Origin of the sequence: Microbacterium faecale (assembly GCF_014640975.1) — a bacterium.
Lineage (GTDB): Bacteria > Actinomycetota > Actinomycetes > Actinomycetales > Microbacteriaceae > Microbacterium > Microbacterium faecale.
The window spans coordinates 1-56,220 of the sequence record NZ_BMHO01000002.1; the positions used below are offsets into that span (position 1 = coordinate 1).

The 56,220-nt window shown below is 68.1% G+C and carries 57 protein-coding genes and 1 pseudogene (1 of these 58 only partly in view); 11 read left to right on the top strand and 47 right to left on the bottom strand.

The window, feature by feature from the left end:
* Positions 1-302 precede the first annotated feature (302 nt).
* From IEW87_RS12935 to infC, 22 genes and pseudogenes are all read right to left on the bottom strand, one after another.
* Complete coding sequence (locus IEW87_RS12935; protein WP_188712812.1) at positions 303-1,175, bottom strand: hypothetical protein; 873 nt, start codon at positions 1,173-1,175, stop codon at positions 303-305.
* Positions 1,176-1,201: 26 nt separating this feature from the next.
* Positions 1,202-2,503: a tyrosine--tRNA ligase gene (tyrS, locus tag IEW87_RS12940; protein WP_188712813.1), complete on the bottom strand. Its 1,302-nt coding sequence runs from the start codon at positions 2,501-2,503 to the stop codon at positions 1,202-1,204.
* An 11-nt stretch (positions 2,504-2,514) separates the two neighbouring features.
* On the bottom strand, positions 2,515-3,954 hold the full coding sequence (gene argH / locus IEW87_RS12945) for an argininosuccinate lyase (RefSeq protein WP_188712814.1): 1,440 nt from the start codon (positions 3,952-3,954) through the stop codon (positions 2,515-2,517).
* Positions 3,955-3,993: 39 nt separating this feature from the next.
* A complete protein-coding gene (locus IEW87_RS12950; RefSeq protein WP_188712815.1) occupies positions 3,994-5,016 on the bottom strand; it encodes a heparan-alpha-glucosaminide N-acetyltransferase domain-containing protein in 1,023 nt (340 codons plus the stop codon).
* 14 nt (positions 5,017-5,030) lie between these two features.
* Complete coding sequence (gene argF / locus IEW87_RS12955; RefSeq protein ID WP_188712816.1) at positions 5,031-5,954, bottom strand: ornithine carbamoyltransferase; 924 nt, start codon at positions 5,952-5,954, stop codon at positions 5,031-5,033.
* Positions 5,954-7,159, bottom strand: a complete 1,206-nt coding sequence (locus IEW87_RS12960) for an acetylornithine transaminase (protein WP_188712817.1) — start codon at positions 7,157-7,159, stop codon at positions 5,954-5,956. The genes argF and IEW87_RS12960 overlap by 1 nt, the downstream gene beginning before the upstream one ends.
* Positions 7,156-8,061 (bottom strand): acetylglutamate kinase, encoded by a 906-nt coding sequence (argB, locus tag IEW87_RS12965; RefSeq protein WP_188712818.1) that lies wholly within the window; start codon positions 8,059-8,061, stop codon positions 7,156-7,158. Before argB ends, IEW87_RS12960 begins: the two co-directional genes overlap by 4 nt.
* A complete protein-coding gene (gene argJ / locus IEW87_RS12970; protein WP_188712819.1) occupies positions 8,058-9,215 on the bottom strand; it encodes a bifunctional glutamate N-acetyltransferase/amino-acid acetyltransferase ArgJ in 1,158 nt (385 codons plus the stop codon). The genes argB and argJ overlap by 4 nt, the downstream gene beginning before the upstream one ends.
* Positions 9,212-10,255, bottom strand: a complete 1,044-nt coding sequence (argC, locus tag IEW87_RS12975) for an N-acetyl-gamma-glutamyl-phosphate reductase (protein ID WP_188712820.1) — start codon at positions 10,253-10,255, stop codon at positions 9,212-9,214. Before argC ends, argJ begins: the two co-directional genes overlap by 4 nt.
* 48 nt (positions 10,256-10,303) lie before the next feature.
* Positions 10,304-10,432, bottom strand: coding sequence for a putative transporter small subunit (locus tag IEW87_RS15115; RefSeq protein WP_229731207.1), 129 nt, complete (start codon positions 10,430-10,432; stop codon positions 10,304-10,306).
* Positions 10,429-12,054 (bottom strand): sodium:solute symporter family protein, encoded by a 1,626-nt coding sequence (locus tag IEW87_RS12980; protein ID WP_188713118.1) that lies wholly within the window; start codon positions 12,052-12,054, stop codon positions 10,429-10,431. Before IEW87_RS12980 ends, IEW87_RS15115 begins: the two co-directional genes overlap by 4 nt.
* Before the next feature lie 412 nt (positions 12,055-12,466).
* Positions 12,467-14,965, bottom strand: a complete 2,499-nt coding sequence (pheT, locus tag IEW87_RS12985; protein WP_188712821.1) for a phenylalanine--tRNA ligase subunit beta — start codon at positions 14,963-14,965, stop codon at positions 12,467-12,469.
* Complete coding sequence (gene pheS / locus IEW87_RS12990; protein WP_188712822.1) at positions 14,965-16,005, bottom strand: phenylalanine--tRNA ligase subunit alpha; 1,041 nt, start codon at positions 16,003-16,005, stop codon at positions 14,965-14,967. Before pheS ends, pheT begins: the two co-directional genes overlap by 1 nt.
* 28 nt (positions 16,006-16,033) lie before the next feature.
* On the bottom strand, positions 16,034-17,419 hold the full coding sequence (locus IEW87_RS12995) for a hypothetical protein (RefSeq protein ID WP_188712823.1): 1,386 nt from the start codon (positions 17,417-17,419) through the stop codon (positions 16,034-16,036).
* A gap of 52 nt (positions 17,420-17,471) precedes the next feature.
* The gene (locus tag IEW87_RS13000; RefSeq protein WP_188712824.1) at positions 17,472-18,368 is read right to left on the bottom strand and encodes an amino acid ABC transporter permease; all 897 of its coding nucleotides are present in this window, start codon (positions 18,366-18,368) and stop codon (positions 17,472-17,474) included.
* Positions 18,365-19,021 (bottom strand): amino acid ABC transporter permease, encoded by a 657-nt coding sequence (locus IEW87_RS13005; protein ID WP_188712825.1) that lies wholly within the window; start codon positions 19,019-19,021, stop codon positions 18,365-18,367. Before IEW87_RS13005 ends, IEW87_RS13000 begins: the two co-directional genes overlap by 4 nt.
* 61 nt (positions 19,022-19,082) lie before the next feature.
* Positions 19,083-19,979, bottom strand: a pseudogene (locus IEW87_RS13010) (glutamate ABC transporter substrate-binding protein).
* 65 nt (positions 19,980-20,044) lie between these two features.
* Positions 20,045-20,785, bottom strand: coding sequence for an amino acid ABC transporter ATP-binding protein (locus IEW87_RS13015; protein WP_188712826.1), 741 nt, complete (start codon positions 20,783-20,785; stop codon positions 20,045-20,047).
* 75 nt (positions 20,786-20,860) lie between these two features.
* A complete protein-coding gene (locus tag IEW87_RS13020) occupies positions 20,861-21,679 on the bottom strand; it encodes a TrmH family RNA methyltransferase (protein WP_188712827.1) in 819 nt (272 codons plus the stop codon).
* Positions 21,680-21,764: 85 nt separating this feature from the next.
* Positions 21,765-22,148, bottom strand: a complete 384-nt coding sequence (gene rplT, locus IEW87_RS13025; RefSeq protein ID WP_188712828.1) for a 50S ribosomal protein L20 — start codon at positions 22,146-22,148, stop codon at positions 21,765-21,767.
* Between the two features lie 32 nt (positions 22,149-22,180).
* Positions 22,181-22,375, bottom strand: coding sequence for a 50S ribosomal protein L35 (rpmI, locus tag IEW87_RS13030; RefSeq protein ID WP_188712829.1), 195 nt, complete (start codon positions 22,373-22,375; stop codon positions 22,181-22,183).
* Between the two features lie 79 nt (positions 22,376-22,454).
* On the bottom strand, positions 22,455-23,060 hold the full coding sequence (infC, locus tag IEW87_RS13035; protein WP_188713119.1) for a translation initiation factor IF-3: 606 nt from the start codon (positions 23,058-23,060) through the stop codon (positions 22,455-22,457).
* Between the two features lie 273 nt (positions 23,061-23,333).
* Here infC and IEW87_RS13040 point away from each other — a divergent pair, with 273 nt between their 5' ends.
* Positions 23,334-23,747 carry a DUF1844 domain-containing protein gene (locus tag IEW87_RS13040; protein WP_188712830.1) on the top strand — a complete coding sequence of 138 codons (414 nt, stop codon included), beginning with the start codon at positions 23,334-23,336 and terminating at the stop codon, positions 23,745-23,747.
* A gap of 91 nt (positions 23,748-23,838) precedes the next feature.
* On the opposite strand, the gene IEW87_RS13045 is transcribed toward IEW87_RS13040, so the two are convergent.
* The 6 genes from IEW87_RS13045 to IEW87_RS13070 form a co-directional block, all read right to left on the bottom strand.
* Positions 23,839-24,627, bottom strand: a complete 789-nt coding sequence (locus IEW87_RS13045; RefSeq protein WP_188712831.1) for an SseB family protein — start codon at positions 24,625-24,627, stop codon at positions 23,839-23,841.
* A complete protein-coding gene (gene priA / locus IEW87_RS13050) occupies positions 24,611-25,357 on the bottom strand; it encodes a bifunctional 1-(5-phosphoribosyl)-5-((5-phosphoribosylamino)methylideneamino)imidazole-4-carboxamide isomerase/phosphoribosylanthranilate isomerase PriA (RefSeq protein ID WP_188712832.1) in 747 nt (248 codons plus the stop codon). The genes IEW87_RS13045 and priA overlap by 17 nt, the downstream gene beginning before the upstream one ends.
* 95 nt (positions 25,358-25,452) lie before the next feature.
* On the bottom strand, positions 25,453-26,088 hold the full coding sequence (gene hisH / locus IEW87_RS13055) for an imidazole glycerol phosphate synthase subunit HisH (RefSeq protein WP_188712833.1): 636 nt from the start codon (positions 26,086-26,088) through the stop codon (positions 25,453-25,455).
* Positions 26,088-26,693: an imidazoleglycerol-phosphate dehydratase HisB gene (hisB, locus tag IEW87_RS13060; protein WP_188712834.1), complete on the bottom strand. Its 606-nt coding sequence runs from the start codon at positions 26,691-26,693 to the stop codon at positions 26,088-26,090. Before hisB ends, hisH begins: the two co-directional genes overlap by 1 nt.
* A 17-nt stretch (positions 26,694-26,710) precedes the next feature.
* Positions 26,711-27,793 carry a histidinol-phosphate transaminase gene (locus tag IEW87_RS13065; RefSeq protein WP_188712835.1) on the bottom strand — a complete coding sequence of 361 codons (1,083 nt, stop codon included), beginning with the start codon at positions 27,791-27,793 and terminating at the stop codon, positions 26,711-26,713.
* A 23-nt stretch (positions 27,794-27,816) separates the two neighbouring features.
* Positions 27,817-28,188, bottom strand: coding sequence for a LysM peptidoglycan-binding domain-containing protein (locus tag IEW87_RS13070; protein ID WP_188712836.1), 372 nt, complete (start codon positions 28,186-28,188; stop codon positions 27,817-27,819).
* Between the two features lie 198 nt (positions 28,189-28,386).
* On the opposite strand from IEW87_RS13070, the gene lexA reads away from it, so the two are divergent.
* Together lexA and IEW87_RS13080 are read left to right on the top strand one after the other, a co-directional pair.
* Positions 28,387-29,070, top strand: coding sequence for a transcriptional repressor LexA (gene lexA, locus IEW87_RS13075; protein WP_188712837.1), 684 nt, complete (start codon positions 28,387-28,389; stop codon positions 29,068-29,070).
* 107 nt (positions 29,071-29,177) lie between these two features.
* Positions 29,178-31,169, top strand: a complete 1,992-nt coding sequence (locus IEW87_RS13080; protein ID WP_188712838.1) for an alpha/beta hydrolase family protein — start codon at positions 29,178-29,180, stop codon at positions 31,167-31,169.
* Positions 31,170-31,175: 6 nt separating this feature from the next.
* Here the strand turns inward: IEW87_RS13080 and hflX are convergent, their stop codons facing one another.
* The gene (hflX, locus tag IEW87_RS13085; protein WP_188712839.1) at positions 31,176-32,690 is read right to left on the bottom strand and encodes a GTPase HflX; all 1,515 of its coding nucleotides are present in this window, start codon (positions 32,688-32,690) and stop codon (positions 31,176-31,178) included.
* Between the two features lie 99 nt (positions 32,691-32,789).
* On the opposite strand from hflX, the gene IEW87_RS13090 reads away from it, so the two are divergent.
* Positions 32,790-33,428: a class I SAM-dependent methyltransferase gene (locus IEW87_RS13090; protein ID WP_188712840.1), complete on the top strand. Its 639-nt coding sequence runs from the start codon at positions 32,790-32,792 to the stop codon at positions 33,426-33,428.
* A gap of 181 nt (positions 33,429-33,609) precedes the next feature.
* A complete protein-coding gene (locus IEW87_RS13095) occupies positions 33,610-34,122 on the top strand; it encodes a histidine phosphatase family protein (RefSeq protein WP_188712841.1) in 513 nt (170 codons plus the stop codon).
* 113 nt (positions 34,123-34,235) lie between these two features.
* Here IEW87_RS13095 and IEW87_RS13100 read toward each other — a convergent pair whose 3' ends face one another.
* Positions 34,236-34,964: a LysE/ArgO family amino acid transporter gene (locus IEW87_RS13100; protein ID WP_188712842.1), complete on the bottom strand. Its 729-nt coding sequence runs from the start codon at positions 34,962-34,964 to the stop codon at positions 34,236-34,238.
* A gap of 74 nt (positions 34,965-35,038) precedes the next feature.
* Between IEW87_RS13100 and IEW87_RS13105 the strand changes: the two genes are divergently transcribed.
* A complete protein-coding gene (locus tag IEW87_RS13105; RefSeq protein ID WP_188712843.1) occupies positions 35,039-35,926 on the top strand; it encodes a LysR family transcriptional regulator ArgP in 888 nt (295 codons plus the stop codon).
* A gap of 6 nt (positions 35,927-35,932) precedes the next feature.
* Here IEW87_RS13105 and dapF read toward each other — a convergent pair whose 3' ends face one another.
* Complete coding sequence (gene dapF, locus IEW87_RS13110) at positions 35,933-36,799, bottom strand: diaminopimelate epimerase (protein WP_188712844.1); 867 nt, start codon at positions 36,797-36,799, stop codon at positions 35,933-35,935.
* A gap of 113 nt (positions 36,800-36,912) precedes the next feature.
* On the opposite strand from dapF, the gene IEW87_RS13115 reads away from it, so the two are divergent.
* The 4 genes from IEW87_RS13115 to IEW87_RS13130 are packed head-to-tail and all read left to right on the top strand — an operon-like array spanning position 36,913 to position 40,665.
* Entirely contained in the window at positions 36,913-37,833 is a 921-nt protein-coding gene (locus IEW87_RS13115; RefSeq protein WP_188712845.1) for an ABC transporter ATP-binding protein, read from the top strand.
* Between the two features lie 42 nt (positions 37,834-37,875).
* Complete coding sequence (locus tag IEW87_RS13120) at positions 37,876-38,721, top strand: ABC transporter permease subunit (protein ID WP_188712846.1); 846 nt, start codon at positions 37,876-37,878, stop codon at positions 38,719-38,721.
* Between the two features lie 10 nt (positions 38,722-38,731).
* The gene (locus IEW87_RS13125) at positions 38,732-40,003 is read left to right on the top strand and encodes a sensor histidine kinase (protein ID WP_188712847.1); all 1,272 of its coding nucleotides are present in this window, start codon (positions 38,732-38,734) and stop codon (positions 40,001-40,003) included.
* Positions 40,000-40,665: a response regulator transcription factor gene (locus IEW87_RS13130; protein WP_188712848.1), complete on the top strand. Its 666-nt coding sequence runs from the start codon at positions 40,000-40,002 to the stop codon at positions 40,663-40,665. Before IEW87_RS13125 ends, IEW87_RS13130 begins: the two co-directional genes overlap by 4 nt.
* Before the next feature lie 162 nt (positions 40,666-40,827).
* Here the strand turns inward: IEW87_RS13130 and miaA are convergent, their stop codons facing one another.
* The 13 genes from miaA to IEW87_RS13195 all read right to left on the bottom strand — a co-directional run bounded on the left by miaA (position 40,828) and on the right by IEW87_RS13195 (position 54,041).
* Positions 40,828-41,739, bottom strand: coding sequence for a tRNA (adenosine(37)-N6)-dimethylallyltransferase MiaA (gene miaA, locus IEW87_RS13135; RefSeq protein ID WP_188712849.1), 912 nt, complete (start codon positions 41,737-41,739; stop codon positions 40,828-40,830).
* Positions 41,740-41,741: 2 nt separating this feature from the next.
* Positions 41,742-43,289, bottom strand: a complete 1,548-nt coding sequence (miaB, locus tag IEW87_RS13140; protein ID WP_188712850.1) for a tRNA (N6-isopentenyl adenosine(37)-C2)-methylthiotransferase MiaB — start codon at positions 43,287-43,289, stop codon at positions 41,742-41,744.
* A 45-nt stretch (positions 43,290-43,334) separates the two neighbouring features.
* Positions 43,335-44,066, bottom strand: a complete 732-nt coding sequence (locus tag IEW87_RS13145; protein WP_188712851.1) for a regulatory protein RecX — start codon at positions 44,064-44,066, stop codon at positions 43,335-43,337.
* Between the two features lie 7 nt (positions 44,067-44,073).
* Positions 44,074-45,135 (bottom strand): recombinase RecA, encoded by a 1,062-nt coding sequence (recA, locus tag IEW87_RS13150; protein WP_188712852.1) that lies wholly within the window; start codon positions 45,133-45,135, stop codon positions 44,074-44,076.
* Positions 45,136-45,392: 257 nt separating this feature from the next.
* On the bottom strand, positions 45,393-45,614 hold the full coding sequence (locus IEW87_RS13155) for a DUF3046 domain-containing protein (RefSeq protein ID WP_188712853.1): 222 nt from the start codon (positions 45,612-45,614) through the stop codon (positions 45,393-45,395).
* Between the two features lie 10 nt (positions 45,615-45,624).
* A complete protein-coding gene (locus IEW87_RS13160; RefSeq protein ID WP_188712854.1) occupies positions 45,625-45,936 on the bottom strand; it encodes a helix-turn-helix domain-containing protein in 312 nt (103 codons plus the stop codon).
* Between the two features lie 143 nt (positions 45,937-46,079).
* On the bottom strand, positions 46,080-46,574 hold the full coding sequence (locus IEW87_RS13165) for a CinA family protein (protein WP_188712855.1): 495 nt from the start codon (positions 46,572-46,574) through the stop codon (positions 46,080-46,082).
* Complete coding sequence (gene pgsA / locus IEW87_RS13170; protein WP_188712856.1) at positions 46,571-47,146, bottom strand: CDP-diacylglycerol--glycerol-3-phosphate 3-phosphatidyltransferase; 576 nt, start codon at positions 47,144-47,146, stop codon at positions 46,571-46,573. Before pgsA ends, IEW87_RS13165 begins: the two co-directional genes overlap by 4 nt.
* Positions 47,147-47,158: 12 nt before the next feature.
* On the bottom strand, positions 47,159-49,951 hold the full coding sequence (locus tag IEW87_RS13175; protein ID WP_188712857.1) for an FtsK/SpoIIIE family DNA translocase: 2,793 nt from the start codon (positions 49,949-49,951) through the stop codon (positions 47,159-47,161).
* Positions 49,952-50,032: 81 nt separating this feature from the next.
* Positions 50,033-51,709, bottom strand: a complete 1,677-nt coding sequence (locus IEW87_RS13180) for a ribonuclease J (RefSeq protein ID WP_188712858.1) — start codon at positions 51,707-51,709, stop codon at positions 50,033-50,035.
* 34 nt (positions 51,710-51,743) lie between these two features.
* Positions 51,744-52,721 carry a 4-hydroxy-tetrahydrodipicolinate synthase gene (gene dapA, locus IEW87_RS13185; RefSeq protein ID WP_188712859.1) on the bottom strand — a complete coding sequence of 326 codons (978 nt, stop codon included), beginning with the start codon at positions 52,719-52,721 and terminating at the stop codon, positions 51,744-51,746.
* Entirely contained in the window at positions 52,718-53,230 is a 513-nt protein-coding gene (locus tag IEW87_RS13190; protein WP_188712860.1) for a dihydrofolate reductase, read from the bottom strand. The genes dapA and IEW87_RS13190 overlap by 4 nt, the downstream gene beginning before the upstream one ends.
* A gap of 4 nt (positions 53,231-53,234) precedes the next feature.
* A complete protein-coding gene (locus tag IEW87_RS13195; protein WP_188712861.1) occupies positions 53,235-54,041 on the bottom strand; it encodes a thymidylate synthase in 807 nt (268 codons plus the stop codon).
* 80 nt (positions 54,042-54,121) lie between these two features.
* Between IEW87_RS13195 and IEW87_RS13200 the strand changes: the two genes are divergently transcribed.
* Positions 54,122-54,544, top strand: a complete 423-nt coding sequence (locus IEW87_RS13200) for an OsmC family peroxiredoxin (protein WP_188712862.1) — start codon at positions 54,122-54,124, stop codon at positions 54,542-54,544.
* A gap of 144 nt (positions 54,545-54,688) precedes the next feature.
* On the opposite strand, the gene IEW87_RS13205 is transcribed toward IEW87_RS13200, so the two are convergent.
* The 3 genes in view from IEW87_RS13205 to IEW87_RS13215 are tightly spaced (at most 27 nt apart) and all read right to left on the bottom strand, a layout consistent with a single transcriptional unit that may run on beyond the window.
* Positions 54,689-55,144, bottom strand: a complete 456-nt coding sequence (locus IEW87_RS13205) for a tetratricopeptide repeat protein (RefSeq protein ID WP_188712863.1) — start codon at positions 55,142-55,144, stop codon at positions 54,689-54,691.
* Positions 55,141-55,908 carry a 4-hydroxy-tetrahydrodipicolinate reductase gene (locus tag IEW87_RS13210; protein ID WP_188712864.1) on the bottom strand — a complete coding sequence of 256 codons (768 nt, stop codon included), beginning with the start codon at positions 55,906-55,908 and terminating at the stop codon, positions 55,141-55,143. Before IEW87_RS13210 ends, IEW87_RS13205 begins: the two co-directional genes overlap by 4 nt.
* A 27-nt stretch (positions 55,909-55,935) precedes the next feature.
* Positions 55,936-56,220: the 3' portion of a histidine phosphatase family protein gene (locus IEW87_RS13215; protein ID WP_188712865.1), read on the bottom strand. Its footprint extends 318 nt past the window's final position; 285 of the gene's 603 nt are visible here — the last part of the coding sequence; its start codon lies beyond the right edge, outside the window; its stop codon occupies positions 55,936-55,938.

The following is a 56,220-nucleotide window of genomic DNA, read 5'->3' on the forward strand; positions in this document are numbered from 1 at the left end:
TGAAACTGACCAATAAAAATGTCAACTGACATCAATTGATCCAAAGGAATCTCCATAACCCCAAAAAAGGGCTACAGGGACAAAATTTGGCATTTGACAAGTGCACGCTGTTGAGTTCTCAAAGATCAGACGCACCCAGCCCTCGACAACCAAGCCGAGCCCTCCGGGGCAACTTCTCAATCCTAACCACACCACAACCAACAGTCAAAACAACACGCCGGTCTGTGGAAGGTGAGGATCTGTCGTCGTCATGGGGTGGGGAGCTTCTCAGCTCAACCTCACCGCTTGGCGGCGACAAGTGATTACATTACGCGCCGGAGGAGGCCGGCGCCAATCCAGTCGATCGCCGGGCGTGTCGCCGCCTGGGCGACCGTGTCCGCTCCCCCGTCGAACAAGCTGCCGAGCAACGCGACAGCTCCGATGAGGATCCCCACGAGCACGACGATGAGCACGATGCCACCGATGAGCAGCCCGCGGCCGAGCCGTGCGGCGCCGCCACGCAGACGGTCGTTCTCGAGCAGCTTCTGCACTGCTTCTCGGCGATCGCCGATCGAATCGCCGCGCCCCGTGATGTACCGCATGAGGTCGCTGTCCGCACCGTCGGTGTACTCCGCCATCAGCGCCCGTCGGCCTTCCGGAGTGCGCAGGGCACGTGACGCCTCCAGCAAGCGGGCGGCCTCGGCGTCCTCGACGCCGTATCGTTCCGCGAGGTGACCCGACATGTGCACGCCGAGCTCACGCATCGCGGCCGCACGGCCTTCGTCGGTTGCGAGAGCCCGCACCGAGGCGTCGACACCGGCTGGATCGATATCGAGGCCGGCGCGTTCCGCGTACTCCTCCGACATGTGCACGCCGATGTCGTTCAGCGCCTCGCGGCGACCCTCAGGCGTGGATGCCTGGCGCGCCCACCGTTCCGCAGTCGCCGGTTCGACACCGGCGGGAAGTCGCTCTTCGATCGCGTTCACGGCGCCGTCGGGCATCGACCAGGAGCCGGCAGGAAGTTCTGCGGCATCCGCGGGTGCGTCTGAGGAAACGGCGCGGTCGTCGCTCACGAGCTCCGGCACGTCGCCGGCCCCGTCCGGCCGCGGCGATCCATCGACCGCGTCGAGCGTGGCGTCGCCCGTGACGGATCCCTGCCAGGGCATGCGCTCGGCCCATCCGCTGCTGATGCTCATCCGCGCCTCCTCCGACATCGCCGCCGTCAGGCGATGAACACTCCTGCGAGAGCTTTCTTTCCTCGCCGCAGAACCGACACGTTGCCGGGAAGCGACGCCGGGAGCCGTGCATCGTCGGAGCCCACGCGTTCGCCGTCGACGGAGACGCCCCCCTGCGCGATCGCGCGCCGCGCTTCAGAAACGCTCGCGACGAGTTCCGTCGCGACGAGCGCATCGATCACCGACGTTCCGTCTGCGACCGTCGCGTGGGGAAGTTCCGTCAACGCAGCCGCGAGGGTGCTCGCATCAAGCGATGCGAGATCCCCCTTGCCGAACAGCGCCTCGGACGCCGCGATCGCCTTCGCCGTCGCCTCTTCACCGTGCACCGCCGTCACGACCTCGACAGCCAGCCGCTTCTGCGCCGCACGACGGAAGGGCTCATCCGCCACCAGCCGTTCGTACTCGGCGATCTCTTCGCGCGTCAGGAACGTGAACACCTTCAGGCGATCGACGACGTCGGCATCGGCCGTCCCGAGCCAGAACTGGTAGAACGCGTATGGGCTCGTCATCTCCGCGTCGATCCAGATTGCGTTGCCCTCGCTCTTGCCGAACTTGGTGCCGTCGCTGTTCGTGATGAGCGGGGTCCCGAACGCGTGGGCGGAGACGCCCTCGACGCGGTGGATCAGGTCGGTGCCGCTCGTGAGATTGCCCCACTGATCGGACCCGCCCGTCTGCAGCACGCAGCCGTACTGCCGGTACAGCTCGAGGAAGTCGAGCCCCTGCAGGATCTGGTAGCTGAACTCCGTGTAACTGATGCCCGCATCGGAGTTGAGGCGCGCGCTCACCGCGTCCTTCTTGATCATCGTGCCGACACGGAAGTGCTTGCCGATCTCCCGCAGAAAATCGATCGCCGACAGCGGTGCCGTCCAGTCGAGGTTGTTGACCATGCGCGCGGCGTTTTCCCCCTCGAAGCTGAGGTACTGCTCGACCTGACCGCGGAGCTGGTCGACCCACTCCGCGACGGTCTCGCGCGTGTTGAGCGTGCGTTCCGCCGTCGGACGCGGATCTCCGATGAGGCCGGTGGATCCGCCGACGAGGCCGAGCGGACGGTGACCGGCCAACTGGATCCGGCGCATCGTCAGCAGCTGCACGAGATGGCCGAGGTGCAGGCTCGGAGCCGTCGGGTCGAACCCGCAGTAATAGGCGATCGGATCCCCGTCGAGCAGCTCGCGGAGGGCGTCCTCGTCCGTCGAGACGTGGACGAGCCCGCGCCAGCGGAGCTCATCCCAGAGTGTGTCGAAGCTGTCGTCGAGCCGCTGTGGCGCGACGGAGATCGCGGGGGTCGTCATAGGAGATGATCCTACTGACGTTCGACGGCCGCGAACGCCTGCTGGGCGCGTTCGATGAGCTCGGCGCGCTGCTCGGCCACTCGATCGGGTGCCGTGCCGCCCGCTCCGGCGCGCGACGCGACGGATCCCTCGATCGACAGCACACTGCGCACGCCGGGCGTCAGGTGATCACTGACGGACGCCAGCAGCGCGTCGTCAGCGTCCTCGAGCCCGATGCCGCGTTCCTCGCACGCGCGAACGAGGGATCCGGAGATCTCGTGCGCGTCCCGGAACGGGACGCCCTGCTTCACGAGCCACTCCGCGACGTCGGTCGCGAGGGAGAATCCCTCGGGTGCCTGCGCCGCCATGCGCTCGGTGTGGAACACGAGGGTCTGGATCATCCCGGTGAATGCGGGCAGGACAACCTCGAGGGTGTCGACGGAGTCGAAGATCGGCTCCTTGTCCTCCTGCAGATCACGGTTGTACGCAAGCGGGAGCGCCTTGAGCGTCGCGAGCAGCCCGGTGAGGTTGCCGATGAGTCGCCCGGCTTTGCCGCGCGCGAGCTCCGCGATGTCCGGGTTCTTCTTCTGCGGCATGATGCTGGAGCCGGTCGAGTAGCCGTCGTCGAGCGTGACGAAGTCGAACTCCCGCGTGTTCCAGACGATGATCTCCTCGGCCAGTCGGGAGATGTCGATGCCGATCTGAGCGGCGATGAACGCGAATTCCGCGACGACGTCGCGTGCCGCGGTGGCGTCCATCGAGTTCTCGGCGGGCCGGTCGAGCCCGAGCTCCTGCGCGACGAGCGCGGGGTCGAGTCCGAGCGTGGACCCCGCGAGCGCTCCCCCGCCGTATGGCGAGACACCCGCGCGCACGCGCCAGTCGCGCAGGCGCTCGAGGTCACGCACGAGCGGCCACGCGTGCGCCTGGAGGTGGTGCGCAAGCAGCACGGGCTGCGCGTGCTGGAGGTGGGTGCGACCCGGCAGGATCGCGGCGGCGTTCGCCTCCGCCTGTGCGACGAGCGCATCGACGAGCTGGAGCACCTCGCGTGCGATGACACTCGCGTGATCGAGGAGGTACATCCGCACGAACGTCGCGATCTGGTCGTTCCGGCTGCGCCCCGCACGGAGACGGCCGCCCAGCTCGGATCCGACCTCGTCGAGCAGCATCTGCTCAAGCGCGCCGTGAACGTCCTCATCCCCGGGACGGGGGGACAACTCGCCCGATCGCACCTTCTCCGCGAGCCGGTCCAGACCCGCGTGCATGGCGGCGGCATCGTCAGCGGAAAGGTAGCCAGCGGCCTCGAGCGCAGTCGCGTGCGCGTGCGATCCGCGGATGTCGTAGAGCGCGAGCCGCCAGTCGAAGTGCGTCGAGCGGCTCAGCGCCTCCAGAGCCGCACTCGGGCCGGACGCGAACCGCCCGCCCCACAGTGCGCCTTCGTTCGTTCCGTGCGGCGTCGTCGGATCCTCAGTCACCCGTCCAGCCTAACGGCGCGCGTACCGCAGCAGCGACCGTTACCGGCCCCGCACGACCGCGTGCGTGATTCCGCGCACCGCCCACTCAAGCGGCCCGCGGCCGATCACGACCGCCCACAGTGAGCAGCCGATGATCGTCGCGATCGTCAGCACCCAGAACACCCCGACTCCGCGGAAATCGAACATCGCCATCTCCGGCGCGGGCTGCATCAGCGCCCACACGCCCCAGGCGACAAGCTGCGCCGCGTATGCGGTCAACGGCATGGACCCGACTGCGCGCAGCGGCCAGACGACCCACGACACGACGGTGCGACACAGGAGCACGCACGCGCAGATCGCGGCGATCGCGAGGCCGCCGGAGCCCAGCATCTCCCCGATGCCCGTCTCGTGCGGCACGGCGGTGAATGCCGGATGCGTCACGCGGCCGAGGACGGCGAACCCGACGGCCGAGACGATGCCACCGCCGAGCCCCATGGCGGCGACGCGGCGGGGCGAGGCGAACCCGATCCGCGACACCGCGAGACCGGCTGCGACGAACGCGATCCACGCGATGAACGGGTAGTGCCATCCGATGAGCGCAGAGACGACCTCCCCGCCGTCCGTCGACCAGAAGGGCGACGCGTTGATCGTTCGCACGAGGAAGGGCGCCGCGACGGCGACGACGCCGGCGAGGATCAGCAGCGCGGCCGGCCGCAGCGCGATCAGCGGCAGCGCCAGGAGAAACAGGATCGCATAGGCGGGAAGGATCACGTAGACGGGCGTCGGCAGGATCCAGAGCGCGATACCGAGAGCGAAGATCACCGCGGCGCGCACGGCGATCCGGGCACGCTCCCGCGCGCGCGGCGCACCGAGGCGGGGCGCGGATCCGCCTGTGACGAGGCCGAGCGAGACGCCCGCGAGCGTCGCGAACAGGATCGACGAGTTGCCGTTGACGACGGCCGCCCAGCTCGACGGATCCGACCAGGACAGCGCCGTCGGCGTCGCGAGCGTGTGCGCGGCGAACATGCCGAGCACGGCCAGCCCCCGAGCGAGGTCGATACCGGGTTCGCGCCTCGGAAGCATGGCTCGCGTCCCGGCTACCCCTGGCGCAGCAGCCAGACGAGCAGCGCTTTCTGGGCGTGCAAGCGGTTCTCTGCCTCGTCCCAGATCACGCTCTGCGGTCCGTCGATCACCGCACTATCGACCTCGTAGCCGCGATCCGCGGGCAGACAGTGGATGAAGATCGCATCGTCCTTCGCCCGCGCCATGAGCTCGGAGGTGACCTTATAGCCGCCGAGCTCGAGCAAGCGCTGCGCCTTCTCCTCTTCCTTGCCCATCGAGACCCAGGTGTCGGTGACCACGACGTCCGCGCCGACTGCTGCCTCGTCGACGTCGCCCGTGAGACTCAGCGATCCGCCCGTCTCCGCGGCGATCCGGTGGGCGTCGGCCACGATGTCTTCGCGCGGGCGGTACCCCTCGGGGCTCACGACGCGCACATGCATCCCCGCCATGACACCGGCGAGCACGTAGGAGTGCGCCATGTTGGAGCCGCCGTCGCCGTAGAAACTCATCGTCAGGCCGGCGGTGCGCCCCTTGTGCTCACGGATCGTCAGCAGGTCGGCCAGCAGCTGGCAGGGGTGGAAGTCGTCGCTCAGCGCGTTGACGACGGGGACCTGCGTCCCCTCGGCCATCTGCTCGAGCCCCGCCTGCGCGTACGTGCGCCACACGATGGCCGACACCTGCCGCTCCAGCACGCGCGCCGTATCGGCCGGAGTCTCCTTGCCGCCGAGCTGACTCGACGCCGTCGTGATGATCAGCGGCGACCCGCCCAGATCGGCGATGCCGACCGCGAACGAGACGCGCGTCCGCGTGGAGGACTTATCGAAGATGACCGCGACCGTCTGCGGACCCTCGAGCGGCTTCTGCGCCCAACGATCCTTCTTCAGCTCCGCGGCGAGGTCGAGGATCTCGGCCTGCTCGGCCGGGGTGATGCTGTCGTCGCGTAGGAAATGGCGCGTCATTACGGCTCCGTCGAGGTCGGGGTGCGGTCGGCGACGGCGGCGAGCGCCTGGCCGAAGAGGTCGAAGAACTCGCGGACCTCTTCGTCGCCGAGCGTGTACGCGGGTGCGAGACGGATCACGTCGGGCGCGGGAGCATTGACGATCAGGCCGCGCGCGAACGCCTCGCCGGCGACGTCAGCCGCCACCGGCTCGGTGAGTTCGATGCCGATGAGGAGGCCGCGCCCGCGCGTCGAGCGGACGAGTGGGAGGTCGGCGACGCCCGCACGCAGCTCGGATCCGCGGGCGGTGACGTTGTCGAGGATCCGCTCGCGCTCGATGTGATCCAGCACGGCGTTCGCCACCGCGCTCGCGAGCGGGTTGCCGCCGAACGTGCTGTTGTGCGTTCCCGGGAAGAACAGCTCGCTCGCCCTCCCGAAGGTGATCATTCCGCCGAGGGGGAAGCCCGCGGCGATCGACTTCGCGAAGGTCACCGCGTCGGGCGTGATGCCCTCCGTCTGGAAGGCGAACCAATCGCCGGTGCGCCCGGATCCGGTCTGTACCTCGTCGAGGATCAGCAGCGCGTCGTGCTCGTCCGCGAGCGCGCGCGCCCGAGCGAGGTAACCGTCCGGCAGCGGGACGACGCCCGCCTCGCCCTGGATCGGCTCGGCGAACAGCGCAGCGACGCCGCCCGCGGCGAACGCCTCTTCGAGCGCCTCGATCGTCGGGTCGATCGCCTTCGTTCCCGACATCATCGGGGCGAACGGATCCTGGTAGGCGGCCTTCGGCGTGATCGCGAGCGCGCCCATGGACCGACCATGAAACGCGCCGTTGAGGCACAGGATGGTCTCGGCGCCCGTGGCGTTGCCATGCAGACGCGCGAGCTTGATCGCCGTCTCGTTCGCTTCCGTGCCCGAATTCGCGAGGAAGACACGTCCATCCTCGCCCGTCCCGGCGAGACGTTTCAGGCGCGCGGCGAGCTCCAGCTGCTGCGGCGAGGCGAAGAAATTCGATACGTGCACGAGGCGGCCGGCCTGCTGCGTGACGGCGTCGACGAAGACCGGGTGTGCGTGGCCGAGGCAGTTGACGGCGATGCCGCCGAGGAAATCGAGGTAGCGCGTGCCGTCGACATCCCAGACGTGCGATCCGCGGCCGCGCTCGAGGTTCGCCAGTCGCCCACCGAGGCTCATCAGGTCGCGCCCCGCCGCATCCTTCCAGTCGTGACTCATGCTGCCGTGACCTCCGTTCCGATGCCGTTGCTGGTGAAGAGTTCGACAAGGACCGAGTGGGGCACTCGGCCGTCGATGATGGACGCCTTCTGCACGCCGTCTTCGATCGCGTCGAGGCACGCCTGCATCTTCGGGATCATGCCCGCCTCGAGCTTCGGGAGCAGCGTGCGCAGCTCGGCGGACGTCAGGTGCGAGACGAGCGAATCGCGATTCGGCCAGTCGGCGTAGAGGCCGGGCACATCCGTGAGGATGACGAGCTTCTTCGCGCCGAGCGCGCGCGCGAGGGCCGAAGCGGCCGCATCCGCGTTGATGTTGAGCGTGTGTCCGGGGTTGTCGAGATCTGGCGCGACTCCGGCGACGACAGGGATCCGGTCGGCGCGCAGGTGGTCGAGCACGGGCTTCGGATCCACGCGCTCCACATTGCCGACGCGCCCGAGGCTCTCCTCACGCCCCTCGATCACCACGCCGCGGCGTCGACCGCCGAACAGCGCTGCGTCCTCGCCGGACAGCCCCACCGCGAACGGGCCGTGCGAGTTGATCTTGGCGACGAGCTGCGGGTTGATCTGGCCCGTCAGGACCATGCGCACGACGCTGATGGCCTCGGTCGAGGTCACGCGGTAGCCGCCCTTGAACTCGCTCGGGATCGCGAGCCGGTCGAGCATGTTCGAGATCTGCGGGCCGCCGCCGTGCACGACCACGGGCTTGATGCCGACATAGCGCAGGTACGCGATGTCTTCCGCGAACGCGTCCTGCAGCTCCTCGGAGATCATCGCGTTGCCGCCGTACTTGACGACGACGATCTCGTCTCGGTACTGCTTCAGCCACGGGAGCGATTCGATGAGCGTCGAGGCCTTGAACTCGGCCTCTTCCGCACTCGTCTGCTGCAGGTCGATCGGTGTCATGAGGAATAGGCGCTGTTCTCGTGGACGTAGGCGTGCGTCAGGTCGTTGGTCATGATCGTCGCTTCAGCGTCGCCCGTGCGCAGATCGATCTCGATGTCGGTACGGCGCGGCGTCAGGTCCACGTCTTCGCGCGGCCGGTCCGGGCCGCCCTTCGTGCACACGCGCACGCCGTTCATCGTGACATCGACGTCGTACGGGTCGAACTCCGCATCCGTCGTGCCGATCGCCGCGAGCACCCGCCCCCAGTTAGCGTCGTTGCCGAAGATGGCCGTCTTGAAGAGACTGTTGCGCGCGACCGAGCGGCCGACCGTGACGGCGTCGTCCTCGTTCGCCGCGCCGATGACGCGGATCAGGATGTCGTGGCTTGCGCCCTCGGCATCGCCCATCAGCTGCTCTGCGAGCGAGAGACACACTTCGCTCAGCGCGGCACCAAACGAGGCCGGGTCCGGGCGTACGCCGCTCGCGCCGCTCGCCAGCAGCGTGACCTGGTCGTTCGTCGACATCGCGCCGTCGGAGTCGAGGCGATCGAAGCTGACCCGCGTCGCGTCACGGAGATACTGGTTCGCCTCGTCAGCCGAGATCTCGGCGTCGGTCGTGATGACGACGAGCATCGTCGCGAGGCCGGGCGCCAGCATTCCCGCGCCCTTCGCCATGCCGCCGACGGTCCAGCCGTCCCGCGACACGGTCGCGATCTTCGGCACGGTGTCCGTCGTCATGATCGCGTGCGCTGCCTCGTCGCCACCACGCTCGGAGAGCTCGGCTGCGGCGCGCGTCGCGCCGTCGAGGACGCGGCTGCGGAAGGTCGCATCGCCGGTGCCGATCAGACCGGTCGAGCAGACGAGGACATCACCCGCTCCGACGCCGAGGGAGCGCGCGACCTGCTCGGCCGTGTGGTGCACGGTCTCGAATCCGAACGACCCGGTGAAGCAGTTGGCGCCGCCGGAGTTCAGGACGATCGCCTCGACGACGCCGTCCGCGACGACCTGCTGCGACCAGATGATCGGGTTGGCCTTCGCGCGGTTGGTCGTGAAGACGGCTGCGCCGACCTTCTGCGGTCCGCCGTTAACGATGAGTGCGACGTCGGGTTTGCCGGTGCTCTTGAGTCCCGCTGCGACGCCGGCCGCGGTGAATCCGGCCGCTGCCGTGACGCTCACGGGGCGACCCCGTCCACGGGGAGGGCCGTCGCCTCGTCCAGGCCCAGCGCGATGTTCATCGACTGGATGGCGGCTCCCGCCGTGCCCTTCGCGAGGTTATCGACGGCGGTCACGACGACCACGCGGTTCGCCGAACGGTCGATCGCGAGGCCCATCAGTGCCGTGTTCGCGCCCGTCACATCGACGGTGCGCGGAAAGCGTCCTTCGGGCAGAAGCTGCACGAACGGCTCGTTCGCGTACGCGGTCTCCCACGCGTCGCGCACCTCGGCGTCGGTCACACCCTCCGCCATCGGCGCGGAAGTCGTCGCGAGAATCCCGCGCGCCATCGGCACGAGCACCGGCGTGAACGACACGCGCGGGTCGGAAGCACCCGCCGCGCGCAGGGCCTGCTGGATCTCAGGGATGTGACGGTGCGTTCCGCCGACCGCATACGGTGTCGCGGATCCCATCAGCTCGGCGCCGAGAAGGTGCGGCTTGACCGCTTTGCCCGCGCCGGACGGGCCGACCGCCAGCACGGTGACGATATCGGTCGCATCGACGACGCCCGCGGCGACGCCGGGCGCCATGCTCAGCGACACCGTAGAGGCGTTGCACCCCGGCGCCGCGATGCGCGTCGCGCTGGCGAGGCGCTCGCGCTGCTTGCTCCCGTCGACGAGCAGCTCGGGCACGCCGTACGTCCACGGCTCATGGAACAATCCGCCGTAGAACGCGTTCCAGTCGTCTTCCGAGGTGAGCCGGTGGTCGGCGCCCGCGTCGATGATCAGCGAGGCGCCGCCGAGCGCATCCGTGTACTGGCCCGACTGCCCATGCGGCAGCGCGAGGAACACGATGTCGTGGCCCGCGAGCACCTCGGGTGTCGTGGGCTGCAGGGTGAGGTGCCGCAGCGAACGCAGGTGTGGCTGGTGATCGACGAGCGCATCGCCCGCGCTCGAATGTGCCGTGACCGTGCGGATCTCGACATCAGGGTGGCGCGCGAGCAAGCGGAGGATCTCGCCGCCCGCATAGCCGGAGGCGCCGGACACGGCGACCGAATACGTCATGGGGTCTACTCTATTGCGTCGTGGCTGGTCGACCGTGTCCGGCATCCGTCAGATGATCTGCTTCCCTCGCTCACGCGCGGTCCGGGCGTCCTTCACGAACGCTCGGATGAGCACGGCGAGGGTGCCGGCCACGATGACCGGCCACACGAGCACGTACAGGGTGAGCGCGATGGTCATCGCGTGACTCCTTCCTTCGTCTCCTGCTCTTCATGCGCGGGGTCGAAGTCACCCGTGCGGACCTTGATGAGCGAGAAGTCAAACGACTTCGAGGTGTTGAACATCGTGATCGCGACGCAGACGATCGTGCTGACCGCATAGGCGATCAGTGAGCCCGACAGCACGGAATACTGGTGCAGGAATCCGATGGCGAACGGTGCGCTCGCCAACGTCGCGACTGTTCCGATGATCAGACCGGCGCGACGCCCGAGGAAGCCGAAGGCCATGAGGCCGAGCACAACTCCGACGCCGACGGTCGACAGCACGTCGCTCGTAATCGCGATTGCCCCCGTCATCGGGATCCATTCGAAGCGCACCGGGATGAATGCCACAAGCGCGACGAGCACGGAGACGGTGAACGCGACGTTCGTGACGCGCTTCCAGTAGAAGCTCGAGATCACGGGGAAAACGAGCGCGCCCCACAGTGCGCCGACGAACACGAGCAGATCGAGAATGCTGAACTGGATCGATGCGAAGCCGAGTGCGGCGACGACCGCCACGACCATCGTGACGCGACCGACGAATAGCATGACCTTCGGGTTCGCGTTGCGCTTCCCCGCGACGTTCTGACCGTAGACGTCTGCCATCATGATCGACGACAGGGCCGTCAGATCGGAGTCGGCGGTCGACGAGAGCGATCCGATGATCATCACGAAGAACACGCAGATCAGCACCGGGCCCAGGTAGGTCGCGGCCATCTGCGGGATCAGGTTGTTGACGTCGCCGCCCAGCGGCTCGATCCCCGCGTACAGCGCGATCACGCCGAGCATACCGACGCCGATAATGGTCGCGCCGTAGCCGACGGTCGCCGTGACGAAGGTCTTCTTGATCAGGTCCTCACGCACCGCGAACAGGCGCTGCGCAATCGTCTGGTTGCCGATCGCATAGGCGAGAACAGCGGCGATGTACGGAGCGCCCTGCTCGAAGAACGCCTTCGAGGAGAAGAAGTTCCCCTGCTCCGGCGTGAGGTTGTCGGCACCCGCCTCGAAGAGCCCGGGACCGCCGGCCGCGAAGAACACGACGGGCACGATGATGACGACAGCGCCGAGCATCGCGATGACCTGCGCGAAGTCGGTCAGCACCGATGCGCGGAAGCCGCTCCACAGCGTGTACAGGAGCACGCCCGCGCCGATCGCGAGGATCCCCTGCGTGAAGGTGAACGGCGACAGCAGCGAGATGAGAGCGCCGCCCGCGATGAGGTTCGACGTCAAGCTGATGACGCTGCCGAGAACGTTCGATCCGGCGAGCATGAGCTGACTGGAACGACCGTGACGAGCGAACATCACCTCGGCGATCGTGTGCGCGCGCGGTGCCACCTTGCGGATGCGGCGACCGAACGGGTAGATCAGGAGGATCATCAGGGCTCCCCAGAGCCCATAGTGGATCGGTCCGGAGATGCCGAACTGGTAGCCGGAGGTTGCGGACGCGTACATCGACGACGCCCAGATCCAGGTGGCGGTCATCGAGGCCGCCGAGATGCCGAAGCCGATCTTTCCGCCGCCGGTCATGTATCCGTCGGCGTTCTCGCGTTTGCGGGAGATGCGCGTCGACATGTAGAAGCTGCCGCCGTAGAAGGCCAGCATGAGGATGACCACGACGGGCCATGCGATCTGTTGAAGTTCGCCCACGAAGGCGTTCCCTTTCTCGAGTCGCGCGAGCTCGTCGCGCAGGAGGATGAGTACGAACCTGGGCCACTGCTGCGGTCACAACGCCGGCGAACAGCCCGGGGTGCAGCTCCTTTCCGGCATGGTTCAGTCACTGCTGCGCACAGAGGCACAGCGGTGCGAGGGGATCCTCACGCGAGGCGATTCGAGCCGTCTGTGACACGGCGATCGCGGCCGGAGGAACGAAGCCGTCGTTCCACTCCTGCCCTCGCGCTGATGCGCGAGCACCACACCACCCTAGCAAATGGATGGTTTTTCACTGAACCTTAGCTGTGCGTGCACGGAACGGACGCCCGGGGGCGTGCCCCGGGCGTCCGTTCCGTCGTCGCCGTCAGTCGCGGATCCGTGCTCCGAAGCGCTGCTCAGCGACCGCGACACCCGCCATCTTCGCCTCCGTGGCCTCCGCAGCGGTGAGCGTGCGATCCTCGGCGCGGAATCGGAGCGCGAACGTGAGCGACTTCTGCCCCTCATCCAGGCCCTGGCCGCGGTAATCGTCGACGAGGCGTACCTGCTCCAGGAGATCCCCTGCGCCCTGCACGAGCGCGGCGCGCACGTCGGCCGCCGGGAGCTCCGCGGGCACCACGACCGACACGTCCTGCGTCGCGGCCGGGTACGTCGACAGCGGTCCCGCGGTCACGCGGCTCGGTGCGAGGGCGATGGCGCGATCGAGGTCGAGTTCCGCGATGGCGACGCGTCCGACGAGGTCGGCCTCGCCCGCGACGTCGGGGTGGAGTTCGCCGACGTACCCGACGTCCTCCCCCGCGACTGTCAGCATGCCCGCACGGCCGGGGTGAAGAGCGACGCGCTGCGTCTGCGCGACGTCGATGGTAACGCCCACCGCCGCGCCGATGACGCGAATCGCGTCGAGCGCAGACGCGAGGCCCGCGGCCTCCGCGGGTCGTCCCGGCTGCTTTGGAGAGACGTCGCCGGCGAACAGCACGGCCACGTGACGCGGCTGCGGCGGAATTGACGCGTGGATCCGGTCGAGGTCGTCATCCGAGGGACGCGCCGCGCGCGGCGGGTTGAAGTCCGTCCCGTAGGTCACGCCGTCCTCGGGGAGGAACACCGCGCCCGTCTCGAAGAGCGACAGGTCGGTCACACCGCGCGCCAGGTTGCGGTGCGCGGTGGCGACGAGCCCCGGGATCAGCGAGCGCCGCAGGAACGGCGCGGTCTGGTCGAGCGCATTCGCGATGCGCACCGCGGGCGCGCCGTCACCGGAGGCCGAACCGTACAGCGCGTTCGACTGCTCATCGACGAACGGGAAGGAAATGGTCTCGACGAGACCCGCGGCGGCAAGCGCATCCGCGACGCGGCGGCGAGCCTGTTGCGCGCGCGTGTAGCCGCGGCCGGAGGGCGGAGTCGGCAGGATCGACGGAACCTTGTCCAGACCGTCGACGCGCGCGATCTCCTCCGCGAGGCTCCACTTATCGACGATGTCGGGGCGCCACGAAGGCGGCGTGACCGCGAAGCCTGTCTCGGTGCGGGCCACGCCGCATCCGATCTGCTCGAGGATCCGCTGCTGCAGGTCGGCGTCGTAGGGGACGCCGATGAGGTCAGCGGCGAACGTTTCCGGGAGCGCGATGCTCAGCGGTTCGTACGCGTACGTGAGGTCGGTGCCGACCGTGCCGGCGGTGCCGCCCGCGAGCTCGACCATCAGGTCGACCACACGCTGAGCGGCTGCGTGCGCGACCAACGGATCCACGCCCCGTTCGAATCGCTTGGAGGCCTCGCTCGGGAGGCGATGACGTCGCGCCGTGCGCGCGATCGACACGGATTCGAACGCGGCCGCCTCGACGACGACGTTCGTCGTGTCGTCGCCCAGCTCCGTCGTGGATCCTCCCATGACTCCCGCGAGACCGATCGGCCCCGAGTCGTCGGTGATGAGCAGGTCCTCGGCACTGAGCGTGCGCTCGACGCCATCGAGGGTCGTGAGCTTCTCCGCCTCCGCCGCGCGCCGGACCGTGATCCCCCCGGTGAGGCGGTCGGCGTCGTAGCCGTGGATCGGATTGCCGAGTTCGAGCATCACGTAGTTGGTGATGTCGATGAGCACGCCGAGCGGTCGAATGCCCGCCAGCAGGAGGCGTGAGCGCATCCAGGTCGGGGTCGGGCGCGATGGGTCCACGCCGTTGACCGTCCGCACGACGAACTGCGTGACGCCCTGCTGTCCCCGGATCGGGTTGTCGTCGGCGATGGTCAGCGCGAACCCGGATCCTGGCGCAACCTCAGCCGGCTCGCGCATGCCCGGATCCGCGAATGCCGCGCCGGTCGAGAGCGCGTACTCCCGCGCGAGGCCTCGAATGGACAGCGCGTAGCCGCGGTCGGGCGTGACGTTGACATCGACCGCGACGTCGTCGACGCCGAGCAGCGCGATCGCATCCGTACCGACCTCGGGATCGAGGCCCCATTCGGCCAGCCGGATGATGCCGTCGTGGTCGTCGCCGAGGCCGAGCTCTTTCACCGACGCGATCATGCCGTCGGACACGTGTCCGTACGTCTTCCGCGCGGAGATGGGGAACGGTCCCGGCAGCACCGCGCCGGGGAGGCTCACGACGACCTTGTCGCCCGGGAGGAAGTTCTGTGCACCGCAGATGATGCCGCGCGGCTCCGACTCACCGACGTCGACCTGGCACCAGCGGATGACCTTGCCGTTCTTCTGCGGCTCGGCGTCGAATGACTCGACCCGCCCGACGACGACCGGTCCGGTCACGTCGAAGCCGATCAGGTCTTCCTCCTCGAAGCCGACGGCCACGAGCGACGCGTACACGTCGTCCGGCGTCGCATCCGCAGGAACCTCGACGAACTCACGCAGCCACGAAAGGGGGACGCGCATCAGACCACCATCCCGAACTGCTCGCTGAAGCGGACATCGCCCTCGGCCATGTCGCGCATGTCCTGCACGTCGCTCCGGAACATCAGCGCGCGCTCGATCCCGATCCCGAAAGCGAACCCGCTGTACACCTCGGGGTCGATGCCCGCGGCACGAAGCACATTGGGGTTAACCATGCCGCAGCCGCCCCATTCGATCCATCGGGCGCCGCCGGAGAACGTCGGATGCCACAGATCGAATTCGGCGCTCGGCTCGGTGAACGGGAAGTGGTTGATGCGCAGGCGGGTCTCCGCCGCGTCGCCGAACAGCTGCTTGGCGACGTGATCGAGCGCGCCCTTGAGGTGCGCCATCGTGATGCCCTTGTCGACGACGAGCCCCTCGGCCTGCGTGAAGACGGGCAGGTGCGTCGCGTCAAACTCGTCGGTGCGGGCAACCTTGCCGGGCGAGAGGATGTAGATCGGCACGTCGCGTTCGAGCATCGTGCGCATCTGCACGGGGCTCGTCTGAGTGCGCATCACGAGGTGACGTTCGGGCGGATCCACGAAGAACGTGTCCTGCTCCTGGCGCGCGGGGTGATCCTCGTCCAGGTTCAGGGAGTCGAAGTTGAACCACTCGTGCTCGAGTTCCGGTCCGTCGGCGATCTCCCACCCCATCCCGACGAAGAGGTCGGCGATGCGCTCCTGCATGAGCGCCACGGGGTGGCGCGCACCGGTGCGCGTACGCTGGGGAATCGCCGTGATGTCGAGGCGCTCGGCCTCGAGACGCGCCGCGTCCTCCGCGCTCTTCAGGGTCTCTTCGCGCGCCTGGAACGCCTGAGCGACGCGGCCACGCGCCTGTCCCACAATCTTGCCGAATTCCGCCTTGCGGTCCTTCGGCACGTGGCGCATCTGCGCGTTCAACGCGGCGAGCGCGCTGCCGTCGCCCTGGTGCGCGGAGCGCGCCTTCTTCAGCGCGGCCGTATCGGGGGCATCGGCGGCCGCAGCGAGGGCGTCCGCGACGGCGGCGTCCACTCGCTCGGGAGTGATCTCGGGTACGTCAGACACGAGAGACAAGTCTACCGGGAGGACCCGCTCATCCCCGCGGCGCGAAGAACGCGACGCCCTCGTACGCCCAGTTGGGGTCGTTCGTCCGCAGTCGATTCGCCTCGGTGACGTTGGCTGTGTAGAAGTGCTTGCCGAACTTCGTGCTCCAGAAGCGGTGCACCGGCGCTGTGCCGGACGGTCCCGACGCCGCGCAGAACCCCACGCCCTCATACGCCCAGTTGCGGTCACCCGTGCGCACCTGCTGCGCCTCGGACGCGTCCGCCGTATAGAAGTGTGACGCGAACTTCGACGACCAGAACCGGTGGACGCCGACCGACCCGGCGCGGCAGGATCCGTTCGACGCGGTCCACACGCGGAAGTCGCGCCCCTCGTACGTCCAGTTCCGGTCTGTCCGGCGCAGGGTGTTCGCCTCGGCGTCGTTCACGGTGTAGAAGTGCGCGTTGTCGAACTTCGCGCTCCAGAAGCGGTGCACCGCCACGCTGTCACGCGGATCGGCCTTCCCGCCGCCTCCCCCGCCCTGCGTCGAGCCGAACCAGTCGGTGAAGTAGTTATAGAAGTTTCGGTTACCGTACGCCGAACATCCATCACCGGTGCCGTAGCCCGCGTTGAGGGCCGCACGGTTCGGCTGGTACGGCGTGTAGTAATACAGCGCGGCGGTGGCGTTGTTCCGGATCGTGACGGGACCGGATCCGCAGGCCGCGTTCGGGTGCCAGCGCACCTGCGAGGTCTTGCCTACGGGGTACCAGCTGAAGTAGGGATCCTTGGTGTACCGCTGCAACTGCTTCGCCGCCATGTACACCTGGTTCTGGAACCCGAAGTACTGCGAGTCGCACGCCGCGCCGTCCGGGCAGCCGAAGCCCATCGCGATGTCGTATCGCCAGTCGCTCGGCCACGTGTGCGTCACGAGACCCTGCTCCTTCTGCAGGGTCACCAGCAGCACGCGCTCGCTGACCTGGCACGCCTTCGACACCTTCGAGATGATCTGCGCCGCCGTGTCCCTCGCCGCGCCGCGGTACGTGCCGCCGCAGTAAGCGTTCGCCGGCTTCGTCGCCGTGCGCATCGCGAAGTCCTTGAGGCACGTGTAGTTGGGGTCGCACCTGGCGACCTTCCCGTTGAGGAACCGCTGGATCGCGTCCGCCGACATCGTGCCGGAGCGGTACATCGTCTTGTCGTTGATGATGTTGCCGGGGTCGAAGCCCTTCAGCGTCGCGGGCTGCACGCCCGGCATCGTCTGCGCGTACCCGCCAGGGTCGGCCTCGTCCTCGGTCGTCGACCCGAGATAGTCGCCGTTCTCCGGCAGCGGGATCTCGTCGACTGGCGGCGTCGACTCCGCGGCCGACGCCGAGGCAGGCAGGAAAGCGACGGCGAGAGCACCGACGGCGAGGAGGGCGAACGCGAGGCGTTTCAGGGACATGCGAGGCAGCGCAGCGGGCACGGCTCAAGTATGCCAGTTGCGCATCGTCGACTCAGAACTTCCCGGTCGACTTCTGCGCCGCGATCGCCTCGGTCATGGTCGACTCGTCGTCGGCGGCGGGGTCCGGCTCTTCGTCGTGCCTCTTCGGTGACCGTCGACTGCGTTTCTCTACGACATTCGCGAGCCACGACAGCAGCAGACACATCACGATGTAGATGCCGCCGATCACGAACGCCGCCTGCAGGATCGGACGCCCGAGCTCTGCCTGACTCGCGAGCAGCTTCACGTAGTAGAGGAGCTCGTGATACGTGATGATGAAGCCGAGCGCGGTGTCCTTCAGGGTCACGACGAGCTGGGCGATGATGACGGGAAGCATCGCGCGCACCGCCTGCGGCAGCAGGATGAGCGTCATCACGCCGCTCTTGCGCAGCCCGATCGCGTAGCCGGCTTCCTTCTGGCCGCGCGGGATCGCCTCGACACCCGCGCGCAACGCCTCGGCCAGCACGGACCCGTTGTACACCATCAGCGCGAGCACGACGGCCCAGTAGGGCGACATCGCGATGCCCAGCGTCGGAAGGCCGTAGTAGAGGATCATCATCATCACGAGCACGGGGACAGCTCGGAACCCCTCGGTGATGACTGTGGCCGGGATCCGGATCCAGGAATGATCGGAGAGGCGACCGACCGCGAGCACGAAGCCGAGAGCGAGGCTCAGTACTCCCGCCAGCAGGAACGCGCGCAGCGTGCCCCACGCGTACTCGAGGATCGACATCCATACCGTGGTGTAGGAGAAGACCTCCCACTTGGCGGCCGTGAACTGGCCGGTCAGCGCGAGGCGCCAGCCGACGAACGCGACGACCGCGAGAACGACGACGATCGTCGCCGTGGCGAGGATGCCGTTGCGGCGGCGAGCTCGGGGCCCGGGCACATCGTAGAGAACGGACGTCATCGTGCGATCCTCCATCGGTTCTCGAGCGTTCGCTGCAGCCAGGTGAGGAGCATCACCACGGCGATGAAGAACGCCGCCACCCAGAGCAGCACTTCCATCGGACTTCCCGGGCGCGTGTGTGAGTTCGAGATCGACGCCTGCAGCGCGGGGAGCACCGAGATCGAGAACCCGGCGGCGACGGTGGTGTTCTTCAGCAGGGCGATGAGCACGCTCATCATCGGCGGCACGACGGACCGGAAGGCCTGCGGCAGGACGACGACGGACATGACCTGACCGAACGGCAGGCCGATCGCACGCGCTGCCTCGGCCTGACCGACGGGAACCGTGTTGATCCCCGCGCGAAGCGTCTCGGCGACGTAGGTCGCGGTGTAGACGCCGATGGCGAGGGTTCCGAGCACCGTGTTCGACAGGGCCGGAAGCGCGAGGGCGCTATAGCCGAAGATGAAGAAGAAGAAGACGAGCGTCAGCGGCGTATTCCGCACGAGGTTGACGTAGGCCCAACCCACCGCCCGAGCGATCGGTACCGGCGATACGCGCATCGCCCCGACGATCGTGCCGAGCACGAGCGCGATGATGCCGCCGAACACGAACACCGCGATCGTGAAGGTGATCCCCTCGCGCCACAGGTCGAGGTTGCCGAAGATGGCGTCCACGCGTTTCCTCTCTCTCCGCCCATCCGGGTGCGGGGCCGGCCTGGCCCCGCACCCGTGGTGATCACTCGACCGCGTCGACCGCCGGCTGGTCGATCTCGATGCCGGACTGACCGAGCGTCGCGTCGAAGATCTCCTGCCACGTGTCGCCACCATCGGTGAACATGGTGTTGATGAACTCCTGCAGCTCCGTGTCGCCCTTCGGGACGCCGACGCCGTAGCGCTCCTCGGTGAAGAGGCCGTCGAGCACCTTCAGGTTGTCCGGGTCCTGCGCGGCATAGCCGATGAGGATCGCCGCGTCGGTCGTGACCGCGTCGACCCTGTCGTTGAGCAGGTCCTCGACACACTACGAGTAGATGTCGTACTCCTCGGTGCTGACCTCAGGGAAGTTCTCCTTGATGTTCTGAATCGGCGTCGATCCCGTCGCCGAGCAGACGGTCATCCCGTTGAAGTCCGACACATCGTTGACCTCGGTCATCTCGCTGTCGCCGGCGACGAGGAAGCCCTGGCCCGTGACGAAGTACGGTCCGGCGAAGTCAATCTGCTCCTTGCGCTGGTCCGTGATCGAGTACGTGCCGACGTAATAGTCGATGTCGCCGTTCACGATCGCCTGCTCGCGGTTGGCCGACGCGATCGGCTCATACGAGATGTCGTCCTCGCTGAAGCCGAGCTCCGCGGCGATCCAGCGTGCGATCTCGACATCGAATCCGCTGCGCTCGCCCGTCGTGGCGTCGAGGTATCCGAGGTTCGGCTGATCCTCCTTGACACCGATGACCGGTCCACCGCGCTCGACCATCGCATCGTAGGTGGGGCTGCCTTCGAGAGCGACGTCCTCCGAGACCTCCTGCTCGGGGGCGTCATCTCCTGATCCGCCCGTCGGCGAGCCGCTGTTGCACGCCGTCAGCGCGAAGAGCGCGCCAGCCGCGATCCCGACAGCGGCCGCGTTACGGAACTTTCGCATGTTTTCCTCCTGGTGTGGTGGTGTGATGGCGCCGCCTGCTGTGTGTGATGCATGGCGCCGTGGGGTCATTGCGTGAGCAGCTTCGAGAGGAAGTCTTTCGCGCGTGACGACTGCGGGTTGGTGAAGAAGTCTTCCGGCTTCGCCTGTTCGACGATCTCGCCATCGGCCATGAAGACCACGCGGTCGGCGGCCTTGCGAGCGAAGCCCATCTCGTGCGTGACGACGACCATGGTCATGCCGTCGTGCGCGAGATCGACCATCACGTCAAGCACCTCGTTGATCATCTCGGGGTCGAGCGCGCTGGTCGGCTCGTCGAACAGCATGATCTTGGGATGCATCGCCAGCGCGCGGGCGATCGCGACGCGCTGCTGCTGGCCACCCGACAGTTGAGCGGGGTACTTCTCGGCCTGATGCGCGATCCCGACGCGGTCGAGCAGGCGGCGCGCCTCCTTATCGGCGTCGGCCTTCTTCATCCCCTTGACCTTGATCGGTCCGAGAGTCACGTTCTCGAGGATCGTGAGGTGGCTGAAGAGGTTGAACGACTGGAACACCATGCCGACTTCAGCACGGAGCTTCGCGAGCTCCTTGCCCTCCGCGGGAAGTTCCTTGCCGTCGATCGCGATGGACCCGCTCGTGATCGTCTCGAGGCGGTTGATCGTCCGACACAGCGTCGATTTACCGGATCCTGACGGCCCGATCACGATGACGACCTCACCCGGATCGACGGTGAGGTTGATGTCCTTCAGCGCGTGGAAGTCACCGTAGTGCTTCTCGACATGGTCAATGACAACGAGCGGCTCTGCCATGGCGGTCAGCCTAGACTGAGATCCCCCGCCGCGCCACGCTCCCGCGCCGACGAATTCTTCAGCGTTATCGGACCGTCACGCAGCGCGATGCGCGAACGCTGACTCGTACAGACACACGCTCGCGGCGGTCGCCAGGTTGAGTGACTCCGCTCGCCCATAGATCGGCAGCTTCAGCGACCGGTCGCAGAGGGCGACGGCGTCGCTCGTGAGCCCCCGCGCTTCGTTGCCGAAGACCCAGGCCGTGGGGTTCTCGAGTGCGCCCTCCCGGCGCGCGCCGAGCAGGTCCTCTCCCCGCACATCGGCGGCGAAGACCTGGAGCCCTGCCGCACGGGCGCGACCGGCGACATCCGCCAGATCCGCATCGACGGCGAACGGGACGTGGAACAGCGAGCCCGTTGTCGACCGCACGACTTTCGCGTTGAAGGGATCGACCGTGCGACCGGTGAGCACGACGCCGTCGGCGCCGACCGCGTCCGCCGCACGCAGGATCGTGCCGAGGTTCCCGGGGTCTCGCACCTCTTCGCAGATCACGATGAGTCGTGGGGCGCCTGCGAAGATGTCCTTCAGCGCCGTGGGGTTCTGCCGCGCGACGGCGACGACCCCCTGCGGCGTCACCGTGTCCGACATCGCGTCGATGACGGTCTCGTCGGCGTACTCCCACACGAGCTCCGGGTTCTCCGCCACAGCGTCATCGATGAGTGTGCGGATGTCGCGGTGCTTCTCGAGAGCCGTCGGCGTCGTATACAGCTGCTCGACGAGGTCGGGACGGGCGGTGAGCGCGTCTCGAACCGCCTGCGGGCCCTCGAGGACGAACCGCCCGGTGTCACGGCGCACACTGCGCTGGGAGAGCTTGCGGATCGTGCGGACACGCGCGGCGCGGGGGTTCTCGAGCATCCCCCCAGTCTACGAAGACCGACCACGTCGCGGAGACGCGAAGAGGGGCGCTCCCGAACGGGAGCGCCCCTCTTGTGAGACCTGGTTACGCGGCCTTCGGCGCGTTGACGTCGGAGGGCAGAGCGCCCTTGGCGACCTCGACGAGCTTCGCGAACGTCGCGGGCTCGTTCACCGCGAGCTCCGCGAGCATGCGGCGGTCGACCTCGACACCCGCGGCGTTCAAGCCCTGGATGAAGCGGTTGTACGTCAGGCCGTTCGCGCGTGCGCCGGCGTTGATGCGCTGGATCCACAGGCGGCGGAAGTCGCCCTTGCGCTTACGACGGTCGCGGTACGCGTAAACGAGCGAGTGAGTGACCTGCTCCTTGGCCTTGCGGTAGAGGCGCGAACGCTGACCGCGGTAGCCGGAGGCACGCTCGAGGATGACGCGACGCTTCTTGTGCGCGTTTACCGCGCGCTTGACTCTTGCCATGATATTTCCTTAACGAATTCGGTTCGAGCGGCTCAGCGGCCGAGGAGCTTCTTGACGGCCTTGACGTCGGAACTGGCGACGATCTGGTCCTTGTTCAGGCGACGCGTCCGGCGGCTCGACTTGTGCTCAAGGTTGTGGCGCATTCCCGACTGCTGCTTCTTGAGCTTGCCGCTGCCGGTGATCTTGAAGCGCTTCTTGGCTCCCGAGTGGGTCTTCTGCTTCGGCATTGTTCTTTCCTTGACGTGTGCGCCCCTGGAGGCGACGTGGGTCCTGCCCGCACATGCGGCGGGAAGACATTCTGCGTGACTACTCGCTCGCGGATTCCTTGTCAGCGTGCTTCGCGTCGCGCGCTGCTCGCTTGTTGGCCGCGCGCTGTGCGTTCTGCTCGGCCTTCGCCTCAGACTTGTTCTTCGTCGGGGCGATGATCATGACCATGTTTCGCCCGTCGATCTTCGGCCGCGACTCGACGACTCCGAGCTCAGCAACTTCCTCAGCGAAATTCATCAGCAGGCGAACGCCCATCTCGGGACGCTGCTGCTCGCGCCCACGGAACAGGATCATGGCCTTGACCTTGTCGCCGGCCTTGAGGAACCCCTCAGCACGCTTGCGCTTCGTCTCATAGTCGTGCTGATCGATCTTCAGGCGGAAGCGGACTTCCTTGAGGACCGTGTTGGCCTGGTTGCGGCGTGCTTCCTTGGCCTTCTGCGCGGTCTCGTACTTGAACTTCCCGTAGTCCATGATCTTGGCGACGGGAGGACGTGAGTTGGGTGCCACCTCGACGAGGTCGAGGTCGGCTTCCTGCGCGAGGCGCAGGGCCACCGAGCTTGCGACAACGCCGATCTGCTCGCCTCCGGGTCCGATGAGACGGACCTCGGGAACGCGAATGCGCTCGTTGATACGGGGATCGCTGATGCGGAACTCCTAGTGTGCGGTAGTCGATGAGCCACCGTGATGCGAGGATCGCGCCACGGGCGGGAGAGAGATCACCAGCCACCCGTGCGACGCGACAGACCGCTCGCGCACACCTTCACCCTCAGGCGAGCAGATGCCCGCCCCTACCCACCTTGCGGCGGGCGGAGTGTCATGTGGACCCGGTAGCCTGGAACGGCAAGCGCGGGTGGGATGGAGATCCTCTTTCGTCCGAACAAGGTTCGGAGCCCGCAACAGTCTAGCAGAAGGCAGTTCATGAGCACGACGACCGGCGACCACGCACATTCCTTCGACGCCGAGCGTCACGCTCACTGGGAGGAGCAGCAGCGCGCTGCGGCGGCAACCGACGCCGTCCGCGACATCGCCGACGTCGCGGCCGTCGAAGTCATTGCGTCGGGGTGCGTGCACCTCATGAGCGCCGCCGCCGTCAAGCTCGGGCTCGGCGAGGATCCCGATGCGGAGCGGTTCACCGACCTGGACGAAGCGCGCAAGCTGATCAACGCCCTCGCCGGCCTCGTCACCGCCGCCGCACCCGAGATCAGCGACATGCACGCGCGTCCGATCCGCGACGGGCTGCGCTCCCTGCAGCTGCGCTTCCGTGAGATCTCCGCCATCCCCGACCCCATCGGCAAGGGCCCGGGCGAGAAGTTCACGGGCCCCGTCTCCTAGGGTGCGTTGCTCAACGGCGTGCCTCGGCCAGCGCAGTAGGTGCCAGGTTTAGCGACGCGCCCCAGCGGCCGCAGTGCTCCTCAGCGGGGCGTCAGCGAAGGGAGACCTGCATGGAATCGACGAGAACTGCGATCCGGTCGTCGGCCGCCCACCGCTTCGCGAGTCGCTGCATCACCGTGTCGAGCTCGCTGCGGTCCAGTCCCTGCATGAGTGTGAGTGTCACGGTGACCTCGGGGCCGCGGAGTCGCGCCTCGGGGTCACCGGGCTCGACGCGCAGGTCGTGAACGGCGAGCTCGGATCCGATCGACGCGTGGAATGCGCCCACGACCTCTTCGCTCAGCCACGCGGGAACCCACGGTTGATCCTGTGCGATGGCCCAAACCGCCGGGCGGCGCACGACGAACTCCGTCGGGCTCGTCGGGTCGAGCACGACGAGGTCGGTATCCTCCCCCGCGGCCGCGAGGGCCGCGCGCGTGCCCGCGACCGGGATCGGACGCGCGTGGAGATTCCACGCGCGCATCGTCTCTACACAACTGAAGGCCGGAAGCACCTTCCGTCCGTCGGGTGCCCACACCGTGACGATGGACAGTTCCTGCGTCTTGTCGACGGTGAGTCCGGTTGGGCCGACGCCTTCCTCGCCCTTTTCGGCGACGAGCGGCACCAGCACGCGTGCCTCGCGCAGCGCATCGACGACGTCGGTCATCTCCGCGGTTCCCTCACGGAATCGCGTCAGCGCTGCCCACAGTGCGGGATCCGCGGATCCGTCGTCGCCGGCTGCCGGGTTCTGCTGGAACGTACGGCCCGCCCACGGCTGCCCCGCCGAGTCGGCGAGGTGCGGCGGGAGTGGCCGCGCGTCGCTGCCATCACTGTCCGGCGACATCCAGTGCCTCGGCGAGCGTGAACGCACCCGCGTAGAGCGCCTTGCCCACGATCGCGCCTTCGACTCCATGGGAGACGAGGTCGCGGATCGCGACGATGTCATCGAGACTCGAGACGCCGCCGGAGGCGACGATGGGCTTGTCGGTGCGCTCCGTCATCTGCTTCAGCAGGTCGATGTTCGGGCCGCGAAGGGTTCCGTCCTTCGTCACATCGGTGACGACGTAGCGCGCGCATCCGGCGCGCTCGAGACGATCGAGCACCTCCCAGAGGTCGCCGCCGTCCTTCGTCCAGCCGCGTGCGGCGAGCGTCGTGCCGCGCACGTCGAGCCCCACGGCGACGGCCTCGCCATAGCGAGCGATGACCGCTTCGGTCCAGTCGGGGTTCTCCAGCGCGGCGGTGCCGAGGTTGACCCGCTCCGCTCCGGAGGCCAGCGCGGCCTCGAGCGACGCGTCGTCGCGGATGCCGCCCGAGATCTCGACGTTGATGCCCTTCATGTGCTTGATCACCTTGCGGAGGATCGCGGTGTTCTCACCGCGCCCGAAGGCCGCATCGAGGTCGACGAGGTGGATCCATTCGGCGCCCTGATCGCGCCACTGCTCGGCGGCTTCGACGGGATCTCCGTAACTCGTCTCGGATCCCGCTTCGCCCTGAGTGAGGCGGACCGCCTTGCCGTCTGCGACGTCAACGGCGGGCAGGAGGGTCAGGCCGGGTGTAGAAGCGAAGTCGTTCATCTCTCCTCGATCGCCGCGGGAATCTCCTGCGGATGCACAATCGCTAAGGCTAGACGGCTCTCCCGGTTCCGCACAATCCGAGCGGGGTGCACCGGTCAGAGGGTTTCGATCCAGTTGCGCAGCAGCGCGATGCCGGCGTCGCCGGACTTCTCCGGGTGGAACTGCGTCGCCGTCAGCGGGCCGTTCTCCACCGCCGCCACGAAACGGGATCCGTGGGTCGCCCACGTCACCGCGGGCTCCGGGAACGGCGGGTCGACCTCGAGCGTCCAGTCCTGGGCCGCGAACGAGTGCACGAAGTAGAAGCGCTCGTCCTCGATCCCCGCGAACAGGCGAGAGTCAGCGCCGGGTTCGACGCGGCTCCACCCGATGTGCGGCACGACGGGTGCATCGAGCTCGGAAATCTCTCCCGGCCACTGTGCGAGTCCATCGGCGCCCTCGCCGCGTTCGGTGCCGCGCTCGAAGAGGATCTGCATCCCGACGCAGATGCCGAGCACCGGTCGGCCACCGGCGAGACGACGTTCGATCATCATGTCACCGTGCACGCCGCGCAGCTGGTCCATCACCGCACTGAACGCGCCGACGCCGGGGACGAGCAGTCCATCGGCCGCTGCGATGAGACCAGCGTCTCGCGTCAGACGCGCGTCCGCCCCCGCGGACTCCAGCGCCTTGACTGCAGAGTGGACGTTGCCGGACCCGTATTCGAGGATCGCGACGACGGGGGCTTGGGCCATTACAGGGCGCCCTTGGTCGACGGGATCCCATCAACAGCGGCGTCGAGCGCCTTCGCCTGACGGAACGCCCGGGCGAACGCCTTGAACTCGGCCTCCGCGATGTGGTGAGGGTCGCGGCCAGCGAGCACGCGGACGTGCACCGTGAGGCCAGCGTGGTACGTGACGGCCTCGAAGGCGTGACGCACCATCGAGCCGGTGAAGTGGCCGCCGATGAGGTGCAGCTCGAATCCGTCCGGCTCACCGGAGTGCACGAGATACGGGCGCCCCGAGATGTCGACAACCGCCTGGGCGAGCGCTTCGTCGAGCGGGACGAGGGCGTCGCCGTAGCGCGAGATGCCAGACTTGTCACCGAGCGCCTCGCGGATCGCCTCGCCGAGCACGATCGCGGTGTCCTCAACCGTGTGGTGCACGTCGATGTGCGTGTCGCCCGTCGCGCGCACGGTGAGGTCGGTCAGCGAGTGCTTCGCGAACGCCGTGAGCATGTGGTCGAAGAACGGAACCGTCGTGTCGATGTCGCTCGCACCCGTGCCATCGAGGTTGATCTCGAGCTCGATCGAGGACTCGCTCGTGGTGCGGGTGCGGCGCGCGGTGCGGGCGTTGGTCATATCCGAATCCTAGACGCTCAGGCGTCGCCGACGGCCGCGAGGGCGTCGAGGAACGCGGTCGTCTCGCTCTCGGTGCCTGCCGAGACGCGGAGGTGGCCGGCAACGCCGACGTCGCGGATCAGCACGCCCCGGTCGTACAATCGGCGCCACGTCTCCTGCGGGTCCTCGACGCCGCCGAACATGACGAAGTTGCTCCAGGATGGGTAGGGGTCGTAGCCGAGCGCTTCAAGCGTCGCCGAGATGCGATCGCGCTGCACGACGATGTCGTCCACGGTCCGCAGCATCTCGTCGCTGTGGCGCAGCGCGGCCACCGCGGCCGCCTGCGTGAGCGCACTGAGGTGGTACGGCAGGCGCACCAGACGCAGGGCGTCGGTGACGGCGGCATCCGCCGCGAGGTATCCGACGCGCGCCCCCGCGAAGGCGAACGCCTTGCTCATCGTGCGAGACACGATGAGTCGCTCCCGTCCGGGAAGAAGGGTGAGTGCCGACGGCGCCTCGGACGGCGCGAACTCGAAGTATGCCTCGTCGACGACGACGATCCCCCGCGCGGCCTCATAGACGCTCTCGACGACCTCGATCGGCAACGGTGTACCGGTCGGATTGTTCGGCGCGCAGAGGATCACGACGTCCGCGTCGGCCGCGCGCACCTGCTCCGCGGCGTCCTCGGGTGTGATCTCGTAGCGCGGGCCACGCGACCCGGCCACCCACTCGGCGCCCACACCGCGCGTCAGCAGCGGATACATCGAGTACGTCGGCGAGAAGCCGAAGACGCGGCGCCCCGGTCCGGCGAAGGCCTGCAACACCTGCTGGAGGACTTCGTTCGAGCCGTTGCCCGCCCAGATCTGCTCGGGAGTCAGTCCGTGACCGAGGTAGGAGGCGAACGCCTCGCGCAGGTCGGTGAACTCACGGTCGGGATACCGGTTCAGCTCGGAGATCGTCTTCGCGATCGATCCGGCGATGTCATCGGCCACATCCTCGGAGATCACGTGAGTGTTCTCGTTGACGTTGAGTGCGATGGGAAGCGGCGCCTGCGGAGCTCCATACGGGCGCTGGCCCCGGAGGTCGTCGCGTATGGGGAGGTCGTCGAGTGTCGCGGTCACCCCTCCATGCTACGACCGTGTGGTCAGCTTCCGGTCGAGTAAGCCGCCGGAATGGAGAGCTTCTGGCCCGCGTCGACGCCCGAGCTCGACAGCTGGTTCAGCGAACTGATCTCGGCAACGACGTCACGCGGGTCCTGCGCTGGCGCGACGCTCTGGGCAATCGACCACAGGGAGTCCCCCGGCATGACGGTCACGGTGTCGAACGTTCCCGCCGGAGCGCCGCCGTCTCCGGACCCAACGGCGGACCCGCCGCCGATGATTCCGACGGCGACCGCCGCGGCGATGGGAAGGGCGGCAAGCGATGCGAGGACGCGGCGACCGCGCGTCGTGAGACGCAGTCGCGTGCGGGTGGCCGGAATGTGCGACGCGGGTGCCGTGAGGGTAACCGTGCTCATCAGATGACCTTCTCTCGTATTGATGTACCGAATGTATCTTCGAATGTTCGAATCCGTCAAGCGGTTTTTCGAATAATCCGGAGATCAATTGGCGACACACTCGAACAAATCTCCCGAAGATCGCCCCGTTTCCGGTAGCGTCTCCTTCACGCAGCACACCTCACCAGCAACCACTGACATTCGAAGAGGAACGAGCGGATGAGCGCCGACATCACCCCGCAGACCGCCCCGAGGGGGCGCCGTCGCAAACAGTTGAGCGAGAAGCAGATCGCCATCCTCGAAGTCATCCAGCGCTCGATCCAGGTGAACGGCTATCCGCCGAGCATGCGCGAGATCGGCGACGCAGTGGGCCTCAAATCGCTGTCGAGTGTCACTCACCAGCTCGGTCAGCTCGAGCTCAGTGGCTATCTCCGACGCGACCCCGGCAAGACGCGCGCGATGGAGGTACTCGTCGAGCTTCCCGGCACATCGACCGAGAGCCCGGCCGACGCGGCTCCGGCCGTCGGGGACGCGGCGATGGTGCCACTCGTCGGCCAGATCGCGGCCGGCGTGCCGATCACGGCGGACCAGCACGTCGAAGAGGTCTTCCCCCTGCCCCGCCAACTGGTCGGCAATGGCGAGCTGTTCATGCTGAAGGTGTCCGGCGATTCGATGATCGACGCTGCCATCTGCGACGGCGACTGGGTCGTCGTACGCACGCAGAACACGGCAGAGAACGGCGAGATCGTCGCGGCCATGCTCGATGGCGAGGCCACAGTGAAGACCTTCCGCAAGCGCGACGGGCACGTGTGGCTCCTCCCGCGCAACACCGCGTTCGAGCCGATCCTCGGCGATGAGGCTGTCGTGCTCGGCAAGATCGTGGCCGTGATGCGCGCCGTATAGCGCATATCTCACAATCGCTCGCCTCTGCGCAGGCTCCGAGCGCGCGACGGCTCCACAACCCGGCGCCCCGGGTGCGATCGGCCAGGCGCGTGCCATAGCGTGGAGACATGGCTGATCTCACCTCTCGCCCATACGGCACGTGGCCCTCGCCGATCCATCCCGAGGACATGCCGCTCGGCACGCTTCGGCTGGGACACGCGCAGTACGTCGCCGACGAGGTGTGGTGGGCCGAGTCGGTGCCTTCCGAGAAGGGGCGTACGGCGATCCTCGGATCCGGCCACGATGCGCCGATCCTGCCTGCGCCGTGGAGCGCGCGATCGCGCGTGCACGAGTACGGCGGAGGTGCGTGGACCGTCATCTCGCAGGAGCAGGGACGCTTCGTCTTCGTCGAGCAGAGCGATCAGCGCGTGTACCTGGCCGCGCCCGGCGTCGAGCCTGCCCCGCTGACGCCCGCAGACTCACGATTCGTGCACGGCGATCTCGTGTGGGCCGATGACGCACTGTGGGCCGTGCGCGAGACGCACGAGCGCCCGCACGAGACCCCGCGACGCGAGATCGTCCGCATCCCTCTCGACGCTTCCGGCGCCACGGATCCGGTCGCCATTACGTCAGTCGTCGCGGGAAGCGATTTCCTCGCCTTCCCCTCCCCGCGGGGCGACCGCCTTGCGTGGGTCGCGTGGGACCACCCCGACATGCCATGGGACGCCGCAGAGCTGCGCGTCGGCACGCTCGCCGACGACGGCACAGTCACCGACTGGCGATGCCTCGCCGGCGGGCGCGAAGCGAGCCGCGGTGAGAACGTCTCGGCCCTGCAGCCGGAGTGGACCGGCGACGACGAGCTGTTGTTCACCCAGGATCCGCCCACGACGGCCGCGCGCGCCGACCGCACGTGGACGCAGCGATGGAACCTCTTCCGGATCCGCTTCGATGACGGGCTCGCGACGAGCGCTCCGGAGCCGATCTACTCGGTCGATGGCGACACCGGCGGCCCGCTCTGGAGCCTCGGGTCGCGGTGGTTCGCCGAGCTCGAGGACGGAAACGTCGTCGCGGTCGTCACGAACGGTCGCTCGCGTCTCATGCTCGTCGAGCCCACGTCGGGGATCGTGACCGAGCTCGAGACGCCATTGACGGGCGACATCCAGCTCCAGGACGTGCGTGGGCGCACGGCGCTCTTGACGGGCGGCGGAGCGACGGTGCCCGGCGGGCTCTGGGAGCTCGACGTGTCCGCGCGTTCCCTTCGACCGCTGCGCGGTGGCGAGGCCGATCTCTCCTCGGGCATGCAGTCCGTCGCCGAGCCGCTGACCTTCCCCGGTCCACTGGGTCCGGTCCATGCCTTCTTCTATCCGCCGGCGAACGCGGCCGCGACCGCGCCTGCCGGAGAACTGCCGCCGGTTCTCGTGCTCGTGCACGGCGGCCCCACGGGTCACGTCACGGGCGACCTCTCGCAGAATGCGTCGTTCTTCACGAGCCGCGGCATCGGCGTATTGGATGTGAACTACGGCGGATCGAGCGGCTACGGACGCGCCTACCGCGAGCGGCTCAACGGCGCGTGGGGCATCGCGGACGTGCAGGACGTCGCGGCCGCCGCGAACGGACTCGTGGAAGCCGGGCGCGCGGATCCGAAGCGACTCGCGATCAAGGGCGGATCCGCGGGCGGCTGGACCGTGCTGTGCGCCCTCGCCGACACGGATGTCTTCGCCGCAGGCATCAGTCGCTACGGAGTCGCCGATCTGCGCATGCTGCTCGCCGAGACGCACGACTTCGAGGCACGCTACCTCGACGGCCTCGTCGGGCCGTGGCCGGAGGACGAGCAGGAGTACATCGTGCGCTCGCCCCTCTCACGCCCCGAGACGCTCACCACCCCGCTGCTGATCCTGCAGGGTAGCGAGGATCCGGTGGTGCCGCCGTCGCAGTCCGAGGCTCTGCGGGACGCGGTCGCGAAGAACGGGGTGCCGCACGCGTACCTCTTGTTCGAGGGCGAGAGTCACGGATTCCGACGCTCGGAGACGATCGTGCGCTGCTTCGAGAGCGAGCTCGCCTTCCTCGGTCAGGTGCTCGGTTTCGAGGCGCCTGGCGTGGATCCGATCACGCTCGACTGAGCGTGCTCAGGCCGCGAGGAAGGGCCCGAGCTCCGCGGCAAGACGCTGCCCGACGCGCGCATGCACCAGCGTTCCCTGCTCCTCGTGACGCTGGTCGAGGAACTGCCCCGACTCATGGATCTGCGCGAGCAGATCCCCCCGCCCGTACGGGATGAGCGCGCGCACCTCGACCTCGGGGCGCGGCAGAGTGTCCTCGACGAGGCTCCGCAGCTGATCGATTCCCTCACCCGTGCGCGAGGAGACGAACGCCGCGCGCGGCGCGAGACCCGCGAGGACGAGCCGCTGGGAGTCGTCCACGAGGTCGATCTTGTTGAACACGACGATCTCGGGGATGGCCCGCGCGCCCACCTCCGTGAGCACGTCGCGGACGGTCTGCAGCTGGCCTGCCGGGTCGGGGTGATTGCCGTCGACGACATGGACGATGACGTCGGCCGACGCCACCTCCTCGAGCGTCGAGCGGAATGCTTCGACGAGCTGGTGCGGCAGGTTGCGCACGAACCCGACGGTGTCGGCCAGCGTGAAGACGCGACCGTCGGCTGTCTCCGTGCGGCGCACAGTCGAGTCGAGCGTCGCGAACAGCGCGTTCTCCACGAGCACACCCGCCTGCGTGAGGCGGTTCAGGAGGCTCGACTTGCCGGCGTTCGTGTAGCCGGCGATCGCGACAGACGGGATCGCGTTGCGGCCGCGCTCCGCACGCTTCGCCTCACGCGCGGGCGCGAAGCTGCGGATCTGCTTGCGCAGCACCGCCATGCGCGTGCGGATGCGGCGGCGGTCGAGCTCGATCTTCGTCTCACCCGGGCCGCGGGATCCCATGCCGGCGCCGGCGGCACCGACCTGGCCACCGGCCTGGCGGCTCATCGATTCACCCCAGCCGCGCAGTCGCGGCAGCAGGTACTCGAGCTGGGCGAGCTCCACCTGCGCCTTGCCCTCGCGGGTCTTGGCGTGTTGAGCGAAGATGTCGAGGATCACCGCGGTGCGATCGATCACCTTGACCTTGACGACGTCCTCGAGCGCGCGACGCTGGCTCGGCGCGAGTTCCGTGTCGGCGATGACGGTGTCCGCACCGACCGCGTTCACGACGTCTCGCAGCTCCTCGGCCTTGCCGCGACCGACATAGGTCGCCGGATCCGGGTTCGGACGGCGCTGCAGCATACCGTCGAGGACGACGGATCCCGCGGTCTCGGCGAGCGCCGCGAGCTCACGGAGGGAGTTCTCGGCGTCGACCTGTGCGCCGGTGGAGTAGATGCCGACGAGGACGACGTTCTCCATCCGCACCTGGCGGTACTCGACCTCGGTGATGTCCTCGAGCTCGGTGGAGAGACCTCCGACGCGGCGGAGCGCGTGGCGGTCGGCGAGATCCCACTGCTCGTCGTCGACGACGATGGAATCGTCGGGCTGCAGCGCCTGCGCGGCACCGAAGATGCGCGCCTCGCCGCGTGCACGGTCGCGGGCGAGGACACGTTCGACGACGTCGTCGGTCTCGATGTCGGGGTGGTTCTCAGCGCCTGTGGTGTCGGGCACGAGGGTCCTTTCGCGGATGGTCAGCCCTCCAGTTTAGCGCGGGAACGGCACGCGGGGGCAGGTACCGCGACGCCGCGTGCTCCGGTAGGCTCGCCGCCTATGGCGGATCACTATTTCAGCGCGGCGCCCGCGAGCCCTGAACAGACCCGCCGGATCCGTGTGACCCTCGATGGCCGCGAGGTCGGGGTCACCACGGCGAACGGCGTCTTCAGCCCCGACCGCATCGACCGGGGCACCGACGTGCTGCTGTCGAACTCACCCGATGCGCCGCCCGGCGGAGATTTCCTCGACCTCGGGTGCGGCTGGGGCGCCATCTCGCTGACGCTCGCGATGCAGGCGCCGCACGCACGCATCTGGGCCCTCGACGTCAACGAGCGCGCGCTCGACCTCGTACGGCGCAACGCCGAGGCGCTCGGCCTCGACAATGTTCGCGCCGTCACCGCCGATGAGATCCCTTCGGACGTCGCCTTTCGGACGATCCGGTCCAACCCGCCGATCCGCATCGGCAAGCCGGCCCTGCATGAGCTCCTCGAGACGTGGATCCCGCGCCTCGATCGCAAGAGCGATGCATACCTGGTCGTGCAGAAGAACCTGGGCAGCGACTCCCTGCAGCGCTGGATGGAGGCCACCTTCACCACCGATTTCTCCACCCGCCGCCACGCGACGGCGAAGGGGTTCCGGGTCATCAAGGTGCGCCACCACAGCGACCCGCGAACCGGTCCGATCGCGACCAGCTGACTCCGCTCAGTCGCAACGGCTCGGCGAAGTGCCGGGCAGGCTGCCGAACGCTACACGGCCGCTTCGCCGAGCGTCGGGAAATTCGACCGCAACGGGCCGGATCGGCGGAGCACTCGAGATACTCGGCGAATCTCGAGATGCTCGGCGAGGTGCCACAGTAGAGATCTGCGACGATCGAGAAATGCGAACCATCACGCTCGTGCGTCACACGATGCCGGAGGTCGATGCCGCCACCGATCCCTCGCGTTGGCGCCTCACGACAGCCGGGCGGGCGGCCGCGCTCGGTAGGGCGCTGTCGTCGAGAGGCACGTGTTCGATCCTCGCGAGCGACGAGGTCAAAGCCGCGCAAACCGTCGCCCTCATGACCGGTCACGATGTCGCCGACGTCATCGTGGATCCGGACTTCGGCGAGGCACGGAGGAAGGAAGCCGTCGACGAGGGCTTTCGCGAACGTCGTGACGCGTGGATCCGCGGCGAGACAGACGATCGGCATCACGGCTGGGAGTCGTTCTCGAAGGCGGGCGCACGGTTCGACGCGGCGGTCGAACGGCACGAGGGCGATCTGATCATCGGAACGCACGGCATGGTGCTCACAGCGTGGCTCGTCCGCATCGGGATCGTTTCACCCGGCAACGCGGCCTCTGCATACTGGCGTGCGCTGGGTCTCCCCGAGGTCATCACCATCGATCGATAGCTTCCCGCTCGCCGAGCGTCGGGAAATTCGGCCGCAATGGGCCGGATCCGCGAATTGCTCGAGATGCTCGGCGAATTTCGAGATGCTCGGCGAAGGGGCCGGCCGGCCGTGGCTCAGCCGAGAGCGAGGGCGGTGGCGAGGCCGAGCATCAGCACCGCGACGGCGGCATCGAGGATCCGCCAGGAACGCGGCGAGCCCATCCAGCGAGCGGCGGCGCGCGCCCCGAAGGTGAGGACCGCGAACCACACCGCGCTGCCGAGGATCGCGCCGACCGCGAAGAACCATCGCGCGTCGCCGTAGGTGGTGGAGATGGATCCGAGCAGGAGCACGGTGTCGAGGTAGGTGTGCGGGTTCAGCCACGTGATGGCGAGACACGTGAGCACGGCCGGGAGCAGCGTGCCGCGCGTGCGCTGCGCGCGAGCGACGATCGTGGCGGTCGCGACGTTCCCGTACGCGGGATCCTCCGACAACGTGCCGGCGTCGGCAGACACCTCCGCGGATCCGCCACGTGCGTGGCCCTCTCCCCCGACATCGATCGCCGATCCGCCGCGAAACGCGCGCCATGCGGCGAGCAGGCCGTACCCGGCGAGGAAGACGACACCGGCCCAGCGCGCGGCGTCAAAGAGCCACGGCACCTCCTCGACGACGATGCCGAATCCTCCGACCCCCGCGGAGACGAGGACGACGTCGCACGCGAGGCAGATGATCGCGAGCACGATCGGGTGCCGCGTGGTGCCGTCCGAATGACGAATGCCCTCCCGCAGGAGGAACACGTTCTGTGCGCCGGGCGCGGCGATGATCGACAGGCACAGACCGAGGCCGGCCAAGAGAGCGGTGAACACGCCCCCATCCTTCGCGGATCCGTGCGACAATCCAAAGCAGATACGGATATTTGCAGGATGGTGAAGCAACGCTAATGTGGATCGCACCGGAGCTCGCCGAAACCGTGGCGATGATCGTCGATGAGGGATCCTTCGAGCGCGCGGCACAGCGCCTCAAGGTCTCGCCGTCGGCCGTGAGCCAGCGCCTGCGCGCGCTCGAATCGCAGCTGGGGCGGGTGCTGATCATCCGGTCGCGCCCCATCCGCGCGACACCGGCGGGCGCGACCGTCGTCCGTCTCGCCCGCCAGTACGCGGCAGTCGGCCATGACGCGTCGGTCGCGCTCGCGATCGAGCGCGAGGAGAGAATGCACGTGCCGATCGCTGTTAATGCCGATTCACTGGCCACGTGGCTGCTGCCGGCGCTCGAGGCGGTCACCCATGCGCACGATCTCACGTTCGAACTGCTGCGAGAAGACGAGGATCACACGGCGCGGCTGCTGGAATCCGGATCCGCTCTGGCCGCGATCACGTCGCAGCGCACGCCGATCGCGGGCTGCGTCGTCACGCCTCTCGGCGCGACCGAGTACCTCGCGGTCGCGACCCCGACGTTCGTGCGGAGGTGGTTCCGCGGCGGCGTCACTCCCGCGGCGCTCGTGTCGGCTCCTGTGATCGAGTTCGACCGCACGGACGATGTGCAGTCAGACTGGCTCCGAGCCAACGGCGTCGAGGCCGACACTCCCCCGCGACACTACGTGCCGGCCTCAGAGGACTACGCCTCGGCGGTGCGCCTCGGTATGGGCTGGGGCATGCTCCCACCCGCGCAAGCGCAGCCGTCGCTCGAGGCGGGGACACTCGCTCCGCTCGGCGGACCCGATATGACCGAGCCGCTCTTCTGGCAGCAGTGGAACATCGCCTCGGAGGCACTCACCGCGATCCGCGAGTCGGTCGTCTCGCACGCTCGCGCCGCGCTCGCTCCGCTGTAACCGGCGTCAGGCCAGCGATACGGTGCCGGAGAAGACGAGCGTCGCCGGACCGGAGAGCGCGACGTGTTCGCCGCCGGCGCCCTGGAACATCCTCACCCCGAGCGTGCCGCCGGGCACCTCGACGCGCCATTGGTCCGGTGCACCGTCGCCCGCCCAACTGCGTACGGCGAGTGCGGCGGCGACCGTGCCCGTGCCACACGACAGCGTCTCGCCGACGCCACGTTCGAACACACGCATGCGGATCCGTCCGACGCCCGCCGTCACAAGCGGGTCCGAGGGCACCACGAACTCGACGTTCGCGCCGTTCGCGGGCACCGGATCGAGCTGCGGGATGACCGTGAGGTCGAGCTGATCCAGCTCCTCCTCGCTCGCGAGGGCCACGACCGTGTGGGGATTGCCGAGATCGATGTTCATGCCGGGCCGGGGAACGTCCAGCCCTCGGGCGCGCACGAGCGGATCCGCTCCGTCCGACGACCAGGTGCCGAGGTCTGCCTCGAACCCGTCGCCGCTGCGGGTCACGAGTTTCACACCATCCCGGGTCCCAACCGCAAGGGCGGCGCCCTCGGCGAGCGTCGCGAGGCCCGTGTCGAGGAGGTAGCGGGCGAAGACCCGGACGCCGTTGCCGCACATCTCAGCGATCGACCCGTCCGCGTTGCGGTAGTCCATGAACCACTCGGCCTCTGGCGTCGCGGATCCGGCGCCGAGCGCACGCGAGCGGACGACCCGCAGGAACCCGTCACCGCCGATCCCGAAGCGCCGGTCGCACAGCGCGGCGACCTGATCGGCGGACAGGTCACGCTCGCCATCCGGGTCGGCGACGATGACGAAGTCGTTGCCGGTGCCGTGGCCTTTCGTGAACGCGATCTCGGGCATGCAGACGAGTCTACGGTCCGATCTCGGGGTCGTCCCCCGGTACGACGAGCCGGCCCCGAGGATCATCCCGACCGCCGATGTGGCACCCCTGATGTCGGCGAATGATGGAAGACATGATCACCGCACAGAACCTCACCAAGCGTTTCGGCGCGCACACCGCCGTCGACGACGTGTCCTTCACGATCAAGCCCGGGCAGGTCACGGGCTTCCTCGGGCCGAACGGCGCCGGCAAGTCGACCACCATGCGCATGATCATGGGGCTCGACCGCCCGACGCACGGCTCCACCACCGTGAACGGCCGGCCGTTCGGCGAGCACACGGATCCCATGCGGCAGGCGGGTGCCCTGCTCGATGCGAAGGCCGCCCACCCCGGACGCCGCGCCGCCGACCACCTCCGCCTCCTCGCCGCCACGAACGGCATCGCCCGCTCGCGCGTCGACGACGTGCTGGAACTCACCGGCATCGCCTCCGTGGCGCGCCGCCGCATCGGCGGGTTCTCCCTCGGCATGCATCAGCGTCTCGGCATCGCGGCCACGATGCTGGGCGACCCCGAAGTACTGATCTTCGACGAACCCGTCAACGGCCTCGACCCCGAGGGCGTGCACTGGGTGCGCGGATTCGCGAAGGCACGCGCGGCGGAAGGTCGCACCGTCTTCATCTCGTCTCACCTCATGAGCGAGATGGCGCAGACTGCCGACCACATCATCGTCCTCGGCAAGGGCCGCGTGCTCGCCGACGCTCCGATCGCGCAGTTCCTCGGAGGCGCGGGCCAGGAGCGAACGCGCGTTCGAGTGTCGGACGCCACCGTGCTCGGCTCGATCTTGTCAGCCGATGGCGTCTCGATCACGCAGACGGACGCCGAGTCCCTCGAGATCGCCGGCCTGCCACCCGCCCACATCGCGCGACGCGCGGCGCTCGAGAACCTCGACCTGCACGAGCTGACGCCCCTCAACGCCTCGCTCGAGGAGGCGTACCTCGCTCTCACGGACGACGCCACCGAGTACCGCTCCGACCGCACGGCCGTTGCCGCGTAACCCGCACCTGACGTCTTCACGACACGAAAAAGGACTCTCACCATGACTACTGCCGTCGCTTTCCCGGGCACCGCGACCCGGACCCCGACATCTCATGTGAGCTTCGGCTCACTCCTCCGCGCCGAGTGGATCGGCCTCACCAGTCTGCGCGGCACCTACGCCGCCCTCATCGTCGGCTTCGCGCTCATCCTTCTCCCCGCAGCGGCGTTCTCCCTGGTCTACGGCATCGACTTCGCCGGAGCCTCGGCAGCCGAGCAACAGGAGATGCTCGCGTGGATCCCGCCTGCCGGGATGCTCGCGGTCAACGGCGCGATGTTCTCCGTCGTCGTCGCAACGATCGTCGGCGCATCGATCTTCGCGAAGGAGCACTCGACGGGCTCTCTGCGGACGCAACTGTCGGCGGCACCTCGTCGGCTCCCGATGTTCACGGCGAAGGCCGCCGTCGTCACCGTCGCGACGCTCGTCGCGTCGCTTGTGGCGTTCGCCCTCGCCTTCGCGCTCGCGGCCGTCGTCTACGGCGCGTTCGAGATCCCACTCGCTCTCGATGACGCGCTGGTCGGCGTGGTCGTGCCGATCGTCGGAGCGGCGCTGTTCACCGCATGCACGGCGCTGTTCGCGCTCGGGATCGCCGGACTGCTCCGTTCGGAGACCTGGACGGTGACGCTGGTGATCGCGTTCCTTTTCGTCGTGCCGACGATCCTGATGACGCTCCCGTGGGCATGGGGCGCGGAGGTGTCCGAGCTCCTTCTCGGCACGACCGGCCAGTCCCTCGCCTTCGCCGCGAACGGGGTTGACGCGGCGTACTGGACAGACCTCGCGCTGACGGTCGGTTGGGCGGCCGTCGCGTTCTTCGGTGGCGCGGCCATTATGAATCGCCGGGACGCGTAGGTTCGTACACGTGACCGGAACCACGCCTGCCTCGCCCGGCCCCGCACAGGGGTCGGGCGAGCTCGCGCTTCCGCGTCCGCCCGGGTTCTTCCGCCGCTGGATCGACCGCCATCCGCGCACGGTCGACATCGTCATCGCGACGGTCACCGTTCTGATACCGGCGGCACTGATCCCCATCATGGCGGCCACCGTCAGTGAGTGGCCACTCCTCCCGGTCGGCTTCGTGTGCGCCGCCGCGCTCTTCGCGGCGACACTCCTCCGACGCCGGATCCCGTTCGTACTGCTCGTGATCGCGATCATCACCGGCGCGATACCGGTCGTCGGCGAGCCCCTCGGGGTGCTCTCGGCCTGGGTCGCGTTGTACTCTCTCGCGGTCTTCGCGCGCTCCAAACAGGCGTGGATCGGCTTCGCGCTCACGACACTCGTGTGGTTCGTCACCTTCCTCATCGACAACACCGATTCGCTCGACTTCGCGCCGGACGCCGCGGCCCCGGCCGTCTGGATCCAGGTGGTCGCCTTCTTCCTGCAGGCGGCGTCGGCATTCATCGTTCCGACGCTTGTCGGGCTCTGGGTCGGCGGCAGGCGCCGCTACGAGCGCGCCCTCATCGCTCGCGCCGAAGACCTCGCGCGCGAGCGCGACCAGCGCGCACAGCTCGCGGTGAGCGAGGAACGCACCCGCATCGCGCGTGAGATGCACGACATCGTCTCGCACAGCCTCACGGTCATGATCACGCTCAGCGAGGGGGCGGCGGCACAGGCCGAGGCCGGATCGGATCGGGCGCCCGCGGCCATGCGTCGCGTCGCCGACACGGGGCGCGACTCGCTTGCCGAGATGCGACGTCTGCTGGGCGTGCTGCGCGCACCCGACGCCCCCGCTGAACTCGCCCCGCTGCCCGTGAACGGGTCGATCCAGACCCTCGTGTCGCAGTTCCGCGACGCCGGACTCCCCGTGCGCTGGCATGGTGAGGGCGACCCCATCCCGTCCGGCGGCGGCGTCGCCCTGACCACGTACCGCATCGTCCAGGAGTCGCTCACCAACGTGCTGCGCCACGCTCCGCACACGCGCCATGTGGACGTCACCGCCACGAACATCGACGGCACGATCACGCTCACCATCGACAACGAAACGACGGCGGCCTCGCCCCCTGCTGATGGCACGGGGCGTGGTCTCGTGGGAATGCGCGAGCGTGCGGCTCTGCACGACGGTACGGTCGAAGCCGGGCCGCGCCCGGATGGGCGCTGGCGCGTCCGCGTGACGCTCAGCACGAAGGGAACGACATGACCGAGGCTGCGGTGATCCGCGTCGCCATCACGGATGATCAGGAACTCGTGCGGATGGGACTGCGCATGATGCTCGAGGCGCAGCCCGACATCGACGTCGTCGCTGAGGCCGACGACGGGCACGCGGCCGTGGAGCTCGCCGAGGCCGGCGGCATCGACATCATGCTCATGGACGTGCGCATGCCCGGCCTCGACGGCATCGCCGCGACGGACCGCATCACGTCGCGCGATGACGCCCCGAAGATCCTGGTGCTGACGACCTTCGATCTCGACGAGTACGCCTTCGGCGCGCTCCGCGCCGGCGCCAGCGGCTTCCTCCTCAAGGACGCTCGGCCGCCCGAGCTGCTCGGGGCGATTCGGGCGGTGCATTCCGGAGACGCCGCGCTCGCACCGCGCGTCACGGCCCGGATGATCGAGCAGTTCGTCTCAGCGCCCGAGCGGACCACCGCCGACGATGAACGCCTCGCCGTCCTCACCCCGCGTGAGCGCGAAATCCTCGTCGCGATCGGCGCGGGGCTGACGAACGATGAACTCGCCGAGAAATTCTTCCTGTCGATCTCGACGGTCAAGACCCACATCGGGCGGATCCTGCAGAAGCTCGGGGCGCGCGACCGCGTCCAGCTCGTGATCCTCGCCTACGAAGCTGGCCTCGTCGGTCGTTGAGCGCGCTCGTCTCGCACGCTGCGTTGCACGGTGTCACGGAGCACAGCGATCGTGCCCTCGCCGACGCTGGCTCGGGCCTGGCGGGCGGAGCCGCGCAGCGGGTTCGCGGGATCGCGTCGGCGAGGGCACGATCGCGGAGCGACACGTCACGACCGCAAAGAACTACCCGAGCACATCACGCGCGGATACGGCCCCCGCATCGAACCAACGAACGTCGGCGTATCGCTTGAACCAGCTGACCTGGCGACGCGCGTAGCGGCGCGTGAGCGCCTGGGTCTCCGCGATAGCTTCGTCCTCGGTCTTGTTTCCGGCGAGCTGGTCGAGCGCCTGAGCGTAACCGATCGCGCGACTGGCGGTCTTGCCCCGTTCGAGGCCGCGGTCGCGGAGTTCGGCGGTTTCTGCGAGCATGCCGTCGGCCCACATCTGCGTTACGCGCGCGTCGAGGCGCTCGACGAGCTGTGCGCGTTCCATGGCGAGACCCACGAGGTCGGTCTCACGCCAGGCCCGGGGTTCGGCGGGGAGGGCGGCGCCGTGGCCCGTGCCGCCCTGATCGAGCACCTCGAGCGCGCGAACGACGCGACGTTCGTTCCGCGGATCGATCCGCTCGGCGGTGGCGGCGTCGCGCTCGCGGAGCTCGGCGTAGAGCGAGCCGATGCCCTCAGCGGCCAAGCGGCCCTCGAGTGCGACGCGGCGCTCGGGGTCGCGGGGCGGGAAGCGGAAGTCGTAAATGACGCTCGAGACGTACAGCCCGGACCCACCCACGAGGATCGCGTGACGACCGCGCGAGAGAATGTCATCGATCACCCCGCGGGCACGCGTCTGATAGTCGGCGACCGCCGCCTCCTCGGTGACGTCCAGCACGTCGAACAGGTAGTGCGGGATGCCGCGCTGTTCATGGGCCGACAGTTTCGCCGTACCGATGTCCATGCCGCGATACAGCTGCATCGCGTCGGCGTTGATGACCTCGGCGGCTTCTCCTCGTGCGGCGAGACTCTCGGCGAGACCGAGAGAGAGCGAGCTCTTCCCCGTCCCGGTCGCGCCGACGATCGCCCAGAGGCGGGCATCGGCGGACACCGTCAGGCCCCGGCGCGCAACGTCGGCAGGCCGAGGCTCACCGCGCCGTCGGCTGTTGCGCCGCCGGTCGCCGGCACGGCGCACGATGAGGACTGGCGGCGGTCGTGGGCATCGCCTGCCTGCGTGCGGCGGATGATGAGCGGGGAACCATCGATACTGTCGGCGAGAAGGTGCGAGGGCGCGGCATGCGTCACAGTAACGGTCACGACGTCGCCCGGACGCGGGGTCTCGCTCCCTTCGGGGACGGCGAAGTGCACGAGGCGGTTGTCCTCCGCGCGGCCCGTGAGGCGGTGCGTTGCGGCGTCCTTCTTGCCTTCGCCCGTCGAGACAAGCAGATCGAGCGTGCGACCTAGCTGCTTCTCGTTCTCCTCCAGCGTGATGCGCTTCTGCAGGGCCATCAGGCGGTCGTAGCGCTCCTGCACGACCTCCTTCGGGATCTGGTCGGGCATCGTGGCCGCCGGAGTCCCTTCCCGGATCGAATACTGGAACGTGAAGGCGCTGGCGAAGCGAGCCGCTTCGACGACGCGCAGCGTGTCTTCGAAGTCCTCGTCGGTCTCCCCCGGGAACCCGACGATGATGTCGGTCGTGATCGCCGCCTCGGGCATTCGCTCACGCACGCGGTCGAGGATGCCGAGGAACTTCTTGGAGCGGTACGAGCGCCGCATGTCCTTCAGAACCTTGTCACTGCCCGATTGCAGGGGCATGTGCAGCTGCGGCATGACGTTCGGCGTCTCCGCCATCGCGTCGATCACATCGTCGGTGAATGCCGCCGGGTGCGGGCTGGTGAAGCGCACGCGCTCCAGGCCGTCGATCTCGCCGCAGGCGCGGAGGAGCTTGCTGAAGGCGTGGCGGTCACCGAACTCGACGCCGTACGTGTTGACGTTCTGTCCGAGGAGCGTGACTTCGATCGCGCCGTCGTCGACGAGCAGCTTGATCTCCTCGAGGATGTCGCCGGGGCGGCGGTCCTTCTCTTTGCCACGCAGGCTCGGCACGATGCAGAAGGTGCAGGTGTTATTGCAGCCGACCGAGATCGACACCCAGCCGGAGTAGTGCGACTCGCGCTTCGTCGGAAGCGTCGAGGGGAACACCTCGAGCGATTCGAGGATCTCGAGTTCGGCCTGCTCGTTGTGGCGCGACCGTTCGAGCAGCTGCGGAAGTGACCCCATGTTGTGCGTACCGAAAACGACATCCACCCAGGGCGCCTTCTCGGAGACGGCGTCTTTGTCCATCTGCGCGAGGCAGCCGCCGACGGCGATCTGCATTCCCTCGTGACGGTCCTTCTTCGATTTCAGGTACCCGAGGGTGCCGTAGAGCTTTCCGGCAGCGTTCTCGCGGACAGCGCACGTGTTGATGATGATGACATCGGCGTCTTCCCCCGCGTCCACGGGCACGTACCCGGCGCTCTCCAGCGAGCCAGACAGACGCTCGGAGTCGTGCACGTTCATCTGGCAGCCGAACGTCCGCACCTCGTAGGAGCGTGCACGGCCCGTCTCGTCGAACGCTGCGGGCGAGGTGTCGATGAGCGTCGGTGCGCTGGATGGCGTGGTCATAACGCCTGCAATTCTACGTAATGCTGCGACACCGCGCGCCGTCACCTACCGGAAGCGCACCGATGCCGTGCCCGACTGTGCCTCGTCGAGCGCCTGCCGCGCGACGCTCATCACGAGCGACCCTCCGAACCCACGCCGCGAGAGCTGCCCCACGAGACGACGCAGCGCCGTCTCGTGATCGAATCGCGCCAGCTGCGGCGCCTTCCCGCGGGCGAACTCCAGCGCGCGCTCGTAGTCGTCATCTGGCAGATCCTCGAGCGCCGCATCGATAGATTCGCGCGCGATGCCCCGTTTCGCGAGCGCCTGCGCGATCGCACGCCGTCCCTGGTTCTTGCGCGTGAGCGCGGCGTGCAGGAGCTGCTCGGCAAGACGATCGTCATCGATCGCACCGACGCGCAGCAGACGGTCGATGATGTCCTCGACCGCGTGCGGCTCGACGTTGTCGCGCCGCAGCCGATCACGTGCTTCGCGTTCGGACATGCCGCGTGCGGCCAGCGCGCGCTCAAGCCGCCGCGTCGCGCGGTCGGCGATCACCTGCGATTCGTCACCGTCGCCGTCGCTCTCGTCATCGATATCGTCGGCCGGCGCGGCCTGCTCGTCGGCCACGGGGGGCGCGGCGGCGGCGCCGCGCCACGTCGTGTGCCAATCGTCAGCGCCGTCCGAACCGACGTCAGGCGCCTCGTCAGCGCCGGCAACGGGGCGATCCGGCACCGTCCCACCGAACAGGGGCACGACAGGGGCGAGACGCTCGCCCCCGTCCGTGTCGTGGTCAGACATGATCAGCTCAGGCCGTTCGGCGTGCCGCGATGTCGTCGACCGGGGCCTCAGCCTCCGCTGCCGCCTCCGGGTCCTTGAGGAGACCGATCTTGACCTTGATCTTGTCTTCGATCTCCTGGGCCACATCGGTGTTCTGCTTGAGGAACCGACGAGCGTTCTCCTTGCCCTGGCCGAGCTGGTCGCCGTCGTACGTGTACCAGGAGCCCGACTTCTTGACGATGCCGTGCTCCACGCCGAAGTCGATCAGCGACCCCTCGCGCGAGATGCCCGTGCCGTACAGGATGTCGAATTCGGCCTGCTTGAACGGCGGCGCCATCTTGTTCTTGACGACCTTGACGCGCGTGCGGTTTCCAATGGCCTCCGCGCCTTCCTTCATCGTCTCGATCCTGCGGATGTCGAGACGGACCGACGCATAGAACTTGAGCGCCTTACCGCCGGCCGTCGTCTCGGGCGAGCCGAAGAACACGCCGACCTTCTCGCGAAGCTGGTTGATGAAAATCGCGGTCGTCTTGGTCTGGCTGAGCCCACCGGTGATCTTCCGCAGGGCCTGCGACATCAGTCGCGCCTGCAGACCGACGTGGGAGTCGCCCATCTCGCCCTCGATCTCGGCACGCGGAACGAGTGCCGCCACCGAGTCGATGACGACGAGGTCGATCGCGCCGGAGCGGATGAGCATGTCGGAGATCTCAAGCGCCTGCTCACCCGTGTCGGGCTGCGAGACGAGCAGCGCGTCGATGTCGACGCCGAGCTTCTGTGCGTATTCGGGGTCGAGCGCGTGCTCGGCGTCGACGAAGGCCGCGATGCCGCCAGCGGCCTGGGCGTTCGCGATCGCGTGAAGCGTCAGCGTCGTCTTACCCGACGACTCCGGGCCGTAGATCTCGACGACGCGGCCTCGCGGAAGGCCGCCGACGCCGAGCGCCACATCGAGGGCGATGGAGCCCGTGGGGATGACGTCGACCGGGGCGCGCTCTTCGCTGCCCAGGCGCATGACGGTTCCCTTGCCGAACTGGCGATCGATCTGGGCGAGGGCCGTTTCGAGGACCTTCTCGCGGTCTGCTGCTGTTGCCATGGTGGACTCCTTCTCCGCTCGTGTACTGCCGCCCAAAGGCTGTCGTGACCCGCCTCGGAGGGGCGGATTCTTCGACAGGGCGCGTGGCGTCTGCTGCCACTCGTCACGTTACGGATGACCACTGACAAACGAAGCCGGGGCCTGCCGGAATGTGGACGAGTCGTACAGATTCCACGTTGTGCACGAGACTACGCGCGTTAGAACGAATCTTCGACAGCGACGCGCCGAAGATCGAACTCAGGTTCGAACGCGCGGCGTCAACCGCTCTTCGCCTGGCGCAGCCCGACGCCGTACCGTGCGGACGCGGGAAGGTCGGTCTCTTCGCACAGCGCCGTCCAGATGTCGCGCGGAGGGGTGCCGCCATCGAGCGCCTCTGCGGCTGTGCGGTTGAGACCGGGGAGCACCAGATCGTCGAGGATCCAGCTGGCACGCGCGCCGAAATGCTGATCGACCGCGCGAAGGAATTCGCTGCGCCTCATGCGCGCGCAATCATCGCAGCGACAGCTCGGGTTCGACCTCGGCCACAAGATCGTCGGGCACGACGTCCGGGAACGCATCCTCGATGCCCTCGAGCACCGCAAGGCGGTCGCCCACGCGGCGCATCACTTCAGCCATCGACACACCCAGCGCCTCGGTCACCGAAGCGAGGATCTCGCTCGAGACCTCCTTCTGGCCGCGTTCGACCTCGCTGAGATATCCGAGCGCAACACTCGCTCTGCTCGCTACCTGACGGAGCGTCTGCCCCTGCTGCTGTCGGAAATCGCGAAGCACGTCGCCGATCTCTTGACGTACCAGGATCATGGCGGCCCCTCCTGTCTCTCGCGTTTCTCGAATCGTCGTCCGCCTGATCGGCGGACCGTCTGATACCAGGTTAATCGAGGATCGACCGCCTGAGGCACGATTCGGTGAACGGTTACGTCGATGAAACTGTTCTCACAGCTGGTTCATTCCCGCACGGCGTCGATTGCCAGGCGGAGCGCGAGCGCGACACACGCCCGGCGGATCTGAGCGCGGTCGCCCTCGAGCACCTCGCGTACAGTGCGCACACCGTGCGGTGTCGCGACCGCGACATGCACGGTCCCCGCGGGATGCCCGTCGGCCGGACCCGGTCCCGCCACGCCCGTCGTCGCAAGGCCGACATCGGCGGGGCGTCCGTCGAGTTCCAGCGCGCGACGCACCCCGCCGGCCATCTGCCGCGCGACGTCCGCGTCCACGGGCCCGCGCGTGCGCAGCAGCTCGGCATCGACGCCGAGCAGCTGGCGCTTCAGCTCCGTGTCATACGCGATGACGCCGCCGCGCATGCTCGCCGACGCGCCGGGCACGTCGACGAGCGCGCTCGCCAAGAGGCCGCCCGTCAACGATTCGGCCGTCGCAATCGACCAGTCCCGCTCCGCGAGCAGCGCGAGCAGCGCGCGGGCATCCGGGAGCGGATCCGTCATGTCGCGGACCGCGCCCCTCGGACCTGCGCGATGACATAGTCGATGCCGCTTGCGATGGTGAGAAGCACCACGGCCCACATGAGCACCGAGGTCGTCACCGCCCACGCGTCGATCCCGATGACCGGGTGGAGCGGAAGGAGCGCCCACGACAGCGCGACGCCCTGGAGCGCCGTCTTGACCTTGCCCATCCAGGCCGCCGCGACCACGTGAGATCGCCGCACGACGAGGCGGTGCACGGTAATGCCCCACTCCCGGACGAGGATCACGACGACCATCCACCAAGGGATCTCACCGAGGATCGCCAGGCCGACGAAGGCCGATCCGGTCAACAGCTTGTCAGCGATCGGATCCCAGAGCTTGCCGAAGTCGCTGACGATGTCGTGGCGGCGGGCGAGCCAACCGTCGACCCAGTCGGTCGAGATCGCGACGATGAACAGGACAGCGGCCGCGATTCGGACGCCGAACTGCGTCTCCCCCAGCCATCCGCCGATGAGCAGGAGGACGAAGAAGAGGACCGCGAGCGGTATCCGAACGATCGTGATCGCGTTCGGAAGCTGGGGGTGGATCGCCATGGGAACAGTCTGTCAGTCGCGACCCGTGAGTCCCCAGGCGTCCTCGTCGTCGCTGACCTCGACCGTCGGCATGCCGTCGAACTGCGCCTCGATCGGGTCGGTCTCTGCGCTCGGGACGGGGGCCGTCTGCGGCATGTCGTCTGCCTCCGGTGCGGAGGCTGCTGAGGGCGCCGCGGCCGGCGGCTGCTGGCCCTTCAATCGCGCCAGGACGTTCGGGAGCTGATCCGGCGCCACCAGGACGTCTCGCGCCTTCGAACCCTCGGAGGGGCCGACGATCTCGCGCGACTCCAGCAGGTCCATGAGCCGACCGGCCTTCGCGAAGCCGACGCGGAGCTTGCGCTGCAGCATCGACGTCGAACCGAACTGGCTCGAGACGATCAGCTCGGTCGCCGCGAGCAGCACCTCGAGATCGTCGCCGATGTCTTCGTCGATCTCCTTCTTCGGTGCTTCGATCGCCTCCGCGACGTCCGCCCGATACTCCGGACGCGCCTGGCCGGTGACGTGCTTGACGACCGAATCGATTTCGTTCTCGGTCACCCACGCGCCCTGGAGTCGGAACGGCTTGCCGGACCCCATCGGGGAGAACAGCGCGTCACCCTGCCCGATGAGCTTGTCGGCGCCCGCACCGTCGAGGATGACGCGGGAGTCGGTCACGCTCGTCACCGCGAATGCGAGGCGCGAGGGCACGTTGGCCTTGATGAGCCCGGTCACGACGTCGACCGAGGGTCGCTGCGTCGCCAGCACGAGGTGGATTCCGGACGCGCGCGCGAGCTGCGTGATGCGCACGATCGAGTCTTCGACGTCACGCGGTGCGACCATCATGAGGTCGGCCAGCTCGTCGACGACGACGAGCAGGTACGGGTAGGGCTTGAGGACGCGTTCGGATCCCGCGGGAAGCTCGATCTCACCCGCGACGACCGCGCGGTTGAAGTCGTCGATGTGGCGGTATCCGAACGACGCGAGGTCGTCGTACCGCATGTCCATCTCCTTCACGACCCACTGCAGCGCTTCGGCCGCCTTCTTCGGGTTCGTGATGATCGGCGTAATCAGGTGCGGTACGCCCGCGTAGCTCGTGAGCTCGACGCGCTTCGGGTCGATCAGCACCATGCGCACCTCGCTCGGCTTGGCGCGCATGAGCAGACTCGTGATCATCGAGTTGACGAAGCTCGACTTACCGGATCCGGTCGAGCCGGCGACGAGAAGGTGCGGCATCTTCGCGAGATTGGCGATGACGAAGCCGCCCGAGACGTCCTTGCCGACGCCGATCGTCAACGGGTGCGTCGACTTTTGCGACGCCGGCGAACGCAGGATGTCGCCGAGCGCGACCGTCTCGCGGTCGGTGTTGGGGATCTCGATGCCGATCGCGCTCTTACCGGGGATCGGTGCGAGGATCCGGACGTCGTTCGATGCGACCGCGTAGGAGATGTTGTTGGACAGCTGCGTGATCTTCTCGACCTTGACGCCGGGGCCGAGCTCGACCTCGTACTGCGTCACCGTCGGGCCACGCGAGAAACCGGTCACCGACGCGTTGACCTTGAACTCCTCGAATACCTTCTCGATCTGCGCGACCATCCGGTCGTTCGCCTCCGAGGTCACGACCGCAGGGGGTCCGGCCGCGAGCGAGGCCGGCGACGGCAGCACGTACGGCGACTCCGGCGGCTGCGGACCGCGCGCTCCCGGGCCATCCGTGCCGAACCCGGAGATTCCGCCGAGCTCGCCGTCGAGACCCTCGTCGCCGTCGCCGACGAGACCGAGGTGGGCATCCTCGCCGCTCTGCGCACGCAGACGGGCAAGCGCCGGGTCGTCGAGCACCTGCGTGGCCTGATCAGCCGTGGTCGCGTCGTCGATCTCGACGACGGACTGGTCGTAGCCGCGGTCATCCTGCTCGCCGAGCAGCTCGGTGAGCTGCTGCGGATCCGCGACGCCGTCGACGTCCTCTTCTCGGCCCGACGCGTTGCGTCGCCACCACGGAAGCTCGTCCGCGCCGTCGAACAGCTGCTCGTCGTCGTTCTTCTTGCGACCGCGACGCTTCCGCGCCGGCTTCTCGTCGAGGACCTTCGTCGCCGTCTGGTCGTCGGAGGTCGACTCTTCGACCGGCTCGGCGTCGAACATCCAGGTGTACAGGTCGCGCAGGCGACGGCCGATGCGGTTCGGCGGGGTCTTCGTGATGATCAACAGGCTCAGCGCGATGAACACACCGAGCACGACGTAGGCGCCGATCGGCGTCACGAGGAGGCCGAGCGGCTCGCCGATCATCCAGCCGAACAGGCCGCCGGACTCGCTGAGCGACGGCATGCCTTCGACAGGCGCGGGCCGCAGCAGCGCGAGATGGCAGATGGCCGCAACCGAGATCGTCAGCAGCGCGAAGCCGATGCCGACGCGGCCGTTGTCGTTGACCGTCGCCGGATGACGGAACAGCCAGCCCGCCAGCAGCAGGAGCAGCACGGGGAAGACGAACGCCGTGCGGCCGATGAGCCCGCCGAACGTGTACGCGCTGATGGCGGCGGCCACCTCGTTGCCGATGAAGAACCATTCCGTGACGGCCCCGGCCACCGCGAGCAGCACCAGCAGAAGCGGGAAGCCGTCGCGACGGTCATCTTTCGCGAGCGTCTCCGAGCCGAAGGCACGGAACAGGCCACCGACAGCCCGTGCGATGCCGTTCCAGGCACGCACGGGCACGGCCGGCCGATCGGGATCGTCGATGTGGTTCTTGGGCGCGGGCGCAGATCGCTTCGACGCGCCTCGTGCGGAGGCGCGCGATTCGTTCTGCGCGTTCTTCTTGGGCGCGGTTGACGAGCGGGCCATGGGCTCTACGGTACGTCCGACCCCCGACGAACACAGGGAGGACGCGCACGGGAGGCCCCGATCGCTGTCAGATAGCGGCGATCACGCCTCGATCACGAGCGGCACGATCATCGGGCGGCGACGCAGGCGCTGGCCCACCCACCGTCCGATCGTGCGACGCATCGTCTGCGACAGGGCGTGATTGTCCCGCACCCCCTTCTCGGCCGCTTCTTCGAGCGCGGCGATGATCTTGGGCTTGATCTTGTCGAACACCCCTTCGTCCTCGGCGACGCCGCGCGCGTGGATCTCGGGGCCCGTGATGATGCGCCCCGTCTTCGAGTCCATGACGACGATGACCGAGACGAATCCCTCCTCGCCGAGCACGCGGCGATCCTTGAGGTCGGCGTCGGTGATCGTGCCGACCGACGAACCGTCAACGTACACGAAGCCGAGATCGAGCTGGCCCGATGCCCAGGCCTCGCCGTCCTTGAGGTCGATCGACGTGCCGTTCTCAATGATGAACGTCGCGGCCTCGGCGATGCCGGTCTGGTGTGCGAGCTGGGCGCTCGCGGTCAGGTGACGGAACTCGCCGTGCACGGGGATGACGTTCTTCGGGCGCAGGATGTTGTAGCAATACAGGAGCTCGCCAGCGGCCGCGTGACCGGACACGTGCACCTTCGCGTTCGCCTTGTGCACCACGTTCGCGCCGAGCTTCGTGAGCCCATCGATGACCCGGTACACGGCGTTCTCGTTGCCCGGGATGAGGCTCGAGGCGAGGATGACCGTGTCGCCCTCGCCGGGCTCGATCACGTGGTCGAGGTTCGCCATGCGGCTCAGGACCGCCATGGGCTCGCCCTGCGACCCGGTGGACATGTACACGATTTCGTTGTCGGGGATATCGTGCGACTTCTTGTAGTCGACGAGCGTGCCCGCGGGCACCTCGAGGTAGCCGAGCTGCTGTGCGATCGTCATGTTGCGCACCATCGACCGTCCGAGCAGCGCCACGCGCCTGCCGTTGGCGTGCGCGGCGTCGATCACCTGCTGCACACGGTGGACGTGGCTCGCAAAGCTCGCGACGATGACGCGCCCTGTCGTCTTGGACATCACCTGGTCGATGACCGGCCCGATGTCGCGCTCCGTGGGCGTGAAGCCCGGCACATCGGCGTTCGTCGAGTCGGGCAGGAACAGGTCGACGCCCTCCTCCCCGAGGCGCGCGAACGCGCGCAGGTCGGTGAGCCGTCCGTCGAGCGGGAGCTGGTCCATCTTGAAGTCGCCCGTGTGCAGGACGAGGCCGGCATCGGTGCGGATCGCGACGGCCAGCGCGTCCGGGATCGAGTGGTTCACCGCGACGAATTCGAGCCCGAACGGACCGACGTCCAGCGTCTCGCCCTCGCGGACGAGGTGCGTGTTCGGCGTGATCCGGTGCTCCTTGAGCTTCGCGGAGATGAGTGCGAGCGTCAGCTTCGAGCCGTAGATCGGAATGTCCGCCCGCATGCGGAGGAGGTACGGAACGGCGCCGATGTGGTCCTCGTGGCCGTGCGTGAGGACGAGGCCAACGACGTCATCGAGGCGATCGCGAAGCGGATCCATGTCCGGCAGGATCAGGTCGACGCCGGGCTGGTGCTCCTCGGGGAAAAGCACACCGCAGTCGACGATGAGGATCTTGCCGCCGAACTCGTACATGGCCATGTTGCGGCCGACCTCGCCGAGACCGCCGAGTGGCGTGAAGCGCAGCGCGCCGGACTCGAGTGCGGGGGGATCAAAAACAGGGGTGGACATAGCGCCTTTCCGCGCGTGCGCGCAGGGTCAGACGTCACCGAGTGGTGCCAGGCACCTGGGGCAGTGCCCCACCCGCGGCCGCGTTGCGGTCTGGGCGGAAGTTCGACACGTCCACGCCGTCGATGCCGTCCACGAGGGCGAATCCGTCCTCGATCACAGCGGCCTCCCATTCCTCGGGACCGACGAGCGGCAGGCGCACGCGCGGACTCGAGATGCGGCCGAGGCCGTGGAGGATGTACTTCGTGGAGACCGTTCCCGGCACGTGAGTCATGACGGCGCGGACAAGCGGTTCGAGCTTCTTGTGCTGCTCGGTGGCGGTGGTGAGGTCTCCGCGATTCACTGCGTCGACCATGGTTCGATATGGACCGGCGGCGATATTCGCCGTGACGCCGATGAGGCCCGAGGCGCCGATGGACAGGAGGGGCAACGTGTTCGCGTCGTCGCCGGAGAAATAGATCAGATCAGTCTGGTTGAGCACGCGACTGACCTCGCTGAAGTCGGCCTTCGCGTCCTTCACCGCGAGGATATTCGGATGCTTCGCGAGACGGAGGAAGGTCTCATACCGGATCGGAACGCCCGTGCGCCCCGGGATGTCGTAAAGGATCGTCGGCAGATCCGTCGAGTCGGCAATCAGCCGGAAGTGGGTGAGGATGCCCGCCTGCGTCGGCTTGTTGTAATACGGCGTGACGATCATGATGCCGTCTGCGCCGGCCTTCTCGCTCTTCTCATAGAGCTCGATCGCGTGCGCGGTCTCGTTCGATCCGCCGCCCGTGATGATCTTCGCGCGACCCGATGCCACGGACTTTCCGACCTCGACGAGTCGGATCTTCTCCGGGTCGGTCAGGGTCGAGGTCTCCCCCGTCGTCCCGGTGACGACGACGCCATCCGCTCCCGAGACGATGACGTCGTCGATGAGCTGCTCCGTCGCACCCCAGTCGACCTCGCCGTCGGGCGTCATCGGCGTGACGAGCGCGACGAGCACCTGACCGAACGGGTTCTCGGGTTGCGTCATGCCTCTAGGCTAGCGCGCGCTGAGCGTCGCGCGTACATGAGAAAGCGATATCGCGTGCCGGTGCTGCTCGTGTGCCAGCCCGTCTCCGGATCGCGCGATGAGAGGATCCACTCCGCGCCGAGCTCTGGCGCGGTCGTATCGCCGTCGACCGCGAGGTCGATCTCGGTCACGGCGACCTCGTCGAGCTCGGCCATCAGCTGTCGATAGATCTCGCCGCCGCCGATGACCCACGCGTCGACGCCGGCGATCCGGATCGCTTCGTCCGGCGATGAGACGGTCTCGCCGCCCGGCGCCTCGAACGCGGCGTCACGGGTGACGACGATGTTGCGCCTGCCAGGCAGCGGACGAAACCGGTCCGGGAACGACTGCCAGGTGCGCCGCCCCATGATGACGGCCGATCCCGCCGTCATGCGCGAGAAGTATGCGAGGTCCTCGGGAACGTGCCACGGCATGGTGCCGTCGGCGCCGAGGATCCGCCCGTGGGCCTGCGCCCAGATCGCCCGCAGCACGCGTCTAGACCGCGACCGCGCCGCGGATCGTAGGGTGGTGTCGGTAGTCGACGAGCTCGAAGTCGTCGAACTCGTACGAGAAGATGCTGTCGGCGGGGCCGATCTTCAGCTGCGGGTAGGGGTAGGGATCCCGCGACAGCTGCTCCGCGACCTGCTCGCGGTGGTTGTCGTAGATGTGGCAGTCGCCGCCGGTCCAGACGAAGTCACCGGGTTCGAGGCCCGCCTGCTCGGCCATCATCATCGTGAGCATGGCGTAGCTGGCGATGTTGAACGGCACCCCGAGGAAGAGGTCGGCGCTGCGTTGATAGAGCTGGCAGCTGAGGCGTCCGTCCGCGACATAGAACTGGAACATCGCGTGGCACGGCGGCAGCGCCATGTTGTCGACCTCCGCCGGGTTCCACGCGGAGACGATCATGCGACGCGAGTCGGGCGTCGCACGGATCTGATCGAGCACCTTCTCGATCTGGTCGATGTGCCCGCCGTCGGGAGTGGGCCAGGAACGCCACTGCACGCCGTACACCGGGCCGAGGTCGCCGTTCTCGTCCGCCCACTCGTCCCAGATCGTCACGCCGCGCTCCTGCAGCCAGCGGACATTCGAGTCGCCGCGGAGGAACCACAGCAGCTCCAATGCGAGCGAACGGAAATGCACGCGCTTGGTCGTGATGAGGGGGAAGCCCTGCGAGAGGTCGAATCGCATCTGCCGACCGAACACGCTCGTGGTACCGGTCCCCGTGCGGTCAGATTTATGGGATCCGTGGGCGAGCACGTCGCGGAGGAGGTCTTCGTACGGGGTGGGGATCGGCGCCGACATGCCCTCAGCGTATCGCCCCACGCCGAGTGTGGTTAGGCTGGCCACGACCGGGCACATTCCAACCCCTCGAGGAGGCAATTATGTCGGTAACCAGCGAAGCGACGGCAACGTGGTCCGGATCGCTCAAGGACGGGTCCGGATCCGTCGACCCGGCCTCGGGGATCGGCACGTTCCCCGTTGACTGGCGCGCGCGCAGTGAGGGCGCCGAATCGACGACGACGCCGGAGGAGCTCATCGCTGCTGCCCACTCGTCGTGCTTCAACATGGCGCTCTCGAATGAGCTCGGCCAGGCGGGCTTCACACCGGACAACGTCCGCACGACCGCGTCGGTGACGTTCGTTCCCGGCACCGGTGTGACGGGCAGTCACCTCAACGTCTCGGCCAGCGTGCCGGGGATCTCCGAGGATGAGTTCCAGAAGATCGCCGAGGGCGCGAAGTCGGGTTGCCCGATCTCGCAGGCTCTCGCCGGGATCGACATCACGATCGAGGCGTCCCTCGCGTAACCACCATCCGCGGGCACGGTGAGGTCACCCGCTGAGCGAATGTCGTGTCGCCGCCGCAGTGCCGAAGGATCCGCAGACCGGCTCCTCCCCGCCAGGCCCGATGCCAGCGGCATCCGACACGACATTCGCTCCGCGCCCCACTCGTTAGGCTCCGTGGCGCTCGAGACGGATCGCCTGACGCGTCGCCGCCCGCGCCCGTCGCCGGTCCCCCGCGGCGTCATACGCGACGCCGAGCCGGAACCACGCCCGCCAATCGTTCGGTGTCTGCTCGACGGCCGAGCGGTACGCGGGGAAGAGTTCGTCGGCGTCGCGGCGCACGACGCGGCCCGAGGGCATCAGGTCGACCTCGTCGTCGGGAAGCGCGCCTTCGGCTGCCAGCCGTTTCGCGAGCCGGTCGCCCCGCCAACCGAACCACAGCTCCCGCCCCAGAGCCCAGGCGCCGACGAGCGGGAAGACTACGAGGGCGCCTCCCATCACGACCGCGATCGGCTCACCGGTGTCGAGACCCGCTCCGATCATGGCGATGGCGCGTCCGCCGAGCAGCCAGATGTAGAGAGCGAAAACGGCGGCCATGACGGCGACGCCGATGCGGACTCTCACGACGCGGGGCCGTCCGACTCCGCCGGTCCCGATCGCGGGTCGCCGATTCCGATGTCGATGAAGTTCTCGAGCCCGACGGTCACCCCGCGCCGACCGCCGATGCCGGAGAGCGCGATGCGGATTCCCGGCCCGTACGCCTCGGCGGGGTCGGAGGTGTCGTGCACGATCGAGAGGGTCTCGCCGGGCCCGGACAGGATCGTCTGCTGCTGAGCGACGACGCCAGGACGCCGCAGCGAGTGGACGGGTACCGCCGCGACCTGCTGGCCACGGGCGCGCTGGTCGGCGTGCGGGGCTTCGACCGGGAGATCCCTGGCCGCCGAGATCAGCTCCGCAGTGCGCACCGCCGTGCCGCTGGGCGAGTCGATCTTCGTGTCCCGGTGCGCCTCGATGATCTCAGCGAAGGGGAAGAAGCGTCCGGCCGCCGCGGACAGGGCGGACCCCAGCACGGAGCCGAGCGAGAAGTTCGGCACGACGACGACGCCGACCTCGGCGGCCTCCACGGGCTGCCGCAGACCGGCGACGCGCTCGGCCGACCAGCCGCTCGTCGCGATGACGACGTCCGCCCCGCGCTCGATCGCGGCGCGGACGATGCGCTCGCTCGCGTCGGGCGTCGTGGCGTCGACGACGAGGTCGGCGCCGTCGAGCTCGTCGAGGCTGCTCGATGAGGTCAGCACGGCGTGCAGGTCGTATCCGGGCTCATCCTCGATGACGGTGCGAATGATGCTGCCGAGCTTGCCGTTTCCGGCCAGTGCCACGCGTCTCATGCTTCCATCCTACGGAGCCGTCGACGGTCAGACGGGCGGGATCTCCGGGAGGCCGGTGCGCAGCTCATACGGCAGGTGGGCGATGTCGTTGTGACTCACGAGGTTCCACGGCCGCCCCTGCTTCTGAGCGAGGACCGTGAGGCCGCAATGCGCCTGGTTCAGCGTCATCCAACGCCACTCCTCGGCGCCGAGCACCTCGCGGACGAACCACGAGATCACGAAGTTGTGCGAGATGAGCAGCTCGTGCACGTCGCCCGACTTGCGCACGAGGAACTCGCCGACGGCGTCGGCCATCTGCGCCTGGCCCGCTTC

What these genes read in the sequence shown, in the direction of transcription:
- IEW87_RS12935 (WP_188712812.1), bottom strand. Translation starts at nt 1,175, where the DNA reads ATGAGCATCAGCAGCGGATGGGCCGAGCGCATGCCCTGGCAGGGATCC.
- tyrS (WP_188712813.1), bottom strand. Translation starts at nt 2,503, where the DNA reads ATGACGACCCCCGCGATCTCCGTCGCGCCACAGCGGCTCGACGACAGC.
- IEW87_RS12950 (WP_188712815.1), bottom strand. Translation starts at nt 5,016, where the DNA reads ATGCTTCCGAGGCGCGAACCCGGTATCGACCTCGCTCGGGGGCTGGCC.
- argF (WP_188712816.1), bottom strand. Translation starts at nt 5,954, where the DNA reads ATGACGCGCCATTTCCTACGCGACGACAGCATCACCCCGGCCGAGCAG.
- IEW87_RS12960 (WP_188712817.1), bottom strand. Translation starts at nt 7,159, where the DNA reads ATGAGTCACGACTGGAAGGATGCGGCGGGGCGCGACCTGATGAGCCTC.
- argB (WP_188712818.1), bottom strand. Translation starts at nt 8,061, where the DNA reads ATGACACCGATCGACCTGCAGCAGACGAGTGCGGAAGAGGCCGAGTTC.
- argC (WP_188712820.1), bottom strand. Translation starts at nt 10,255, where the DNA reads ATGACGTATTCGGTCGCCGTGTCCGGCGCCTCCGGCTATGCGGGCGGC.
- IEW87_RS15115 (WP_229731207.1), bottom strand. Translation starts at nt 10,432, where the DNA reads ATGACCATCGCGCTCACCCTGTACGTGCTCGTGTGGCCGGTCATCGTG.
- IEW87_RS12980 (WP_188713118.1), bottom strand. Translation starts at nt 12,054, where the DNA reads ATGCTGGCCTTCTACGGCGGCAGCTTCTACATGTCGACGCGCATCTCC.
- pheT (WP_188712821.1), bottom strand. Translation starts at nt 14,965, where the DNA reads ATGCGCGTCCCCCTTTCGTGGCTGCGTGAGTTCGTCGAGGTTCCTGCG.
- IEW87_RS12995 (WP_188712823.1), bottom strand. Translation starts at nt 17,419, where the DNA reads ATGTCCCTGAAACGCCTCGCGTTCGCCCTCCTCGCCGTCGGTGCTCTC.
- IEW87_RS13000 (WP_188712824.1), bottom strand. Translation starts at nt 18,368, where the DNA reads ATGACGTCCGTTCTCTACGATGTGCCCGGGCCCCGAGCTCGCCGCCGC.
- IEW87_RS13015 (WP_188712826.1), bottom strand. Translation starts at nt 20,785, where the DNA reads ATGGCAGAGCCGCTCGTTGTCATTGACCATGTCGAGAAGCACTACGGT.
- IEW87_RS13020 (WP_188712827.1), bottom strand. Translation starts at nt 21,679, where the DNA reads ATGCTCGAGAACCCCCGCGCCGCGCGTGTCCGCACGATCCGCAAGCTC.
- rplT (WP_188712828.1), bottom strand. Translation starts at nt 22,148, where the DNA reads ATGGCAAGAGTCAAGCGCGCGGTAAACGCGCACAAGAAGCGTCGCGTC.
- rpmI (WP_188712829.1), bottom strand. Translation starts at nt 22,375, where the DNA reads ATGCCGAAGCAGAAGACCCACTCGGGAGCCAAGAAGCGCTTCAAGATC.
- IEW87_RS13040 (WP_188712830.1), top strand. Translation starts at nt 23,334, where the DNA reads ATGAGCACGACGACCGGCGACCACGCACATTCCTTCGACGCCGAGCGT.
- IEW87_RS13045 (WP_188712831.1), bottom strand. Translation starts at nt 24,627, where the DNA reads ATGTCGCCGGACAGTGATGGCAGCGACGCGCGGCCACTCCCGCCGCAC.
- priA (WP_188712832.1), bottom strand. Translation starts at nt 25,357, where the DNA reads ATGAACGACTTCGCTTCTACACCCGGCCTGACCCTCCTGCCCGCCGTT.
- hisH (WP_188712833.1), bottom strand. Translation starts at nt 26,088, where the DNA reads ATGGCCCAAGCCCCCGTCGTCGCGATCCTCGAATACGGGTCCGGCAAC.
- hisB (WP_188712834.1), bottom strand. Translation starts at nt 26,693, where the DNA reads ATGACCAACGCCCGCACCGCGCGCCGCACCCGCACCACGAGCGAGTCC.
- IEW87_RS13070 (WP_188712836.1), bottom strand. Translation starts at nt 28,188, where the DNA reads ATGAGCACGGTTACCCTCACGGCACCCGCGTCGCACATTCCGGCCACC.
- lexA (WP_188712837.1), top strand. Translation starts at nt 28,387, where the DNA reads ATGAGCGCCGACATCACCCCGCAGACCGCCCCGAGGGGGCGCCGTCGC.
- IEW87_RS13080 (WP_188712838.1), top strand. Translation starts at nt 29,178, where the DNA reads ATGGCTGATCTCACCTCTCGCCCATACGGCACGTGGCCCTCGCCGATC.
- IEW87_RS13090 (WP_188712840.1), top strand. Translation starts at nt 32,790, where the DNA reads ATGGCGGATCACTATTTCAGCGCGGCGCCCGCGAGCCCTGAACAGACC.
- IEW87_RS13095 (WP_188712841.1), top strand. Translation starts at nt 33,610, where the DNA reads ATGCGAACCATCACGCTCGTGCGTCACACGATGCCGGAGGTCGATGCC.
- IEW87_RS13105 (WP_188712843.1), top strand. Translation starts at nt 35,039, where the DNA reads ATGTGGATCGCACCGGAGCTCGCCGAAACCGTGGCGATGATCGTCGAT.
- dapF (WP_188712844.1), bottom strand. Translation starts at nt 36,799, where the DNA reads ATGCCCGAGATCGCGTTCACGAAAGGCCACGGCACCGGCAACGACTTC.
- IEW87_RS13115 (WP_188712845.1), top strand. Translation starts at nt 36,913, where the DNA reads ATGATCACCGCACAGAACCTCACCAAGCGTTTCGGCGCGCACACCGCC.
- IEW87_RS13120 (WP_188712846.1), top strand. Translation starts at nt 37,876, where the DNA reads ATGACTACTGCCGTCGCTTTCCCGGGCACCGCGACCCGGACCCCGACA.
- IEW87_RS13130 (WP_188712848.1), top strand. Translation starts at nt 40,000, where the DNA reads ATGACCGAGGCTGCGGTGATCCGCGTCGCCATCACGGATGATCAGGAA.
- miaB (WP_188712850.1), bottom strand. Translation starts at nt 43,289, where the DNA reads ATGACCACGCCATCCAGCGCACCGACGCTCATCGACACCTCGCCCGCA.
- IEW87_RS13145 (WP_188712851.1), bottom strand. Translation starts at nt 44,066, where the DNA reads ATGTCTGACCACGACACGGACGGGGGCGAGCGTCTCGCCCCTGTCGTG.
- recA (WP_188712852.1), bottom strand. Translation starts at nt 45,135, where the DNA reads ATGGCAACAGCAGCAGACCGCGAGAAGGTCCTCGAAACGGCCCTCGCC.
- IEW87_RS13155 (WP_188712853.1), bottom strand. Translation starts at nt 45,614, where the DNA reads ATGAGGCGCAGCGAATTCCTTCGCGCGGTCGATCAGCATTTCGGCGCG.
- IEW87_RS13160 (WP_188712854.1), bottom strand. Translation starts at nt 45,936, where the DNA reads ATGATCCTGGTACGTCAAGAGATCGGCGACGTGCTTCGCGATTTCCGA.
- IEW87_RS13165 (WP_188712855.1), bottom strand. Translation starts at nt 46,574, where the DNA reads ATGACGGATCCGCTCCCGGATGCCCGCGCGCTGCTCGCGCTGCTCGCG.
- pgsA (WP_188712856.1), bottom strand. Translation starts at nt 47,146, where the DNA reads ATGGCGATCCACCCCCAGCTTCCGAACGCGATCACGATCGTTCGGATA.
- IEW87_RS13175 (WP_188712857.1), bottom strand. Translation starts at nt 49,951, where the DNA reads ATGGCCCGCTCGTCAACCGCGCCCAAGAAGAACGCGCAGAACGAATCG.
- IEW87_RS13180 (WP_188712858.1), bottom strand. Translation starts at nt 51,709, where the DNA reads ATGTCCACCCCTGTTTTTGATCCCCCCGCACTCGAGTCCGGCGCGCTG.
- dapA (WP_188712859.1), bottom strand. Translation starts at nt 52,721, where the DNA reads ATGACGCAACCCGAGAACCCGTTCGGTCAGGTGCTCGTCGCGCTCGTC.
- IEW87_RS13195 (WP_188712861.1), bottom strand. Translation starts at nt 54,041, where the DNA reads ATGTCGGCGCCGATCCCCACCCCGTACGAAGACCTCCTCCGCGACGTG.
- IEW87_RS13200 (WP_188712862.1), top strand. Translation starts at nt 54,122, where the DNA reads ATGTCGGTAACCAGCGAAGCGACGGCAACGTGGTCCGGATCGCTCAAG.
- IEW87_RS13210 (WP_188712864.1), bottom strand. Translation starts at nt 55,908, where the DNA reads ATGAGACGCGTGGCACTGGCCGGAAACGGCAAGCTCGGCAGCATCATT.